At 29.0% G+C, this 57,671-nt stretch carries 57 protein-coding genes and 1 other RNA gene (2 of these 58 only partly in view); 23 read left to right on the top strand and 35 right to left on the bottom strand.

Going from position 1 to position 57,671, the window contains the following annotated elements:
- Positions 1-537, bottom strand: the 5' portion of a protein-coding gene (gene pyrR, locus ACULEV_RS07195; protein WP_445457992.1) for a bifunctional pyr operon transcriptional regulator/uracil phosphoribosyltransferase PyrR. Its footprint begins 6 nt before the window's first position; the window shows 537 of its 543 coding nt (coding positions 1-537); its start codon is at positions 535-537; its stop codon lies beyond the left edge, outside the window.
- Between the two features lie 120 nt (positions 538-657).
- Here pyrR and ACULEV_RS07190 point away from each other — a divergent pair, with 120 nt between their 5' ends.
- Positions 658-1,083 (top strand): BLUF domain-containing protein, encoded by a 426-nt coding sequence (locus tag ACULEV_RS07190; protein ID WP_445457991.1) that lies wholly within the window; start codon positions 658-660, stop codon positions 1,081-1,083.
- A gap of 30 nt (positions 1,084-1,113) precedes the next feature.
- Here the strand turns inward: ACULEV_RS07190 and ACULEV_RS07185 are convergent, their stop codons facing one another.
- A complete protein-coding gene (locus ACULEV_RS07185) occupies positions 1,114-2,733 on the bottom strand; it encodes an ABC-F family ATP-binding cassette domain-containing protein (RefSeq protein WP_445457990.1) in 1,620 nt (539 codons plus the stop codon).
- Positions 2,734-2,896: 163 nt separating this feature from the next.
- Between ACULEV_RS07185 and ACULEV_RS07180 the strand changes: the two genes are divergently transcribed.
- Entirely contained in the window at positions 2,897-4,300 is a 1,404-nt protein-coding gene (locus ACULEV_RS07180; RefSeq protein WP_445457989.1) for a TlpA family protein disulfide reductase, read from the top strand.
- Between the two features lie 84 nt (positions 4,301-4,384).
- Here the strand turns inward: ACULEV_RS07180 and fsa are convergent, their stop codons facing one another.
- From fsa to ffs, 4 genes are all read right to left on the bottom strand, one after another.
- The gene (gene fsa, locus ACULEV_RS07175; protein ID WP_140963051.1) at positions 4,385-5,041 is read right to left on the bottom strand and encodes a fructose-6-phosphate aldolase; all 657 of its coding nucleotides are present in this window, start codon (positions 5,039-5,041) and stop codon (positions 4,385-4,387) included.
- A gap of 82 nt (positions 5,042-5,123) precedes the next feature.
- On the bottom strand, positions 5,124-5,927 hold the full coding sequence (locus ACULEV_RS07170) for an SDR family oxidoreductase (RefSeq protein WP_445457988.1): 804 nt from the start codon (positions 5,925-5,927) through the stop codon (positions 5,124-5,126).
- 48 nt (positions 5,928-5,975) lie between these two features.
- Positions 5,976-6,974 carry an enolase C-terminal domain-like protein gene (locus tag ACULEV_RS07165; RefSeq protein ID WP_445457987.1) on the bottom strand — a complete coding sequence of 333 codons (999 nt, stop codon included), beginning with the start codon at positions 6,972-6,974 and terminating at the stop codon, positions 5,976-5,978.
- An 88-nt stretch (positions 6,975-7,062) separates the two neighbouring features.
- An RNA gene (ffs, locus tag ACULEV_RS07160) (signal recognition particle sRNA small type) lies at positions 7,063-7,161 on the bottom strand.
- Between the two features lie 89 nt (positions 7,162-7,250).
- On the opposite strand from ffs, the gene ACULEV_RS07155 reads away from it, so the two are divergent.
- Positions 7,251-8,324: a glutaminyl-peptide cyclotransferase gene (locus ACULEV_RS07155; RefSeq protein WP_445457986.1), complete on the top strand. Its 1,074-nt coding sequence runs from the start codon at positions 7,251-7,253 to the stop codon at positions 8,322-8,324.
- Positions 8,325-8,557: 233 nt separating this feature from the next.
- Here the strand turns inward: ACULEV_RS07155 and ACULEV_RS07150 are convergent, their stop codons facing one another.
- The 5 genes from ACULEV_RS07150 to ACULEV_RS07130 all read right to left on the bottom strand — a co-directional run bounded on the left by ACULEV_RS07150 (position 8,558) and on the right by ACULEV_RS07130 (position 11,726).
- Complete coding sequence (locus tag ACULEV_RS07150) at positions 8,558-8,965, bottom strand: hypothetical protein (RefSeq protein WP_445457985.1); 408 nt, start codon at positions 8,963-8,965, stop codon at positions 8,558-8,560.
- A 123-nt stretch (positions 8,966-9,088) separates the two neighbouring features.
- Entirely contained in the window at positions 9,089-9,454 is a 366-nt protein-coding gene (locus ACULEV_RS07145) for a hypothetical protein (RefSeq protein WP_445457984.1), read from the bottom strand.
- A gap of 89 nt (positions 9,455-9,543) precedes the next feature.
- Positions 9,544-10,065, bottom strand: coding sequence for a DUF4442 domain-containing protein (locus ACULEV_RS07140; RefSeq protein WP_445457983.1), 522 nt, complete (start codon positions 10,063-10,065; stop codon positions 9,544-9,546).
- Between the two features lie 4 nt (positions 10,066-10,069).
- A complete protein-coding gene (locus ACULEV_RS07135) occupies positions 10,070-11,020 on the bottom strand; it encodes an NAD(P)H-dependent flavin oxidoreductase (protein WP_445457982.1) in 951 nt (316 codons plus the stop codon).
- 76 nt (positions 11,021-11,096) lie between these two features.
- A complete protein-coding gene (locus tag ACULEV_RS07130) occupies positions 11,097-11,726 on the bottom strand; it encodes a hypothetical protein (RefSeq protein ID WP_445457981.1) in 630 nt (209 codons plus the stop codon).
- A gap of 251 nt (positions 11,727-11,977) precedes the next feature.
- On the opposite strand from ACULEV_RS07130, the gene ACULEV_RS07125 reads away from it, so the two are divergent.
- Complete coding sequence (locus ACULEV_RS07125) at positions 11,978-14,515, top strand: zinc-dependent metalloprotease (protein ID WP_445457980.1); 2,538 nt, start codon at positions 11,978-11,980, stop codon at positions 14,513-14,515.
- Between the two features lie 114 nt (positions 14,516-14,629).
- Here ACULEV_RS07125 and dnaK read toward each other — a convergent pair whose 3' ends face one another.
- Positions 14,630-16,519: a molecular chaperone DnaK gene (gene dnaK / locus ACULEV_RS07120; RefSeq protein ID WP_445457979.1), complete on the bottom strand. Its 1,890-nt coding sequence runs from the start codon at positions 16,517-16,519 to the stop codon at positions 14,630-14,632.
- Positions 16,520-16,712: 193 nt separating this feature from the next.
- Positions 16,713-17,627: a metalloprotease gene (locus tag ACULEV_RS07115; RefSeq protein WP_445457978.1), complete on the bottom strand. Its 915-nt coding sequence runs from the start codon at positions 17,625-17,627 to the stop codon at positions 16,713-16,715.
- A 264-nt stretch (positions 17,628-17,891) separates the two neighbouring features.
- Here ACULEV_RS07115 and ACULEV_RS07110 point away from each other — a divergent pair, with 264 nt between their 5' ends.
- Positions 17,892-19,313, top strand: a complete 1,422-nt coding sequence (locus tag ACULEV_RS07110; RefSeq protein ID WP_445457977.1) for an L-serine ammonia-lyase — start codon at positions 17,892-17,894, stop codon at positions 19,311-19,313.
- A 57-nt stretch (positions 19,314-19,370) separates the two neighbouring features.
- On the opposite strand, the gene ACULEV_RS07105 is transcribed toward ACULEV_RS07110, so the two are convergent.
- From ACULEV_RS07105 to ACULEV_RS07085, 5 genes are all read right to left on the bottom strand, one after another.
- On the bottom strand, positions 19,371-20,723 hold the full coding sequence (locus ACULEV_RS07105) for a TrkH family potassium uptake protein (protein WP_445457976.1): 1,353 nt from the start codon (positions 20,721-20,723) through the stop codon (positions 19,371-19,373).
- A 1-nt stretch (position 20,724) separates the two neighbouring features.
- On the bottom strand, positions 20,725-20,979 hold the full coding sequence (locus ACULEV_RS07100; protein ID WP_445457975.1) for a hypothetical protein: 255 nt from the start codon (positions 20,977-20,979) through the stop codon (positions 20,725-20,727).
- A gap of 13 nt (positions 20,980-20,992) precedes the next feature.
- Positions 20,993-21,676, bottom strand: a complete 684-nt coding sequence (locus tag ACULEV_RS07095; RefSeq protein ID WP_445457974.1) for a response regulator — start codon at positions 21,674-21,676, stop codon at positions 20,993-20,995.
- A complete protein-coding gene (locus tag ACULEV_RS07090) occupies positions 21,669-22,739 on the bottom strand; it encodes a sensor histidine kinase (RefSeq protein ID WP_445457973.1) in 1,071 nt (356 codons plus the stop codon). Before ACULEV_RS07090 ends, ACULEV_RS07095 begins: the two co-directional genes overlap by 8 nt.
- Before the next feature lie 100 nt (positions 22,740-22,839).
- Positions 22,840-23,271 (bottom strand): nuclear transport factor 2 family protein, encoded by a 432-nt coding sequence (locus ACULEV_RS07085; RefSeq protein WP_445457972.1) that lies wholly within the window; start codon positions 23,269-23,271, stop codon positions 22,840-22,842.
- A gap of 133 nt (positions 23,272-23,404) precedes the next feature.
- Between ACULEV_RS07085 and panB the strand changes: the two genes are divergently transcribed.
- Both panB and ACULEV_RS07075 read left to right on the top strand, forming a co-directional pair.
- Positions 23,405-24,223, top strand: coding sequence for a 3-methyl-2-oxobutanoate hydroxymethyltransferase (gene panB, locus ACULEV_RS07080; protein ID WP_445457971.1), 819 nt, complete (start codon positions 23,405-23,407; stop codon positions 24,221-24,223).
- Between the two features lie 132 nt (positions 24,224-24,355).
- On the top strand, positions 24,356-25,054 hold the full coding sequence (locus ACULEV_RS07075; RefSeq protein WP_445457970.1) for an RluA family pseudouridine synthase: 699 nt from the start codon (positions 24,356-24,358) through the stop codon (positions 25,052-25,054).
- Positions 25,055-25,258: 204 nt separating this feature from the next.
- Here ACULEV_RS07075 and ACULEV_RS07070 read toward each other — a convergent pair whose 3' ends face one another.
- Positions 25,259-27,235, bottom strand: coding sequence for an alpha-ketoacid dehydrogenase subunit alpha/beta (locus tag ACULEV_RS07070; protein WP_445458529.1), 1,977 nt, complete (start codon positions 27,233-27,235; stop codon positions 25,259-25,261).
- 199 nt (positions 27,236-27,434) lie between these two features.
- Here ACULEV_RS07070 and ACULEV_RS07065 point away from each other — a divergent pair, with 199 nt between their 5' ends.
- The 8 genes from ACULEV_RS07065 (at position 27,435) to ACULEV_RS07030 (ending at position 33,020) form a co-directional block, all read left to right on the top strand.
- Positions 27,435-28,388, top strand: a complete 954-nt coding sequence (locus ACULEV_RS07065; RefSeq protein WP_445457969.1) for an isopenicillin N synthase family dioxygenase — start codon at positions 27,435-27,437, stop codon at positions 28,386-28,388.
- An 88-nt stretch (positions 28,389-28,476) separates the two neighbouring features.
- On the top strand, positions 28,477-28,809 hold the full coding sequence (locus ACULEV_RS07060; protein ID WP_445457968.1) for a translation initiation factor: 333 nt from the start codon (positions 28,477-28,479) through the stop codon (positions 28,807-28,809).
- 85 nt (positions 28,810-28,894) lie between these two features.
- On the top strand, positions 28,895-29,761 hold the full coding sequence (locus ACULEV_RS07055; protein ID WP_445457967.1) for a nucleoside phosphorylase: 867 nt from the start codon (positions 28,895-28,897) through the stop codon (positions 29,759-29,761).
- 1 nt (position 29,762) lies between these two features.
- A complete protein-coding gene (locus ACULEV_RS07050) occupies positions 29,763-30,140 on the top strand; it encodes a VOC family protein (protein ID WP_445457966.1) in 378 nt (125 codons plus the stop codon).
- Positions 30,141-30,143: 3 nt separating this feature from the next.
- Complete coding sequence (locus tag ACULEV_RS07045; RefSeq protein ID WP_445457965.1) at positions 30,144-30,659, top strand: GNAT family N-acetyltransferase; 516 nt, start codon at positions 30,144-30,146, stop codon at positions 30,657-30,659.
- 7 nt (positions 30,660-30,666) lie between these two features.
- Positions 30,667-31,200: a GNAT family N-acetyltransferase gene (locus ACULEV_RS07040; protein WP_445457964.1), complete on the top strand. Its 534-nt coding sequence runs from the start codon at positions 30,667-30,669 to the stop codon at positions 31,198-31,200.
- A gap of 13 nt (positions 31,201-31,213) precedes the next feature.
- Entirely contained in the window at positions 31,214-32,059 is an 846-nt protein-coding gene (locus ACULEV_RS07035) for a substrate-binding domain-containing protein (RefSeq protein ID WP_445457963.1), read from the top strand.
- A 28-nt stretch (positions 32,060-32,087) separates the two neighbouring features.
- Positions 32,088-33,020 (top strand): transglutaminase, encoded by a 933-nt coding sequence (locus tag ACULEV_RS07030; protein WP_445457962.1) that lies wholly within the window; start codon positions 32,088-32,090, stop codon positions 33,018-33,020.
- Here ACULEV_RS07030 and ACULEV_RS07025 read toward each other — a convergent pair whose 3' ends face one another.
- Positions 33,021-33,689, bottom strand: a complete 669-nt coding sequence (locus ACULEV_RS07025; RefSeq protein ID WP_445457961.1) for a uracil-DNA glycosylase — start codon at positions 33,687-33,689, stop codon at positions 33,021-33,023.
- Positions 33,690-33,765: 76 nt separating this feature from the next.
- Here ACULEV_RS07025 and ACULEV_RS07020 point away from each other — a divergent pair, with 76 nt between their 5' ends.
- Positions 33,766-35,934, top strand: coding sequence for an endonuclease MutS2 (locus ACULEV_RS07020; RefSeq protein ID WP_445457960.1), 2,169 nt, complete (start codon positions 33,766-33,768; stop codon positions 35,932-35,934).
- Positions 35,935-35,962: 28 nt separating this feature from the next.
- A complete protein-coding gene (locus ACULEV_RS07015; protein WP_445458528.1) occupies positions 35,963-36,376 on the top strand; it encodes a thiol-disulfide oxidoreductase DCC family protein in 414 nt (137 codons plus the stop codon).
- Positions 36,377-36,434: 58 nt separating this feature from the next.
- Here ACULEV_RS07015 and ACULEV_RS07010 read toward each other — a convergent pair whose 3' ends face one another.
- From ACULEV_RS07010 to aroC, 3 genes are all read right to left on the bottom strand, one after another.
- Positions 36,435-37,394 (bottom strand): T9SS type A sorting domain-containing protein, encoded by a 960-nt coding sequence (locus ACULEV_RS07010; RefSeq protein ID WP_445457959.1) that lies wholly within the window; start codon positions 37,392-37,394, stop codon positions 36,435-36,437.
- 195 nt (positions 37,395-37,589) lie between these two features.
- Positions 37,590-39,218 carry a choice-of-anchor J domain-containing protein gene (locus ACULEV_RS07005; RefSeq protein WP_445457958.1) on the bottom strand — a complete coding sequence of 543 codons (1,629 nt, stop codon included), beginning with the start codon at positions 39,216-39,218 and terminating at the stop codon, positions 37,590-37,592.
- Positions 39,219-39,409: 191 nt separating this feature from the next.
- Positions 39,410-40,468 (bottom strand): chorismate synthase, encoded by a 1,059-nt coding sequence (aroC, locus tag ACULEV_RS07000; RefSeq protein WP_445457957.1) that lies wholly within the window; start codon positions 40,466-40,468, stop codon positions 39,410-39,412.
- A gap of 168 nt (positions 40,469-40,636) precedes the next feature.
- Here aroC and ACULEV_RS06995 point away from each other — a divergent pair, with 168 nt between their 5' ends.
- Both ACULEV_RS06995 and ACULEV_RS06990 read left to right on the top strand, forming a co-directional pair.
- Entirely contained in the window at positions 40,637-41,449 is an 813-nt protein-coding gene (locus ACULEV_RS06995; protein WP_445457956.1) for a hypothetical protein, read from the top strand.
- 100 nt (positions 41,450-41,549) lie between these two features.
- Positions 41,550-42,047, top strand: coding sequence for a hypothetical protein (locus ACULEV_RS06990; protein WP_445457955.1), 498 nt, complete (start codon positions 41,550-41,552; stop codon positions 42,045-42,047).
- A 44-nt stretch (positions 42,048-42,091) separates the two neighbouring features.
- Here ACULEV_RS06990 and ACULEV_RS06985 read toward each other — a convergent pair whose 3' ends face one another.
- The 11 genes from ACULEV_RS06985 to ACULEV_RS06935 form a co-directional block, all read right to left on the bottom strand.
- Positions 42,092-42,568 carry a protease complex subunit PrcB family protein gene (locus ACULEV_RS06985; protein ID WP_445457954.1) on the bottom strand — a complete coding sequence of 159 codons (477 nt, stop codon included), beginning with the start codon at positions 42,566-42,568 and terminating at the stop codon, positions 42,092-42,094.
- A complete protein-coding gene (bshA, locus tag ACULEV_RS06980; RefSeq protein WP_445457953.1) occupies positions 42,565-43,701 on the bottom strand; it encodes an N-acetyl-alpha-D-glucosaminyl L-malate synthase BshA in 1,137 nt (378 codons plus the stop codon). The genes ACULEV_RS06985 and bshA overlap by 4 nt, the downstream gene beginning before the upstream one ends.
- Before the next feature lie 65 nt (positions 43,702-43,766).
- Positions 43,767-44,222 carry a DUF1801 domain-containing protein gene (locus ACULEV_RS06975; protein WP_445457952.1) on the bottom strand — a complete coding sequence of 152 codons (456 nt, stop codon included), beginning with the start codon at positions 44,220-44,222 and terminating at the stop codon, positions 43,767-43,769.
- 1 nt (position 44,223) lies between these two features.
- Positions 44,224-47,106, bottom strand: a complete 2,883-nt coding sequence (locus ACULEV_RS06970; RefSeq protein ID WP_445457951.1) for a glycoside hydrolase family 3 N-terminal domain-containing protein — start codon at positions 47,104-47,106, stop codon at positions 44,224-44,226.
- 73 nt (positions 47,107-47,179) lie between these two features.
- Positions 47,180-47,662 (bottom strand): ABC transporter ATPase, encoded by a 483-nt coding sequence (locus ACULEV_RS06965; RefSeq protein ID WP_445457950.1) that lies wholly within the window; start codon positions 47,660-47,662, stop codon positions 47,180-47,182.
- The gene (locus ACULEV_RS06960; RefSeq protein WP_445457949.1) at positions 47,662-48,249 is read right to left on the bottom strand and encodes a hypothetical protein; all 588 of its coding nucleotides are present in this window, start codon (positions 48,247-48,249) and stop codon (positions 47,662-47,664) included. Before ACULEV_RS06960 ends, ACULEV_RS06965 begins: the two co-directional genes overlap by 1 nt.
- A gap of 1 nt (position 48,250) precedes the next feature.
- Positions 48,251-49,045: a (Fe-S)-binding protein gene (locus ACULEV_RS06955; protein ID WP_445457948.1), complete on the bottom strand. Its 795-nt coding sequence runs from the start codon at positions 49,043-49,045 to the stop codon at positions 48,251-48,253.
- A gap of 56 nt (positions 49,046-49,101) precedes the next feature.
- Positions 49,102-49,548 carry an LNS2 domain-containing protein gene (locus ACULEV_RS06950; protein ID WP_445457947.1) on the bottom strand — a complete coding sequence of 149 codons (447 nt, stop codon included), beginning with the start codon at positions 49,546-49,548 and terminating at the stop codon, positions 49,102-49,104.
- Positions 49,549-49,563: 15 nt separating this feature from the next.
- Positions 49,564-50,895 (bottom strand): 4Fe-4S dicluster domain-containing protein, encoded by a 1,332-nt coding sequence (locus tag ACULEV_RS06945; RefSeq protein ID WP_445457946.1) that lies wholly within the window; start codon positions 50,893-50,895, stop codon positions 49,564-49,566.
- 19 nt (positions 50,896-50,914) lie between these two features.
- Positions 50,915-51,868, bottom strand: coding sequence for an MlaD family protein (locus ACULEV_RS06940; protein ID WP_445457945.1), 954 nt, complete (start codon positions 51,866-51,868; stop codon positions 50,915-50,917).
- Positions 51,869-51,902: 34 nt separating this feature from the next.
- Positions 51,903-53,048: an N-acetylmuramoyl-L-alanine amidase family protein gene (locus ACULEV_RS06935; protein WP_445457944.1), complete on the bottom strand. Its 1,146-nt coding sequence runs from the start codon at positions 53,046-53,048 to the stop codon at positions 51,903-51,905.
- A gap of 49 nt (positions 53,049-53,097) precedes the next feature.
- On the opposite strand from ACULEV_RS06935, the gene ACULEV_RS06930 reads away from it, so the two are divergent.
- From ACULEV_RS06930 to ACULEV_RS06915, 4 genes are all read left to right on the top strand, one after another.
- The gene (locus tag ACULEV_RS06930; protein ID WP_445457943.1) at positions 53,098-55,857 is read left to right on the top strand and encodes a putative LPS assembly protein LptD; all 2,760 of its coding nucleotides are present in this window, start codon (positions 53,098-53,100) and stop codon (positions 55,855-55,857) included.
- Between the two features lie 37 nt (positions 55,858-55,894).
- Positions 55,895-56,275 carry a RidA family protein gene (locus ACULEV_RS06925; RefSeq protein WP_445457942.1) on the top strand — a complete coding sequence of 127 codons (381 nt, stop codon included), beginning with the start codon at positions 55,895-55,897 and terminating at the stop codon, positions 56,273-56,275.
- Positions 56,276-56,368: 93 nt separating this feature from the next.
- Positions 56,369-56,842 (top strand): hypothetical protein, encoded by a 474-nt coding sequence (locus tag ACULEV_RS06920; protein ID WP_445457941.1) that lies wholly within the window; start codon positions 56,369-56,371, stop codon positions 56,840-56,842.
- Between the two features lie 47 nt (positions 56,843-56,889).
- Entirely contained in the window at positions 56,890-57,219 is a 330-nt protein-coding gene (locus tag ACULEV_RS06915; protein WP_445457940.1) for a hypothetical protein, read from the top strand.
- A gap of 59 nt (positions 57,220-57,278) precedes the next feature.
- On the opposite strand, the gene sucC is transcribed toward ACULEV_RS06915, so the two are convergent.
- Positions 57,279-57,671: the 3' end of an ADP-forming succinate--CoA ligase subunit beta gene (sucC, locus tag ACULEV_RS06910; RefSeq protein WP_445457939.1), read on the bottom strand. Its footprint extends 801 nt past the window's final position; only the last 393 of its 1,194 coding nucleotides appear in the window; its start codon lies off the right edge, out of view; its stop codon occupies positions 57,279-57,281.

Raw genomic sequence — 57,671 nt, 5'->3', positions numbered from 1 at the left:
TTTTTGCTCTAATAAGACTAAATCTTCTCCATCATTTTCTTTCCATTTTACAACCACTTTTTCATTATTTATGGCATCAACTTGTCTTCCTCTATAATCAGGTTGAATGGGTAAATGACGACTAAATCTTCTATCAATTAATGTTAGTAATTCTATTTCAGATGGTCTTCCAAAAGATTGAATAGCTGTTAATGCAGCTCGTATACTTCTTCCAGTGTATAAAACATCATCGATAAATACTACTTTTTTATCTTCTACTATAAAATTAATTTCTGTTTTATTAGCTTCCAAAGGTTTCTCTCCTCTTCTAAAATCATCTCTAAAAAAAGTAATATCTAAAAATCCTAGTTGTACTTCTTTTATTTTGTAATCTTCTTTTAGAACAGCTGCTAAACGTTCTGCAAGATACTTTCCTCTTGGTTGAATTCCAATTAAGATAGTATTTGAAAAATCGAGATGGTTTTCTATAAGTTGGCAAGCCAAACGATGCAGAATGATATTGACTTCTTTTGCAGTTAGCAATATTTTTTGACTCATTTTTGTATTTTGTTTGGTGTGTAAATTTACAATAAAATTCTCAATTTTAATTTGGTTGAAAAAATTTTTAAAATTGTAAAAAAATTCGTAACTTTAATGAGCAATGTAACTTAGAAAATTATGTATAGAATCATTTATCTCAGTTCTGCTACTACCAAGTTTAATAATGAAGAAATTATTGCATTATTAAAGACTTCAAGGAGTAATAATGAAGCCAATGGAATTACTGGTCTACTTCTTTATTCCGATGGAAATTTCTTGCAAATTATAGAAGGTAAACGAAAACCACTACAGAAGCTTTACAATAAAATAAGTATGGATTCCAGACATAGAAATATTATTAAAGTATTTGATGGTAAAATAACTTCAAGGATGTATCCAAATTTAGAAATGGGATTTAATAGCATTGACAGAGAATTTCATGATCCTAACTCAAACACAATCTATGAAAATTACAGTCCAATTATAAATAATGAAGACGCAATAGCTTCTATATTTATTGAAACATTCTTAAAATCGAATAAAGAAAAATTTATTATAAAATGAAAAAATCCCGATTAATCGGGATTTATAATTTTACGCATACATTGTTTTACGTTGCTCTTTAATTTTTGGATCTTCTAGATATTCATCAAATGTCATGTATCTATCAATAACACCTTTTGGAGTGATTTCTAAAACTCTATTCGCAACAGTTTGTGCAAACTCATGATCATGAGTAGTAAATAATACAGAACCCTTAAAATTTTTCAATGAATTATTAAAAGCTGTAATCGATTCTAAATCTAAGTGGTTTGTTGGCTCATCTAACATTAGTACATTTGCTCTTAACATCATCATTCTAGAAAGCATACAACGCACTTTCTCTCCTCCTGATAAAACATTACATTTCTTTAATGCTTCTTCTCCTGAGAAAATCATTTTTCCAAGAAAACCTCTAATATAAACTTCATCTCTTTCTTCTTCTGTTTTAGCATATTGACGTAACCAGTCTACTAAATTTAAGTCTTTATTCTCAAAAAACTCATGATTATCACTTGGTAAATAGGATTGAGAAGTTGTAATTCCCCAATCAAAAGTACCTGAATCGGCTTTTTGATTTCCATTTAATATTTCGTAAAAAGCAGTTGTTGCTCTAGAATCTTTAGAAAAAACTACTACTTTATCACCTTTTGCCATATTTAAATCTACATTATTAAATAATACTTCACCATCAATTGAAGCACTTAAATTTTGTACATTTAAAATTTGGTCACCAGCTTCACGTTCTGTATCAAATATTATTGCAGGATATCTTCTACTAGAAGGCTTTATTTCGTCTAAATTTAATTTGTCAATCATTTTTTTACGAGAAGTAGCTTGTTTAGATTTTGCTACATTGGCACTAAAACGACGAATAAACTCTTCAAGTTCTGCTTTTTTCTCTTCAGCTTTCTTATTTTGTTGTGCTTTTTGTTTAGCTGCTAATTGACTTGATTCATACCAAAAAGTATAATTCCCTGAATAATGATTAATTTTTCCAAAATCGATATCAGAAACATGTGTACAAACTGCATCTAAGAAGTGACGGTCGTGAGAAACTACTAATACCGTATTCTCATAATTAGCTAAGAAGTTCTCTAACCAACCAATTGTTTCAAAATCCAAATCATTTGTAGGCTCATCCATAATTAATACATCTGGATTGCCAAAAAGTGCTTGTGCTAATAATACACGAACTTTTAGTTTACCTTCTAATTCACCCATTAAGGTGTAATGATAATCTGCAGAAATACCTAAATTAGATAACATTGATCCAGCATCAGAATCTGCATTCCAACCATTCATTTCATCAAATTGCAATTGCAACTCACCTATTCTGTCTGCATTCTCATCTGTATAATCGAGATATAAAGCGTCCATTTCTGTTTTAATAGCATGTAGCACTTTATTTCCCATTAAAACTGTTTCCAAAACCGTATGTTCATCAAACATATTGTGATTTTGGTTTAAAACCGACATACGTTTTCCTGGTTCTAGTATTACTCTTCCTGATGTAGGATCAACTTCACCTGATAAAATTTTTAAAAAGGTAGATTTTCCAGCACCATTAGCACCAATGATTCCGTAGCAATTTCCTTGAGTAAAGGTTACATTTACTTCATCAAATAAAATACGTTTACCAAATTGAACTGATAAATTAGAAACTGTTAACATTATTATTGTTTTTTATAAAATTGTTGCAAAAGTAGAAAAAAATATGCAGTTTTGGTATCCTAATAGATGCATAACTTATATTATGTTTATTTTAACGCATCATTAACAAGACCTTTAACATGGAAAATTTAATTTTGTTTCCTAATAATTAGTAAATTAATAAATGATTCAAAAAAATATTAAATACTTTTTACCTTTATCTATCCTTGCTTTAACCACATTAATTTCTTGCAAAAAAGACTTTCAACCTGACAATTATGTGGCTTATTTCGGTGGGGAAATCATTAATCCACAAGATAATTTTGTATTATTTATGAAGGATGAGACTATTCTTGATACTATTTATTTAGACAAAAATAATCGTTTTCTACATAAATTTGATTCATTAGCTTCAGGATTATATACTTTCAAACACACTCCTGAATTTCAATATGTTTATTTTGATAAGAATGATAGTTTAATGATTCGTTTGAATTCTATGGATTTTGATAATTCTTTGTCATTTTGTGGAAGAGGAGATGAAAAGAATAATTTTCTAATTGATTTATACCTAAAAAATGAAAATGATAGATCTAATTTATATGAAATTTTAGATAAAGATTTAGAAACTTATACTAAATCTATTGATTCTAGTTATAAAAATAGAAGAGCATATTATCTTAAGCGCAAATCTGAAATAAACTGGAATAAGAATTTTGATGACATTGCACAAGCTGGTGTAGATCTTCATTATTTTTATAAAAAAGAATTGTATCCTTATGCTCATGAATACAAAACTGGTGAGAATATTTGTCCAAAATTACCCAAAGATTATTATTCGTACAGAAAAACATTAAATCTAAATAACCCACAACTAGGTAGTTTTTCTCCTTTTATCAAATATGTTTCTGCTTTATTAAATAATGTTACGTACGAAAAAGGAAAATGTAAATTAGAAATAAAATCTCTTGAAAAAAATATTCAAAAGTTAAATATTGCTGATACTTTATTAAAAGATAATAATGTAAAAAATATTGTTTTAAACAACATTGCTTACATGTATTTATTAGAAGATCAGAATATGTATAATAATAAAAAATTCATAGATAGATATATAGAATTATCTTCAGATGAAGAAAAACATAGAGAAGTTACTCAAATTTATAATGCTGTACAAAATTTAAAGTTAGGCAATCAACTTCCAAAGGTATCTTTAATTGATAAAGATTTAAAAAGTGTTGATTTACAGAGCTTGATAAATAATAAGGAAACAGTAATTTTCTTTTGGACTACACACGCTGAATCACATATTAAAACTGTACATGAAAAGGTTTTAACATTAAAAGAAAAGTATCCAAATATTAATTTTATAGCTATAAATATTAATGATACGAAAGAAAATTGGTTAGAAACATTTAAAAAATATGATTTTAAAAATGTTCTTGAATTGAAAGCTGTTAATTTTGAGGAGATTAAAGAAAATTGGGTAATTACTAAAATTCATAGAACAATAATTTTAAACCCAGATGGGACCATTAAAAATGCTTTTGCTAATTTATTTGATGCTCATTTTGAAAAAGGTTTATAATCAACTATATTAATATTAAAAAGGGCGATTTTCAATATTGAAAATCGCCCTTTTTAATTATTTTTAATTTTACTTTTCAAATAATTACTTATTCCCTTTTTCAAAATCAGCAATAAATTGAGCTAAACCTATATCTGTTAATGGATGTTTTAATAAACCTAATATAGATGATAAAGGTCCTGTCATAACATCTGCTCCAATTTTAGCACAATTTACAACATGCATCGTATGACGAACAGAAGCTGCTAGAATTTGAGTTTCAAAACCATAATTATCATAAATTTGACGTATTTCATCAATTAAGTTTAATCCGTCTGTAGAAACGTCATCTAATCTTCCTAAAAATGGAGAACAATATGTTGCTCCAGCTTTTGCTGCCAATAAAGCTTGTCCAGCAGAGAAAATTAAAGTAACATTTGTTTTAACACCTTTATCAGAAAAGTACTTACAAGCTTTAATTCCTTCTTTAGTCATTGGTAACTTCACAACAATTTGCTCATGTAAATCTGCAAGTTCTTCCCCTTCTTTAATCATACCGTCATAATCCACAGCATTAACCTCTGCACTTACATCACCTTCAACTATATTACAAATATCTACATAATGCTTTAAGATATTATTCTTACCAGTAATTCCTTCTTTAGCCATTAATGATGGATTTGTAGTAACTCCATCTAGAACACCTAATGCTTGAGCTTCTTTAATTTGGTCTAAGTTAGCCGTGTCAATAAAAAATTTCATACGTTTTTATTTAATTATATATGTGTGTTGTTTAAAAATGCGAAATTACAATTTATTTTTTCTAAATTCTAAAATTATATATCTATAACTTATAATGATTCATTAATAATTTCTCATAAACAGTATCTGGTAGAATGCGTTTTAAAACAATAGAAAACTTTTGCATGAAAGCACCTACTTTATAGTGAATTTTTGGCTTTTTGGCAGTAATAATAGTATAAATTGCTTCTGCCATATCATTTGGATTACTTCCAGAATCAACATGATTATTCATCATATCTAAAGTCATTCCATAAGTTTTCTCATAAGCAGAACCAATGATTACTGGTGCATGATACCTTCCTGCAGCAATATTTGTTGCGAAATCACCTGGAGCAACATTTACAATTCTAATTCCAAATGATTTCACTTCCATATTCATTGCCTCAGTAACTAATTCTAAAGCACCTTTAGAAGCCGAATAAACGCCTCTAAAAGGTAATCCCATATAACCAGCAATTGAGGTTATATTAAGGATTAGACCGCTTTTTTGAGAACGCATTTGTGGTAAAACCGCTTTCATTACTTCAATAGGTCCAAATAAATTAGTCTCAAAATTATTTTTAATTTCTTCTGTTGGAATTTCTTCTAGTGGTCCAGTTATTCCTACTCCAGCGTTATTAATCACTACATCAATTTTTCCTTCTTTTTCAATTAGTTGTTGAATTGCTTTTCTTATACTTTCAACATTTCTTACATCTAAAGCTAATAATGGAATTTTTGAATTTTGAATGACTTCAGGATGCCTACTAGTTCCATAAACTGTAAAACCTTTATTAAGTAAATATTCTCCAATAGCTTTACCAATACCAGAAGAAGCTCCTGTAATAAAAACAACTTTGCTCATTTTTCTAAATTATATTGCGAAATTAAAGCTTTTAATAGGTTTATAAAACTATTTTAACGAAATTCCTAAACCTGGCTTCTCTGAAAGTAAAACTCTACCCTTTTTTATTGAACTACCTCTCGCTACATCATTAGCTATTAAATTAGCACCATCTAAATCTACAAAATCAACTAAAGGTACCAAAACAGCTCCTGCTGAAATTCCTATAGTAGTTTCTGTCATACAACCAATCATGATTTTTAATTTATTGGCTCTAGCCTTTTTTATTGCATTTAAAGCGGGTGTCAAACCTCCTACTTTAACTAACTTAAGATTAATAGAAGTGTAATGCGACTTTAAACTTGTAAAGGTTCTATTTCCTTGATAATCTTCATCAGCCATCCAATTCACATTTTTAGTAATGTCTAAATTAGAGAAATTTTGATATCCTACTTCTAAAGGTTGTTCAATATAAGTTAGTTTTTTTGAAATAGGATTTTCTTCTAATTCCTTACAATTATTAATAGTAAAACTTCCATTAGCATCTAGAGCAATTTTTTTACCCGTATTATATAGCATTTCAATTGATTTACTATCATAATTATTGCATTTTATTTTATACTTTTTCCAACCTAACGCCTCAATTTTATCAAGCTGTTCTTGCACTGGTGCAGCACTAATAGTAATGGAAGAAGTCTTAAGTCTTTTATAAGAAATAGAATTTAATTCTAAAAAATTTTTATTTTCTAGTTTACCAAATAAATCCCAGTAAGCACAATCTAAAGCAGATTGTAGAAATAGATGCAATCTTAATTTCTTTAAAAAGGAATAAAATTTTATAGGATGTAATATCGATTGTCTCTCAATTTTATTTTTAACTAGTTCTAATTTTAAAATAAATTCATTCAAATTTATATTATAATAGTTTATAGCTATGCATTCTCCATACCCTGTTTCTCTATTATAATTTAACGAAATAATCAATGCATCCCTAAAAGTATAATCACCACAACTTAAGGAAAACTTTTCTTTTAACTGCAATCGAACAATTTGCCACTTTAATTTCATATTTATAATATTGGCATAAAAATAAAAAATCTCCTTGAAGGAGACTGTAGTATTTTGAAAAAGTATTAAAAAAGCATTTGAAATAAAAAAATGGCAAGCGACCTACATCGCACCGCTACAACCGCTTACCCTTGCTGTGTTCCCACCCTGGGGGAGTCTGCAGGAGCTGGTCGTGTAGGACTTGCCGATGCAAATATACAAACATTTTATATTTTTGCAAGGACAATTGCAACTTTAAAAAAACGTTGTATATTGTACTAATAAAATTTTACTGTGATGATGAATCTTAAGCCTTTCGCTTTCATACTATTAAGCATTTTTATTAACTCATGTGGAAATAATAAAAATGATGAAAAAAAATTATTTTCAATTGATACTTCAGCTTTAAAGCAAGTTTATCAATTAGATGAGAGCTTAAATTTAGTTATAAAAAATGAAGAAAATAAAACTATTGACTCAGTTGTTTATTTAATTAATGGCACAAAAATTGGCTCTGTAAAAAATAATAGTAAATTAAAATTTGACTTATCTAATCAAAAATTAGGATATCAAAAAATCAATGCTTCTGTCTATGCAGATGAAACAAGTGTAGATGTGACTGCTAACTTTATAGTTGCTTCCAATATAAATCCAAAAGCACTGAAGTATAAAATAGTTAATACATATCCTCATGACATAAAAGCCTATACACAAGGTTTTGAATTTTATAGAGATACATTATATGAAGGAACTGGAAATGGAGAAGGAAAAGGAACAGGAAAAAGAGGTATTTCAAGTTTAAGAAAAACTAATTATAAAACAGGAGATGTTTACAAAACGGTTTCACTAGCTGAACAATACTTTGGTGAAGGAATTACCATTTTAAACAATAAAGTATATCAACTAACTTGGTTGAATAATGAAGGTTATGTTTACAATGCAGATACGTTTGAAAAGATTAAAACTTTCAAATATTTTAAAGAAATGCAAGGTTGGGGTTTAACCAATGATGGTAAGAATTTATACATGAGTGAAGGTAGTGAAAAAATTTACATTTTAGATCCAGAAACACTACAAGAGGTTGATCATATAAACGTTTATACCAAAAAAGCAAAAATCGAATCACTAAACGAATTAGAATGGATTGAAGGAAAGATTTGGGCAAATGTGTATGGTAGAGATGCTCTAGCGGTTATTAACCCTAAAAATGGTGCTGTTGAAGGTATCTTAGATTTAAAAGATTTAAAATCGAAGGTAACTCAACATCCTGATGTAGATGTTTTAAATGGAATAGCTTATAATCCTAAGACTAAAACCATTTTTCTAACAGGTAAAAATTGGGACAAAACATTTGAAATCGCTTTAGAGTAATTAGTTAATCGTAAAAAAATATTTTTTATTTTTTAAATTCTTCAGAATAATAAAGGTTGTTATTAAAATAATGAAGCAATTATTAAGCGATGTAAAATTTGTACAAAAGATTTTATTTTGATAAACTATTATACAAAAGCGGAATTTATTTTGCTAAAAAATAGAAGAAAAGTTGTTTAGACTTCTCCTCTATTTTTATCTTTTATCCTAAAAACAATAGAATGCTATTGTTTTTAGTAATTTAACTTTGTAGCCCATTTTTTTGCAATTCTCATTTCTTCTCCTATTACAAAATTTTGATCATCAATTTTAAAAAACTCTAAATTAATAGTCTCGTTATTAGGATGCATTTCAAAAACTAATTCCAAAGTATGAATCGTTTTGTCTCCATTTTTTGAATCATTTAAAAAACAATTTTTTACTAATTTAACTGGAATATCTATAGCTGTAACATTTGAATTTTTCTTTCTGTAAAAGAAAATATTTTCCTTATCACTACTCATAGCAATAATTGAATTATTTGTCCATGTATCAAATTCAAGAATGTCCTTATTCTGTTTATTAGCATATAAATTCAACTGAGTTATCAGTTTTTTTGTCTTTTTATTGCCATTTCTATTTATAATTAATATTGGTAGCATTAGGACTAAAAATAATATAGTCCCAATTATTGTATTGGGTAAATCCATTTCTTATTATTTATTTAAATTATTAATTTATCTCTATTATGATTGATAAGTAAATAACAATCAAAAGATTAATAATTACCAAAAACTATGAAATGGATAAATAATTTGAATATTAGAAAAACATACTAAAGTGTTATTTAATATTTTTTCATATAAATTAGTGAAAAAAGAAAAAAGTAACTCTTTAGTAGAAGATGAAGTAGAAAAAAAACACGAAAATGACTTTTGAAATTTAAATAAATAAGACAAACTTATATGTTCAACAAAAACATTTTGTGTTTCAATTTGAATTGCAACATCATTATTCTTTTGAGATAATTGACTATAATGTGTTGGCTCTAAACTATCATTTAGAGAATTTATTGGAAGATTATCATTACTTTTTGTAATAAAAGCAATAACAACTAATAAGGAAAATAAGTACTTAAAATACTTACTCATGTCAATTAAATTATTTGTGCAAAAATAATTGCAATTAAAGTTCAATACTAAAAAGTAATGTTAATTTATTCTAAAATGCTGTTCAAAAACTAATTTGACTTATTCTTGCTAGCTCTTTTCTCTTTGTAATATTTTTTAGTACTGATATAAATTGTTTTATTCAATTCGGTAAAAATAGTTTCTTCTCCATTCGTTATTTTTAGATTTTTGACCCAATCAATCTCTTTCTCATTATTTACTTTTTCAATAATTTCAACTATCTCTTCAGAACTAAATTCAAAAGTTACAAAAGCATTACTATACACTGGTCTTTTAAATCTAATTTCAGTTGATTTATCCCACACGACATAATCCTTTCCAAGAATTTGCATTAATTGTATCATATAAATTGGATCTGTTGCCGAAAACAAACTTCCACCAAACATAGAACCTACATAATTCTTGTTCTTATAAGACAAAGGGATTTTAACTTTTACAACATGTATATCTTCAGAAACAAAAATAATTCTTCCACAACTTCTTCTGTACATGGGAGAAATATTAAACATTGCTTTAAATAATGTAGATTTTTTATAAAAACGGTTTAAGAAACTAAAAATAGTATCGTACATAATATTAAACCGTCAAATGAGTCACTATATCTTTAACTGGTAAAATTGCTTTTGTATGTTCTATACTTGGTCCAGCAACCCAAACTGTTTTATAAGTTACTTGTGTAGCCGCTTTTTCTGTTGCTTTCATACCAATGTAGAAACGAACCATCTTAACCCATTTCTTTAAAGATTTGTTTTTATTTAAAATACGTTCTAACCAACTTTGTTTTGTTCCTACTTTTTGAACATAAGGTGTATTAATTACTGTACAAGGTGTTCCCGAAATACGCTCTGTCAGGACGATATCTTTTTCTCCATAATCAACACATGCTTGTTTGTATTCATCAGAAACTCCTGCTTCAATAGAAGCAATAAAAGGACTACCTACTGAAACTCCAATAGCGCCATAACTTAACATTTTGTCTAATTCTTCCTTAGTTCCTACTCCACCAGCAGAAATAACTGGCAAAGAGGTTCCTTCATTAAGTTGTTTAATTAATTCATCTGGTTCAATATTTCCTCTATGACCGCCTGCTACATTATTAACAGCTATTAAAGCATCTGCTTTTAAACTTTCAACTTTTTTAGCAAAACCTAAATCTGTGACATCACAAAATACTTTAATACCTACTTTATGTGCTTCATTTATTGTTTCTTCTGGACTGCCTAGAGAAGTAATAATAAAATCTACTCCTTCTTCACATAACACTCTAAGTTGCTCTTTATACTTTACATTTGATTTATTAACAATTAAATTATAACCAAAACTTCCTCCTTCAACTTTTGCTTCTTTTAGTTCTTTTATTGAAGCTCTTAACTCCTCTAAAGTTCTATAATTTAATGCAGGAATACATCCAGCAATACCACTTTTCATAGCTTCTACAACCATTTTAGTATTAGATACTAAAAACATAGGTGCCATAATTATAGGGTGTTTAATTCCAAGTAGCGTTTTTAAATTTGGTTTTTCCATTTTAATTTAATTTTATTCAAATATAGAAAAGTTTTATTAAATAGTATGCATGCATACTATTTATATTTATACTGCATTATCTTTTTTTACGTGAAGAAGCTGGCTTAGAATTAGATCCTTTTTTTATTTCATATTTGTTCAAACTAGCATTATATGTATATGTATTTTGCTGGGATTTATTTTTTAAGATAACATCGCCATTTGGTAATAAATTAAACTCAAATCCTTCTTTTCTATTTCTTTCTTGTGTTTCTGAAGCTGTTTTATTTTTATCTAAAAAAACAGTTTCAACTATATGACTCGATTTTTGAGTATTTCCTAGTAACAATTCTTTTTTTTCTATATTCCAAATTTGAGATTCAACTATATCTTGATCTTCATTCTTAAGTTTTGTACTAATTTTATTCTTTTCTTCCCAATGAATATGATATAATTTAACATTATTTACTGTAAATGGTGTTATTGCAAAATTAATAGGATTTAAATCTGGATTATTATTACTTAATTCTATTGTTTCTTTATTTCCATCATTTAAAACAAACAACACTATTTTTTTTTGCTTATCAACTGTACTTATTTCTGCAGTAAGATTATCAATTTTAGCTAAAACAGATTTTGAAGTTGTTTTTTTGCTTGTTGTTTTTTTCTTTTGAGAAAACCCTGTAGCAGCTACAATAAGAAGTAAAACCAAAAATGCACTTTTCATATTATTTTTTTTAAAATTAATTTGATTACAATGGTTATTTTTTAACAAAGTAATGTAAGATTCTTTTCTTCCTTTATTAAAAGTTACCAAAATACGAAAAACATTGGTACAATTGATAAAACATAAAAAACTTCTTTTTTGTTAAAAAAATATATTAAATGTTAAAAAAATCTAATAATTTTTAGGCTAAATAATAATTCTAGTCTTTTTAAAATAAATTTGGAGAAAACAAAACCAAAATAACCCAATTTATGTTAAAAAAAATCACATTGCTTGCGACCTGTTTTCTGTTATTATCCACGGTTGGAAGCCACGCACAAAGAAAAAACAAAAAAAAGAATTCGAAAGATCCTATTGCTGCAACTGCTAAAAAACCAGAAGAAAAAAAAGGTCCAAAACCTTACAATAAAGTAATTGATTCTACCGCATTTACACAAAAAGGGCTAATTGATGTTCACAAAATAGACAAAAAATTTCTATTTGAAATTTCCGATTCTTTAATTGGTAAAGAAATAATGACTATCACTCGCTACTCAAAAACTCCAGCTGGTGGAGGTATTTTTGGAGGAGAAGAAATTAATAGACAAGTTGTAAAATTTGAAAAAGGATTAAATGATAATATTCTTTTACGTTCTATTACTTATGTTATAATGTCTCCTGATGAAGACAAACCCATTGCAAGAGCTGTTAAAAACTCAAGTTCTGATCCAATTATTGGTAATTATGAGATATTAGCTTACAAAAAAGATGCATCTGAAAAAGAAAATATTGGTTATGTAATTGATATGAATTCAACTTTTGATGCAGATGTTCAAACTTTTTCACTTAGTCCAATTAATAAACAACTATTAAGTATTCAATCTTTTCAAAAAGACAAATCATTTATACAGGACATTAAAAGTTTTCCAATAAATACTGAAATTAGAAGTGTGAAAACTTTTTCGACAGAACAGCCTAAAATATCTAGAACTCCTACTCCAAAAATAGGAGTCGACTTACCATCAGGCTTAGATGCAGGTGTGGTTACTTTGGAACTAAATACATCTATGCTTCTTTTACCTGAACAACAAATGCGTAAAAGACCTTTTGATAAAAGAGTTGGTTATTTTGCAAATGATTATGATGTTTTTAAAGAAGAATCTTTAAAAGCTGATAAAGAAATTTTTGCCGTTAGATGGAGATTAGAACCTAAAAACGAAGAAGACGCTCAAAGACAAAAAAATGGAGAATTAATTGAGCCTAAAAAGCCAATAGTATATTACATAGATCCTGCCACACCAGATAAATGGAAACCTTTTATTAAACAAGGAATAGACGATTGGAAAGAAGCTTTTGAATTTGCGGGTTGGAAAAATGCAATTAGTGGCGAATATTGGCCAGAAAATGATCCAACAATGAGTTTGGAAGATGCTCGTTTCTCTGTTTTAAGATATTTTGCAGCAGATATTCCTAATGCATACGGACCTAATGTTCATGATCCAAGAACTGGAGAAATTTTAGAAAGTCACATTGGTTGGTATCATAATGTAATGAGTTTATTGCGTGATTGGTATTTAGTGCAAACAGCTGCTGTGGATCCTAGAGCTAGAAATAAAAAGTTTGACGACAAACTTATGGGAGAATTAATACGTTTTGTCTCTTCTCATGAAGTAGGACATACTTTAGGATTGCGTCATAATATGGGAGCAAGTAACGCAACTCCTGTGGAAATGCTTAGAAATAAAGAATTTATTGAGAAAAATGGACATACTTCTTCTATAATGGATTATGCTAGGTTTAATTATGTTGTACAACCAGAAGATAATATTACTGATTTATTTCCAAGAATTGGAGATTATGATAAATGGGCTATAAAATGGGGTTATTCTTACTTCAAAGATGCAAAAAGTGAAGAAGAAGAAAAAGCTTTATTAAATACCATGACTAAGGAAGCTTACAAAAACCGTCGTTTATGGTTTGGTACAGAAACTAGTCCATATGACCCACGATATCAAACGGAAGATTTAGGTGATAATGCAATGAAAGCTTCTGAATATGGAATAAAAAATCTTAAGCGTATTTTACCTAATTTAATTGAATGGAGCAAAGAAGATGGAGAAGATTACTCTGAATTAGAAGAACTATATGGCTCTTTAGTGGGACAATTCAGAAGATATATGGGGCATGTTACAAAAAATGTAGGAGGTATTTATGAAACACCTAAAACTTACGATATGGAAGGATCTCAATATGAGGTTGTACCAAATAGTATTCAAAATGAAGCAGTTACTTTCTTAAATACTCAATTATTTAAAACTCCTAAATGGATTTTAGATCAAAATATTATGTCTAAAATCAATCCAGATAATGGAGTTGAAGCTATAAAAGCATTACAAAACAATACTTTATCTAGTCTTTTATCTGGAGACCGTTTAATTCGTTTAATTGAAACTTCATCAGTAAATAAAGAAAATTATTCTGTAGATAAGCTTATGACCGATTTGAAAAAAGGAATTTTTTCAGAACTAAAAACAGGTTCTTCAATTGATATTTACAGAAGAAATTTACAAAAATTATATATTAATGAAGTAATTGGAGCATTAGATGTTGATGGAAAACAAACAGCAAGAGGTTTAAACAGAAGACCTGTTAAATACAATGAAACGGATATTCCTTCAATAGCTAGAGGACAATTATCAGAATTAAAAAGAGAAATTAAAACCGCTTTATCAATTACTAGTGATCGTTTAAGTAAATTTCATTTACAAGATTTATTATCAAGAATAGATACAGCTTTAGATCCTAAATAATATTAAATCAATTTTAAAATAACCGTTCTTATTAATTTAGGAACGGTTTTTCTATGCATAAAAAAACCGAATCATTTCTGACTCGGTTTTACTCTGTATTTTGAAATTGTATAATTATTTTACTTCTTCAAAATCTACATCTTGAGTTTGATCTCCTGTAGCATCTGCCTGTGGTTGTGCTTCTTGAGCAGCTCCACCTTCAGCTTGTGCTTTATACATTTCTTCAGATGCATTTTTCCAAGCTTCATTTATTTTATCTAAAGCTGGAGTAATAGTTGCTACATCTTTAGTTTCATAAGCGGCTTTTAATTCATTTAAAGCTCCTTCAATTGCAGTCTTATTACCTTCCGATAATTTTTCTCCAAATTCAGTTAATTGCTTTTCAGTTTGGAAAATCATAGAATCAGCTTCATTTAATTTATCAGCTTTTTCTTTTGCTTGTCTGTCAGCCTCAGCATTCATTTCAGCATCTTTCTTCATTTTTTCAATTTCTTCTGGAGTTAAACCTGAAGAAGCCTCAATACGAATATCATGTGATTTTCCTGTACCTTTATCAGTTGCAGACACTTTTATGATACCATTTGCATCAATATCAAATGTAACTTCAATTTGAGGAATTCCTCTTGCTGCTGGTGGAATACCATCTAAATGGAAACGACCAATAGTTTTATTATCTTGAGCCATTGGTCTTTCACCTTGTAAAACATGGATTTCTACCGATGGTTGATTATCAGCTGCAGTTGAGAAAACCTGAGATTTTTTAGTTGGTATTGTTGTATTAGATTCAATTAATTTTGTTAATACTCCACCCATGGTTTCAATCCCTAATGATAATGGAGTAACATCTAATAATAATACATCCTTAACATCTCCAGATAAAACTCCACCTTGAATAGCTGCACCAATTGCTACAACTTCATCAGGATTTACTCCTTTTGATGGTTTTTTACCAAAGAATTTTTCAACTTGTTCTTGAATAACTGGAATACGTGTTGAACCACCAACTAAGATTACTTCATCAATATCAGAGGTTGATAAACCAGCATCTTTTAAAGCCTTAGCAACTGGATCCATTGAACGTTTCACTAAAGTTTCAGCCAATTGCTCAAATTTTGAACGTGTTAATGTTTGCACTAAGTGTTTAGGTCCAGTAGCGGTAGCAGTTACATATGGTAAGTTAATTTCTGTTTGTGCAGAAGATGATAATTCAATCTTAGCTTTTTCAGCTGCTTCTTTTAAACGTTGTAATGCCATTGGATCTTTACGTAAATCAATTCCTTCAGCACTATTAAATTCATTTGCTAACCAATCAATAATAACTTGGTCAAAATCATCACCACCTAAATGTGTATCTCCATTAGTAGACAACACTTCAAAAACACCATCTCCTAATTCTAAAATAGAAATATCAAATGTACCTCCACCTAAATCGTAAACTGCAATTTTTTGATCTTTACCTTGTTTATCTAATCCATAAGCTAATGCAGCAGCTGTAGGCTCGTTGATAATACGCATAACTTCTAATCCTGCAATTTGTCCTGCCTCTTTAGTAGCTTGACGTTGTGCATCGTTAAAATATGCAGGTACAGTAATAACTGCTTGAGTTACTGTAGTACCTAAATAATCTTCAGCAGTTTTTTTCATCTTTTGAAGTGTCATAGCAGACAATTCTTGAGGTGTATATAATCTACCATCGATATCAACTCTAGGTGTATCGTTATCTCCTTTTACAACTTTGTAAGCAACAGTAGAAGCTTCTTTAGCACTTTCAGAGTATTTATTGCCCATAAAACGCTTAATAGAAGCTATCGTTTTAGTAGGATTTGTTACTGCTTGTCTTTTAGCAGGATCACCTACTTTAATTTCTCCACCTTCTACAAATGCAATTACTGAAGGGGTTGTTCTTTTTCCTTCTGCGTTTGCAATTACAACAGGTTCTCCACCTTCCATAACAGCAACACATGAATTTGTTGTTCCTAAATCAATTCCAATAATTTTACTCATAATTTTAATCTTAATTTATTGTGTGTTTTTATTTCATTTTCAAAACTTGTTATCTATTAGACAATCTTTGTGCCAACACAGCTATCTTGAATATTTGTCATTAATTTGACATTAATTTAAAAATAAACGATGACATAATGACATAAAAAAAGGTTGCCACATGGCAACCTTTACAAATTATCTACTAATTATTTTATCTTAAATTGATGTATTCTTCATCAGACATTTCTCCTGTAGCAATTTTTCTTAATTCTTCCATGTGAGACATCATGAATGTGTGAAACTCTGGTGCAATTCCTTCAGGTTGTGCCATTCTATATTGTCCATTTAAAACTCCATTATAATAGTAAAAGAAATAATAATCGAAGTTTGAAGGTGATAATGTAGAATTTTGTGGATCAGCAAATAAGAAACCTAAACGTACTGCCGATTTTCTTTGTGCTGGAGTACCATGATGACCAGGCGAAGAAGTGTTATAATCACCAATAGCATAAGCAGCTTCATAAGCAGTAGCAATTGATGAGAAAGTAGATTTTCCATATCCTCTTCTTAAATAGTATCCTGCCATACCATCAGCTTCTAATTCGGCAGCTCTTGCTGTTGACTCATTCCTAGAAGGTAATCCATAAATATACTGTAATTGATGTCCATATTCATGTGCTAAAATCATTACGTTGATTAAATTAGATGAATCTCTATTATAAGCCCATTTAAAAATTGCTTCTCCAAAATAAATTTTACCATTACTATAAGAAATAGCATTGAATGTAGAATTTGGATTAGATAAATCTCTTACAAATCGGAAAGTTGGTGTTGAGCCAGATGAACCTCTCCAAAAAGTTTTAATTGCAGAATTCTGAGATACTATTAAACTAGACCCCGATGTACTACCACTATTAGGTAAACTTGTGTAAAGATTTGCTGTAGAGCTCCAGTTTCCATCAACATAACCACAATCTCCTTCTTTTTGGTTTGGTTGTTGGTCTATAACTGATAATACTTCATCTTGAGAATCAAGAGTTACTTCTTCATCATTACTACAAGATAGCATTGTTGTTAATACTAAAGCTCCCAAAAAGAGAGATGCATTTCTGAAATTTGTTTTCATTATTAAAATAGTTAAGGTTATTAAGGCTACAATATTATATGTTTTTTCTATATTAACATTACATTAAATCTACCTAAAAAGTTAATTATTTATCAAAATTGCAATTCATCTTAAAAAAAAGGTGTTAGTCGGCATTTTTTGTTAAAAAAATAGAAAAATTAACAAAAATGAACTATGACATAAAAAATATAACACTAGATCTATTTACAAATAATATCTTATATTTAAATTTCTAACATATATTTGTAAACTAAATAATAACAAATGGAATGTATTTCAGTTTTTGACATGTTAAAAATCGGTATTGGTCCTTCAAGTTCTCATACTCTTGGTCCTTGGAGAGCAGCCGAAAGATTCATTAAAGAACTAAAGAATGAAGAATTAATTGACTCCATAAACAGAGTTAGAGTAGATTTATATGGTTCATTATCTTTAACTGGAAAAGGTCATGCCACAGATTTAGCAGTAATGCTAGGATTAAGTGGAGCTGATCCTGAATATATTCCTGTTGAAAGTATAGATGTTATTATATCGGCTATTAAAAATAAAAAAGAGCTTTTTTTGGGTAATGAAATAATTATTCCTTTTGATATTACTACGGATATTGTTTTTAATAGAGATTTTTTACCTTTTCATGCAAATGGTATTAAATTTACCGCATATACAACTGAATCAGAATATGAAAACACCTACTACTCTATTGGTGGTGGATTTGTTGTTGTAGAAGAAAGAATTAATTCTGCTATAAATGAAGAAATAAAATGTGCTTTCCCTTTTCCTATTGATAAAGCTTCCGAGCTATTAGAATACTGCAATTCACAACAGAAAAAAGTAAGTGAAATTGTTTATGAGAATGAAAAATCAATGAGAAGTGAGCAAGAAATTCATCATGAATTAATGCGTATTTGGGATACTATGTTAGAATGTATGTATATAGGTTGTCATTCTGAAGGGATTCTTCCTGGTGGATTAAATGTTAGACGAAGAGCTTATGATATGCATAAAAATTTAATAGGTGTTCTTCCTTATGATAATCCTTATTCTTGGATGCAAATTATAAGACAAACTGAAGTAAAATTTAGACAGATTTTAAAATGGGTAAGTTGTTTTGCTTTATCTGTAAATGAAGTAAATGCTTCTTTAGGAAGAGTTGTTACAGCACCTACTAACGGAAGTGCTGGTGTAATTCCTGCAGTTTTGATGTATTATTTAGTAATTGAAAATCATGAGGCAAACGAAGAACATATCAAGCAATTTTTAATGACAGCTAGTGAAATAGGTAGTATTTTTAAAAAAGGAGCAACAATTTCAGCTGCTATGGGTGGTTGTCAGGCTGAAATAGGTGTTTCTAGTGCTATGGCTGCTGCTGCACTTTGTGAAGTTATGGGTGGAAGTCCTGAGCAAGTTATGGTAGCTGCAGAAATTGCTATGGAACATCATTTAGGATTAACATGTGACCCTATTGGAGGTTTAGTTCAGATTCCTTGTATTGAAAGAAATACTATGGGTGCAATAAAAGCAATTAATGCAGCTGAATTAGCCTTAGAAACTGATGCAAAAAATGCAAAAGTTCCTTTAGATAAAGTAGTAAAAACCATGTGGGAAACAGCAAAAGACATGAATACTAAATATAAAGAAACTTCAGAGGGTGGATTAGCTATTGGGGTTAATTTAACAGATTGTTAATAAAAAATATTACAATTTATTATTGGAAGATTTATCTTAAAAAATTAAAACACAAAATTATACAGCCAAATCTGTTTCATTGTCAATAAATTTATGCTGTTTTTTTGCTAAAATGGCTAATCCAAAAGTGATCACTCCAACTCTTCCAATAAACATAATACACACTAAAATTATTTTCCCCCATTCAGATAAGCTTCCTGTAATTCCCATGCTCAATCCAACAGTTCCTATAGCAGAAGTTGCTTCAAAGAGAATTTTATCCAAAGTTTGATTTTCAGTAAAGCTTAATAAAAATACACTTAAAAACAATATGGCAGTATAAAAAACAAATGTTGAAACTGCCATTTCTAACCTATCAGCTGGAATTTTTCGACCAAAATAGGTCACTTTATATTCATTTCTTATTTTACTTTTTACAATTGCAATAATAGCCGTTAAAGTTGTAATTTTCATTCCTCCAGCAGAACTTGACGGTGCTGCTCCTACATACATTAAAAAAATAATGCTAAGTAATACACTCATTCTTAAACTTCCAATTGACACTGAATTAAAACCAGCAGTAGTAATTGAATTGACAGTAGTAAATAAAGCCACTTGAATTCGATTACCAAAATCGTAATTCTGAATAGAAGGTTCTCCAAAAAATTGAATTAAAAATGCGATGAATAAAACCGAAAAAAAGGTTAAAGTAATCATCTTAGTAGTAAAAGAAATTTCATTAGTTCTTTTAGAAATATAATACCAGATATCTGTTACAACTATAAATCCCAATGCACCCGAAATAGTCAAAAAAATGACAATTCCATTTAAAAAAGTGTTTGTAGCATAACCTTCAAAACTAGTGTTATACAAACTAAATCCAGCTGTACAGAAAGATGAAATACTATGAAAAATACTAGTCCAAATAGTAAAAAGTGTATCGGAATGGATAGGTCTAAAAGCGAAGTAAAACAAAATCGCTCCAATAATCTCAATCGTAAATGTAAACACAATAACCGATTTTAGGAAATCTTGAACTTTAAATTCTCTTGGCATTGTAAATTCATTATATAATATTTTTTTATGCCAATGAGTTATTTGTTTAGTAGTGGAAAGTAAAATATAAGTCGTTAAAGTCATGTATCCAATTCCTCCTATTTGAATTAATGTTAAAATAATAAATTGGCCAAAAAAAGTATAATTATCAAAAGTGCTTACAGTTGCTAATCCTGTAGTTGAAAGTGCTGATGTTGAAGTAAATAAAGTATCAATAAAATTAGTCGGAATTTTCTGTGAAAAAGGTAGAGAAAGAAATATCCAACCTAATATCATGTACATAAAAAAACCAAAGAATAAACTTTGTTGAGGATTTAATCGCAAATGAAATTTTAAGTATTCGCGTCTAACGGTTTGAAGTAATGTTTTAGGCATTTTATTTTAAGATTTTATATTTGTAATAGTTTTTAATAAAGTGTGAAGCATAAACCAATCCCAACTTTTCTGCTACCATGCATAAATCTTCTAATTGATTTTCTAATGCATCTTCTCTTTGTGGACATTGGTTAATTTTAATAAATTCTCGTAACCAATAATCTGAACTAGATTTTTTTGATTGAATTGTACTATTTATAGACAAACTAAGGCTGTCACTTGGCACATTAGCTGTGTTGCTGTCTGAATTTTCCATATGTGTTGAATTTTTATGTCAGAATAAATCGATAACCAATTCCACTTTCAGTGAGAATCATTTCGGGATGATTGGCATCATTCTCAATTTTCTTTCTTAATTGTGCTACAAACACTCTTAGATATTGGGTTTGGTCGCTATAACTTTTCCCCCAGATTTCCTTTAATAAGTATTGATGGGTTAATACTTTTCCTTCGTTTTTTGCCAAAATGGCTAATAAATTAAACTCTGTTTGTGTTAATTTAACTTCTTCGTTATTAACTTTCACAACTCGAGCTACTAAATCAATAGAAAAATTAGTTGAACAAATAATAGGTTCAGAAGCTTCCTTAATGTGATTTCTCATGTGAGAACGCACTCTTGCTAATAACTCTTGTGTTCTAAAAGGTTTTATCAAATAGTCATTGGCACCATTATCTAAAGCTTTTACAATTTCAGATTCTTCACTTTTAACCGATAAAATCATGATAGGACTGAAATACCATTCTCGCAATTGTTGCAAAACTTGCTGTCCGTCAACATCGGGTAAACCCAAATCAAGCATAATCAAATCGGGTTGAAACGTTGCAGCAAAACGAATGCCTTCTAAGCCATTTTCAGCAAGTTTTACTTCAAAATCATTTGTACTTAGAGTAATTTCTAAAAGTTTTCTGATTTGAATTTCATCATCGATGACCAAAATTTGATGCTTATTCATTTTCTATCGTATTAAATTTTGAAACTTCCGTTTTGATGTTGATAATAAATTTTGCTCCTCCTTCTACTCTATTTTCTAAAGTTACTGTTCCATTTTGAGCTTCAACAAAACCTTTAACTATGGATAACCCTAACCCAGAACCACCAGGTCTTGAATTTTTAAGTCTATAAAATTTATCAAAAACTAACGCTATTTCTCCTTCTGGAAAACCATTTCCTTCATCTAAAATTTCAATTTGCAATGCATTTTCAATGTTCAATAAATTAATTTTTATTGTACTTTTTTCAGGTGTATAGATAATTGCATTATTCAATAAATTATAAATGACATGTTCTGTTAATCCATAATCTAATTTAAATAGTGGTAAATTTTCAGAAGTATTAACTATTATTTTTTGCGAATAGGATTTAATTTTTAAGGCTCTAATCACTTCATAAACAATCTCGTTAATATCTATCCAATCCATTTTTGCAACCACAACACCCGATTCTAATCGAGACATATTCAGTAAATTTTCAACTTGATTATTTAAACGTAATGCAGCTATCGAGATTTCTTCTAATAGCTTTTCTTTTTGATTCTCAGTTATTGTTGTATTGCTTTGAAGTGCATCTGTTGAACCAATAATAGCAGAAATAGGTGTTTTTAATTCGTGAGATAAACTATCTAAAAGTGTGTTATAGAGTTTTATTGACTTTAATTTGGACTCTTTTTCATTTGCAATTCGTTCAATTTGTCTTATTTTAAAAGTTAAAACTGCATTTATTAATGCAATAACAAAATACATAAAAAACATAAATGTATCTTCTGTATTTTCAATATGAAAAGTAAAATAAGGTTTTATAAAAAAGAAATTCCAAATTAAAGCACTTAAAATAGCAGCGATTAATGTTGGAATAATTCTGTAAAACATGGCTAAAATAGAAACCGTAACCAAGAGAATAAAGGCAATAACTTTATAACCAATAAACTCTTTAAAAGCAAAGCAAACAAGTGAAACTAGCACTACTAATAATATGCTAAAAATATATTGTTTGTTTGTATTTGATTTTCTATTAAACACAGTCTTAAAACTTTACTATTTAATTACTAGGCAAAGATAAGCTGGGTTTTATAAATAGTGCATAAAATAAATAGGAATAAGTATAAAGATTCTATAAAGATTACTTTCTTCGAGTATCAATTACATGAACAATTAACCATTTCTCATTTTCCTTAACTAAAATAAAAGAATTAACTCCCTTATGACTTAATTCTTCATTGATATAAAACTCATAAGGTGTCCAAACATGAGCCAATAAACCATCAATTTGTATATTAAAATCTAAAAGCTTTTCTTCAAATTTCATTTCTTTTGGAATAGCAATAATTGACCTTAAAAAATCTGAGTATTTCTGAGTAATAAGTTTATTACCTTCTTTAGTATTTGCAATGGTTTGCAGGGCAACATCTTTATGGGAAGCTGCTCTTAAAGCTACAGTATCCTTCTTGTGAAACGCAACAAAAAAATCTTCTATTACCTTTTTTGGACTAATTTCCTGAGCTGTTATAAAATTTAATGATAGTAATAACAAGCAAATCATAGTTTTTTTCATATTTAAAAAATTTAGTTACACTTCCATTTGTAGTTTTTTATTAAAATTAGTTACAATTTCTAAGAATATCTTAATTTTACAACCTATTTTAATTTTAAAAATAATAAATACATATTTCTATACCTAAAATATTATGTCAGTAGCTAAAAAAGATTACAAAAGAATTACCACAAAAACATTAATTGAAATGAAAGATAATGGAGAAAAAATCTCCATGTTAACAGCTTATGATTATACAATGGCAAAAATTGTAGACTCATCAGGTGTTGATGTTATTTTAGTAGGTGATTCTGCTAGTAATGTTATGGCTGGGCATGAAACTACATTACCTATTACTTTAGATCAAATGATTTATCATGCTTCATCTGTAATTAGAGCTGTCGAAAGAGCTTTAGTCGTGGTAGATTTACCTTTTGGAAGCTATCAATCTGATCCAAAAGAAGCTTTACGTTCTGCAATTCGAATTATGAAAGAAAGCGGTGGTCATGCTGTAAAACTAGAAGGTGGTAGCGAAATAAAAGAATCTATTAAACGTATCTTGCATGCAGGAATTCCAGTAATGGGACATTTAGGGCTAACACCACAATCTATATATAAATTTGGCACTTATACAGTAAGAGCAAAAGAGGAAGAAGAAGCAGAAAAACTAATTGAAGATGCTAAAATGCTAGAACGAGTTGGTTGTTTTGCAATAGTTTTAGAAAAAATACCAGCAACATTAGCAGAAAGAGTAGCAAAAAGTATTTCTATACCAGTTATAGGAATTGGTGCAGGAAACGGTGTTGACGGACAAGTATTAGTACTCCACGACATGATTGGAATGACACACGAGTTTAGTCCGAGATTTTTAAGACGCTATATGAATTTATATGAAGAAATGACAACAGCTATTAGTCAGTATGTAACTGATGTTAAATCGGTTGATTTTCCAAATGAGAATGAACAGTATTAATTTTGATTTTTAGATTATTGGCTACTTAGATTTTTAGAAAACTGAAATTATGCATCGATTTAAAAATTTGGAAATTAAGTAGACAATTGTAAAGTAATTCAATATTCTAAAAATCAAAATATCAAAGTTACAATGAAAATAGTTTCTACTAAAGATAACCTGCAAATACTACATGAAGACAACCATATTATAATTGTTAATAAACGTGTAGGTGATATTGTTCAGGGTGACAAAACAGGTGATAAACCTTTGTCTGAAATTATTAAAGAATATATCAAAGAAAAATACAACAAACCCGGAGAAGTTTTTCTTGGTGTCATTCATCGTTTAGACAGACCTACAACTGGCATTGTAACTTTTGCAAAAACATCAAAAGCTTTAACCCGCTTGAACGATAGTTTTAAAAATAGAGAAACTAAAAAAATGTATTGGGCTGTTGTAAAAAACAATCCTCCTAAAACTAATGATACTTTAATTCATTATCTAAAACGAAATCCAAAAAATAATACTTCAAAAGCACATATAAAAGAAGTTCCAGATAGTAAAAAAGCAAGTTTAGAATATACTATTTTTAAGAAATTAGATAATTATATCGGTTTAGAAATTCAATTACATACAGGAAGACACCACCAAATTAGAGCGCAATTAGCCGCAATTGGTTGCCCAATAAAAGGCGATTTAAAATATGGTTTTGATAGAAGCAATCCAGATGGAGGTATTCATTTGCATGCAAGACAATTGGAATTTATTCATCCAGTAACTAAAGAGGTTCTAAACATTGTTGCAGCTACACCAAAAGAAGTAATTTGGGATGCAATTAGTAAATCTTAATGTACAATTTTTTTGGAGCACAAAAATCATCCTTTGGTAGAAAAAACCACCTGCTATTCGTTATATCTTTTCTTTTTTTTAAAGAAAAAGAAAAGGATGTCACTACTATCAGGGCTAAAATAGAACTTTTTTATTTTTAAACACCCTATCAAGTTTATAGATTTGACAACTTTTCAAAAGTTGTCAAATCTTAATTTAAAAACACTAATATTTCAACAAGTTCAATAATTCCTCTTCAAATCTAACTTTAGGTAAATATTGATCTTCTAAAGTTTTTACAAAAGGTATTGCACTTTCAATACTACCTACTCTTTTTACAGGAGCGTCTAAATATTCAAAACAATTTTCCATTAATAATGCTGAAATATCGCTAGAAATTCCTCCAAATAAAGTATCTTCTTGTAAAATAATTACTTTTCCTGTCTTTTTAACAGATTCATAAATGGAATCTGTATCTAAGGGTTGTAAACTTCTTAAATCTATTAAATCTGCCGAAATATTTGTGTTTTTTGATAATGTTTCTAAAGCCCAATGCACACCAGCACCAAAAGATATGATAGTCACATCATTACCTTCTTTTAACAAAGATGCTTTACCAAAAGGAATGGTGTAATAATCCACTGGAACATCTTGATAAACACTTCTATACAATTGTTTGTGTTCAAAATACATCACTGGATTAGGATCGTTAATAGCAGTATTTAATAACCCTTTTGCATCATAAGGAAATGCTGGATATACTACTTTTAAGCCTGGAGTTTTAGTAAACCATGCCTCATTAGTTTGGGAATGAAATGGTCCCGCTTGTGTTCCTCCTCCACAAGGCATTCTAACAACAACATCAGCTTTTTCATTCCAACGATAATGTTGTTTAGCCAATAAATTTACAATTGGGTTAAACCCTGTTGACACAAAATCAGCAAATTGCATTTCAACAATTGCTTTGTAACCATTTATAGATAATCCATTAGCTGCTGAAACAATAGCACTTTCACAAATAGGAGTATTTCTAACTCTTTCTTTTCCAAATTCAGCTACAAAACCCTCGGTTATCTTAAAAGCACCTCCATATTCCGCAATATCTTGCCCCATTATAACAAGATTGCTATGACGCTCCATCGAAAGTTTTAAAGCGCTAGAAATAGCGTCTATAACCCTTATATTTTCTGTTGTATCAGAATGAAAAAATTGTTCATATTCATAAGGCTCATACATGTCTTGCAATTCTTCTTCTAAATTTGCAACAACTTCTGGTTCTAATTGAGTTTTAGCCCAGTGTTGATCAATTTCTGCCTTAATTCGTTCTTTAATTAATGTATCATCTTCTTCATTAATTACAAATGTCCTTAGGAGATAATCCTTAAAATTAGTAATAGGATCTTTTTCTGCCCACATATCCATTAATTCCTGTGGCACATATTTAGTTCCACTAGCCTCTTCATGACCACGCATTCTAAAAGTTTTAAACTCTAATAAAACAGGTCTTGGGTTTTCTGCCATTGAAGTTTTTAACTCAGAAATTTTATGATAAACCTCAAGTATATTATTTCCATCAATTATATGACTTTCCATACCATAACCAATACCTTTATCTGCTAAATTTTCACAACGATATTGCTCATTAGTTGGTGTTGAAAGACCATAACCATTATTTTCAATTACAAATAAAACAGGTAAATCCCAAACAGATGCAATATTCAAAGCTTCATGAAAATCTCCTTCAGAAGTTGCTCCTTCACCTGTAAATACAGCTGTTACTTTCCCATTTTGTTTTAATCTGTTTGCCAATGCGATTCCATCTGCAACACCCATTTGTGGACCAAGATGAGAAATCATTCCAATAATCTTATATTCTTGAGTTCCAAAATGAAAACTTCTATCTCTTCCTTTAGTAAAACCAGTTTTTTTTCCTTGCCATTGTGAAAATAAACGATACAATGGAATTTCTCTAGTTGTAAATACACCTAAATTACGATGCATAGGTAAAATATATTCGTCTTTATCTAAAACTGAAGTTATTCCAACTGAAATTGCTTCTTGACCAATACCTGAAAACCATTTTGAAACTTTACCTTGACGAAGTAGAATAAGCATTTTCTCCTCAATCATTCTAGGTTTTAAAAGTTTTTTATATAAATCTATAAGTTCTGGATTGCTTAATTCTTTTCTATCAAAATGCATATAAATGGTTTCTAAAATTTTACTCAAATGTATAAAAAATAACATTTTCAAAGCTATATGTGATAAAAATATTTTTTAAATAGGATAAGAAGGATAAATTAATGTTGATAACTTAGTCATTTTAATTTAAAAATATTTCAATACATTTGTATTAACAAGGCTTTATAGTCTATTGATTTATTAACAATAACGTTTTAGTATGCAACAAATTCCTAGTGTTGACTTACGTGATTTCCTGTCGGATGATCCGGCACGTAAACAAAAATTTGTAAATGAAATCGGAAAAGCCTACGAAGAAATCGGCTTCGTAGCATTAAAAGGTCATTTTTTAGATGACAAATTAGTGGAGGATTTATATAGTGAAGTTAGAAATTTCTTCAATTTACCTCTAGAAACAAAATCAAAGTATGAAGTTCCAGGTATTGGAGGACAAAGAGGTTATGTTTCCTTCGGAAAAGAGCATGCAAAAGGGCGTTCTGCTGGAGATTTAAAAGAGTTTTGGCATTTTGGTCAATATGTTTCAGAAGGTTCAAAATATGCTGGTGAATATCCCGATAATGTAACCGTAACTGAATTACCAAAATTTAATCCTGTAGGTAAAGAGGCCTATAAAATGCTTGAAAAAACTGGTGTTTATGTTTTAAGAGCATTAGCTCTTTACATTGGTTTAGATGAATTTTACTTTGACAAATACATTAAGGACGGTAACAGTATCTTAAGACCAATTCATTATCCACCTATAACAGATGAACCAAAAGATGGTGCAGTTAGAGCTGCAGCTCATGGTGACATCAATTTAATTACACTTTTAATGGGTGCGCAAGGTAAAGGTTTACAAGTACAAAATCATAATGGAGAATGGATTGATGCAATGGCTCAACCAGACGAATTAATGATTAATGTAGGTGACATGTTATCTCGTCATACTAATAACAAATTAAAATCTACAATTCATCAGGTTGTTAATCCACCAAGAGAATTATGGGGAAGTTCTAGATTTTCTATTCCTTTCTTTATGCATCCTGTAAGTGATATGAGTTTAAATTGTTTACCAGAATGTATTGATGAAAACAATCCAAAATTATATGATGATATAACCGCTGGAGAATTTTTACATGAAAGATTAGTGGAGCTTGGGTTAATCAAAAAATAAATTTCTTTTACCATTTAGATAATAAGGTTCATTAAGATATTTAAAACTTAATGAGCCTTATTTGCTTACTATTTTTAATTTAAAAAAAATGAGTTTAGAAGATCAATTAAAAAAATTATTTCCAGATCATGAAGTTTCAAACGAACCAGAAGTGACTGAGGAAAAAGATTATGAATTATTCGTTCAAAACGAACCTATGATCTGTAAATATGAAAAACGAAAAGGAAAACCAACAACTATTATTGCTGGGTATGAAGGTGGCGATGAAGACTTTAAACTATTAGCTAAAGAGATTAAAAATAAATTTGCTGTTGGTGGTAGCTTTAAAGATGGAGAAATAATAATCCAAGGTGATTATCGAGACAAAATTATGAAATTTCTACAAGATAAAGGTTTTAAAACAAAACGTGTAGGAGGCTAAAGAGTGTTCAGTTGGCAATATTCAGTTGTCAGTATTCAAAAACAAATTAAAGTATGAGCTTATTTTAAAAGCTCACAATCACATTATGATACAAAATTCAGAATTAATATTAAACCCTGATGGTAGCTTATACCATATTAATTTAAAACCAGAAAATATTGCTCAGGATATCATCTTTGTTGGTGATCAAGAAAGAGTTTCTAAAATTACTGACCGATTTGATTCTATCGAATTTACTACTCAAAAACGAGAGTTTAAAACACAAACTGGTAGTTATAAAGGAAAAAGACTAACGGTTATTTCAACAGGAATTGGACCAGATAATATTGATATTGTTTTAAATGAATTAGATGCATTAGTAAACATAGACTTAACAACCCGTAAGGCTAAAGAAAAATTAACTGCTTTAAATATTGTGAGAATAGGAACATCTGGTTCGTTACAAGAAGACATTCCTGTGGATAGTTTTGTAATGAGTGAATATGCAATTGGCTTAGATAATATGCTTCGCTCCTATTTAATTGATGATGTGTCTGAACATGATATTGAAGCTGCTTTTATTCAACAAACTGATTGGGATTTAAAAAAAGGACGTCCTTATGTAATTAAATGTAGTGAAAGTTTATCTAATAAAATTTTTAGTGATAAAATGCACAAAGGTTTTACTGGAACAGCTGGTGGTTTTTATGGTCCGCAAGGAAGAATTTTACGATTAGACATTCAAGATAAAGATTTAAACAACAAGATGGATAATTTCAATTTTAAAGGTACTCGCATGACCAATCTTGAAATGGAAACAGCTGCTATTTACGGTTTAGGAAAACTATTAGGTCATAATTGTTTGTCATTAAATGCAATTATTGCTAATAGAGCCACTGGAAATTTTAGTTCAAATCCATACCAAGTTGTAGAAGATTTGATTGATTATACTTTGGAAAAATTAATCCAATAGTATGAAATTTAGATTTGCCAGACATACAAATGATTTAGTTAGACTCAAAACCTTTTATACAAATATACTAGGCTTTGAACTTTTAGGAAGTTTTGAAAATCATGATAATTATAATGGTATTTTCATTGGTAAACCTAATCTAGATTGGCATTTAGAATTTACACAGTCAAATGAAAAGACAAACCACAATTTTGATGAAGATGATCTTTTAGTTTTTTATCCAGAAACTATTCAAGAATATGAACATCTAATTTCTAAAATAATTTTTGAAGACATTCCTTTCGCTACATCAAAAAACCCTTATTGGAATGAAAATGGGAAAATGATTTTAGATCCTGATGGCTATAGAATTATAATTTCTAATTTAAAAATTAAATGAATAATGTTTACACTTGAAACTGATCGTTTACTTCTTCGTCCACTTGAATATAACGATTCTGAAGGCATGTTTTTATTAGATAGCAACCCAAATGTTCATAAATATTTGGGAAATAATCCAGTAAAATCTATAGATGAAAGTGTCGCTTATATTGAAAATATTAGAAATCAATATCTAGCACATGGTATAGGACGATTTGCTGTAATTTTAAAAGAAACAAATGAATTTATTGGTTGGTGCGGATTGAAATTTATAACAGAAGAAGAAAACAATCATATTAATTTTTATGAAATAGGATATCGTTTCCGTGAAGAATTTTGGGGAAAAGGATTTGCTTATGAATCTGCAAAAACTTGGTATGATTATGCCTTTAATGAATTAAAAGTAGATGTGTTATATGCTTCTGCTCATATTGAAAATATAGGTTCTAGGAAAGTTCTTGAAAAAATAGGCCTAAATTTAAAAAACAAATATATTTGGAATAATAAAATTCCATGTGTTTGGTATACATCAAATTAATTTCATCATGCATTTAGAATTGGAAACAAAACGATTACTACTTCGACCATTAGAACTTTCTGATGCTGATGCTATGTTTACAATGGATGCAAATCCAAATGTGCATAAATATCTTTGGCAAAAACCAGCACAAAACATAGAAGAATCTATCAAAGTTATTGAGTACGTTCATCGTCAATATAAAGAAAATAATATTGGAAGATATGCTACTATTTTAAAAGAGACTGGAGAATTTATAGGTTGGACAGGCATAAAATTTGTAAACGATCTTGTGGAAAATGGAAATACGAACTTCTATGATTATGGTTATCGTTTAAGCGAATCTTTTTGGAATAAAGGATATGCAACAGAAGCAACTAAATTTTGGTTAGACTATGGTTTTAATCAAATGAATATAGAAAAAATGAATGCCTATACACATGCTGAAAATGGAGCATCTAATCATATTTTAGAAAAATGTGGAATGAAATTTATGGAAAAATATGTCGCAGAAGATGGAATTAATTGGAAATGGTGGCAAATGATTAATAATAAAAAGTAAGTATTTAAATAAAATGAAAACAATCAAGATAGCAGGTGTTCCAGAACATTTTAACTTACCATGGCATTTATGTATTGAAAATGGAGAATTTTCAACAGCAGGAATCAATCTTCAATGGACAGATGTTCCAGAGGGAACTGGTAAAATGTGTCAAATGTTACGTGAAGAAGAAACTGACATTGCAGTAGTTTTAACGGAAGGAATTGTAAAAGACATTATTGCTGGAAATAATTCTAAAATTGTTCAAGTTTATGTAAAAAGTCCGCTTATATGGGGAATTCATGTAGATGCCAATTCGCAATATAAAACCATAAACGATTTAAAAGGTACAAAAGCAGCAATTTCACGTTATGGTTCAGGTTCACATTTAATGAGCATCGTGAATGCAAAGAATAACAATTGGGACACACAAAATTTAGAATTTGAAATTGTTAACACTATTGATGGTGCAGTAGAAGCTCTAATTTCTCAAAAAGCGGATTATTTTATGTGGGAACGCTTTATGACAAAACCATTAGTAGATGATGGTACTTTTAGAAGAGTTGGAGATTGCCCTACTCCATGGTCATGTTTTGTTATTGCTGTTCGAAATGAAATTTTAGAAACACAACCTCATATTATAGAGCAAATTTTGGAAATCATTAACACTACAACAGAAGAATTTAAACATATACCAAGCATTGATCGAACTTTAGCTTCTAAATACAATCAAAAACTAGAAGACATTCAAGAATGGTTATCCTTAACACAGTGGTCACAACATCAATTGGATAAAAAAACACTAGATAAAATACAAAATCAGCTCTATACGTTAAATATTATTGAAAAAGTTGCTCCTTATGAAACGATAGTTAAATAATTACTTAATTTTATCGTTTTAAACTTGAATGATAATACTAAAAACCATTTCTTTCTCAAAAATTAAAGAAAAGCTTTCCTTACCAAAGCCTTGGGATACTATTATCATATTCATTCTAAATTTATTAATCGCTATTCCTGTATTCTTAATAGCTCATCAAAATTTAATTGAATTAAACTGGTTCTATAATTTAGACAGAATACTTCTTTTTATTCTAATTTTGGTTATCATTCAACTCATTTTAAGAACATTAAAAACAATTATAATAATCTGTATTTTCATTTATTTACTCATATTAATATACGGAACACTTTTTGGAAATTATGGCTTTAATCGTGTATTTGAAGATTACCGCTATATGATTTATGCCATGAGCGATAATCCTAAACCACAAGATTTAATTATTTCAAAATTACTTCCCTTTCCTAATAAATCTAAAATTATAGATGCAGTCGATTTTACAAATCCAAAAGTTAGAAATTTTGCACTCTATGCAACCACACAACATTTCAAGAATATAAAAGGGTATACCAAAAACAGAAAGTTAATACAATGTTTTGCAGTTTTTAAAGAAATTAAAGACAATTGGAATTATGTAAATGATCCAAAAGGAAGAGAATATATTGCCTATGCTTCTGAAAGTTTGCAACATTTTTCAGGAGATTGTGATGATCATGCAATTTTAATGTCAGCATCAATAAAAGCAATTGGTGGAACACCTAGAATTATACATACAGGTGGTCATTTATATCCAGAAATGCTTATAGGAGATAAAAATAATTTGGAAACAGCTATCTTTTTAATAAAAGAAGTTTTATTTAAAAATGAAGCTAAAAACCAACAAATTCATTATCATATTGATGAAAGAGGTCAAATTTGGTTAAACCTAGATTACACAGCCAATTATCCTGGTGGTCCATTTATGAAAGAAGAAATATTAGGAGCATTGACTTTTAATTAATTACCAATTTATCTCTTGTTTACCAATACTTTCCAAATACACATTTGCTTTACTAAAATGCTTATTGCCAAACCATTTTCCTTGATTAGCACTCATAGGTGACGGATGACCCGAAGTTAAAATTAAATGTTTCTTTTCATCAATAAATTTTGATTTCTTTTGAGCAAAAGCACCCCAAAGCAAGAAAACTAGATGTTCTTTTTCATTGGACAATAATTTAATTACAGCATCAGTAAATTGTTGCCATTTTAAATGTTTATGACTATTAGGCGTATCTTTTCTAACAGTTAATGTTGCGTTTAATAATAAAACGCCTTGCTTTGCCCAGCGTTCTAAATTACCAGAAGTAGGTTCAAGTATCCTATCAAAATCGGTATTAATTTCCCTGTAAATATTTCGCAAAGAAGGCGGAATTTTAATTGTATCATTTACTGAAAAAGCCAACCCATTTGCTTCACCTGTTCCATGATAAGGATCTTGTCCTAAGATTACAACTTTTGTGTTTTCAAAAGAACATTGGTTAAAAGCATTAAAAATTAATTCTTTTGGTGGATAACATTCGTAATTAGAATATTCGGTTTCAATATTTTGTAGCAAATCTTTAAAATAATCATTCTTCAACTCGTTTTGCAAGTGTATTTGCCAAGATTCTTCCATTTTTGAGAACATAACTTAAAATTTTATCAAAAATAGAAATTTATACTACAATAGAATGTAAATTTGCAAGTAAAAGCAAGAGAGAAGAATGATTTCAGTTACGAAAAAGACCTTACAAGATTTAGAATTTCATACTATTTTAGAAACCATATCCAATAAGTGTAATACCGAAATTGGCCAACAAAAAGCACAACAAATTGTTCCATTTACTAATAAAGAACAACTATTGTTAGAGCTTCATCAAACCTCAGAATATGTAGCTTCTTACTCCAATAATAATGCAATACCAAATCATGGTTTTGAATCAATTACAAAAGAGTTACAATTTTTAGGTATAGAAGATAGTTTTTTAGATACCAATAGTTTTAAGAAAATTGCACATGTTGCAGAAACAGCAAATACCCTTTTACATTTTCTAAAAAAGTTTCATGATTATTATCCAAAATTAAATCTAAAAGCCATAACTATAGAAAGTACTAAAGACATCAATAAATCAATTGAAACCGTTTTTGATAAATATGGAGAAATAAAAGATAGTGCTTCACCTGATTTAGTTAATATTCGCAGGAATATGCAATTAGTCCGTGGCAAAATTAATCAGAGTTTTGGAACAGCACTTTCACAATACAATTCCTCAGGATATTTAGATGATATTCGAGAATCGGTTGTTGAAAATCGTAGAGTTTTAGCTGTTTTAGCTATGCATCGAAAAAAAGTAAAAGGTTCCGTTTTAGGAAGTTCAAAAACAGGAAGTATTGTCTATATTGAACCCGAAGCTACTTTGCGTTATTCAAGAGAACTAGGTGAATTAGAACAAGATGAAAGAGAAGAAATTATTCGTATTTTAAAACAATTAACTAATGTCATTCGTCCCTATAAAAACTTATTGGCTGAGTACCAAAATTTTTTAGCCGATATCGATCTAATTTCGGCAAAAGCCAAATATGCCAATGCAATTAATGGTATTTTACCCACAATTACAGAAGAAAAGCATTTGTATTTTAGAGATGCCTTCCATCCTATTTTATATTTAAATAATAAAGCAAGAAACGAAGTAGTTCATCCACAAACCATTGAATTAGATAATGAGAGTAGGATTATCGTGATTTCTGGACCTAACGCAGGTGGAAAAACCATTTCGCTAAAGACAATAGGCTTATTACAATTAATGCTTCAGTCTGGAATCTTAATTCCTGTCCATGAGCGTAGTGAAACTTTTTTATTTGATAGAATTCTAACCGACATTGGTGACAATCAATCCATTGAAAATCATTTAAGTACATATAGTTACCGATTAAAGAACATGAATTACTTTTTAAAGAAATGCAATTCAAAAACTTTATTCTTAATTGACGAATTTGGAACAGGTTCTGATCCAGAATTAGGTGGTGCATTAGCAGAAATTTTTCTAGAAGAATTTTATGCTAGAGAAGCCTTTGGAATTATTACAACTCATTACACCAATTTGAAAATATTGGCAAACGAATTACCTTGTGCAATTAATGCTAATATGCTATTTGACGAAAAAACATTAGAACCATTATACAAATTACACCTTGGACAAGCAGGAAGTTCATTTACTTTTGAAGTAGCTCAAAAAAACGGAATTCCTTTTGGTCTAATTAATCGTGCCAAAAAGAAAATTGAAAGAAGTAAAGTGCGCTTTGATAAAACAATTGCTACATTACAAAAAGAACGTTCTAAATTAGAGAAAACCTCTCAAACTTTAAAAGAAGAAGAATCTAAAGCTAGAGATGAAAGCAAAAAAATGGAGAGCATTAATGCCAAAATTCAAGATAAATTGGAAAGATATCAAGAATTGTATGATGCAAACCAACGGCTTATATATTTAGGGCAAAGACTGGATGATATTTCTGAAAAATATTTTAATAATAAAGATAAGAAAACTTTAATTGGTGATTTTTTAAAAATGGTTGAAATTGAAAATTCAAAGCGAAAAAAAGTTACCAAAAAAGAAAAAATAGCTAAAGAAAAAATTGAAAAACAAATCATCGAAGAAGTAAAAGAAAAAGTAGAAGAAATTAGAATTGAAAAAAAAGAAAAGAAGATAAAAGCACAAAAAATAGAACATGAAAGACCTAAAGTAATTTTAAAAGTTGGTGATAGAGTGAGAATGAATGATGGAAAAGCCATTGGAACTATTGACAAAATAGAAAAAAATAAAGCTACGGTAAATTATGGTATTTTTACTTCTAAAGTTAGTATTGACCAATTGGAGTACATACAACCAGTATAAATTTAGAAATTTAACGCAAAAGATGGAAATTGAAAATTTACCAAAAGATAAAAAAATAATTCTTTTTGATGGAATTTGCAATTTATGTGAATCATCAATTCAGTTCATAATAAAGCGAGATAAAAAAGATACGTTTAGATATGTAGCCATACAATCTGAAATAGGCCAAAAAATCATAAAGTATATTGGTATTGATACTTCAAAAACTGATTCTATTATCTTGTACCTTCCTGGAAGAGCTTATTATTATAAAGCAGAAGCAGCATTATTAATTGCAAAAGAGTTATCAGGAATTTATTCTCTTTTAAGTTATTTAAGTTTTATTCCAAATAATTTAAAAAATCTAATTTATGACTATATCGCAAAAAATCGTTACAAATGGTATGGAAAAAAGGAATCGTGTATGATCCCCACACCAGAATTAAAAGCCAAGTTTTTATAAAAAAAAAACGCTCAATCATAAAAAATTGAGCGTTTACTATATTAAAATTTTATAAAAATTAATTTTTAATAATCTTCTTATCTAAAATTCCTTCTGAAGTTTTAATCTTTAGAAAATAAATCCCCGAATTTAAATCAGAAATATTAAAATCATAATTCATAACTGAATTTGTAGTAGTTTCTTTGATTACTCTTCCGTTAATATCTGTTAAAGAAATATTTTCAAAAGCCACATTATCACTATTTATAGAAATAATATCATTTACTGGATTAGGATAAATATTAAACTTAGATGCTAAAAATGAATCAGATTTCAATGTTGCAGCTGTAATTTTAAAATCATCAACCATTAACATATATGCATCTGAAGTTTCACATTTAATACCAATCCTAATACTTTGCCCATCATAAGCAGATAATGAAGTTGTATATTCAGACCAATTTAAATAGGGAGCAGTTAGAAAAGATCCCCCTGAAATAATTGTAAAATCTGCTGACTGAGTCGGAACACCTGTACCTACATAAACTCCAATTCTATATCTCTCTAGACCATAGGTATCAGATAAAGATTTCACCCAAACACTTAATGCACTTCCTCCTGCACCTGATAAATTTATTACGGGACTTATAAGCCAATCTTCATTTGCTGTTGCTATTTGCCCATTTGATGAAGGAACTCCAGCCCATGCAGCTGCATATTTTAGTCCTGTTCTAGGATCAAAATTAGCATTTTCAGTTGCTCCATTTACACCATCAACTGCATTAGCTACTCCTGCCGTTGAAGGATTAAATATTTGAAATGCCATTGGTGCTCCAGCATTAGCCCACGTAACAGGATCAGCTCCACCTGTATAAGTATTTAATAAATCTAAATCGAGAACTTCCCATGTATTAGTTCCATCAGTAATACCAGAAATAACAAAATCTGGGTACGTTTCAAAACTATCTTCATAAATAGTTACTTGAGAAAAAATTAAGGAAGAAGAAAATGTAAGTAAATAAAGTAATTTTTTTTTCATGACTGTTTAATTAATTTTATTAAATATTGTAAAAACTAGCACAAATTACAAAAAAAAAAAATTAACACTAATTGTAGTGTCAAATTTTAACTAATTTTTAAAATAAAATATTAAAATCTAAGGTATAATTAATAAAAAAAGCACCAAGTAGTCATTGGTGCTTTTAATTATTGAAAAAATAAATTGTCTACTGTCTTATTGTTTTATAATTTTTTTATCCAAAATTCCTTCAGAAGTTTTAATCTTCAAGAAATAAATACCAGAATTTAAATCAGAAACATTCAGATTTGCTTCGGTAACAGTATTATAAGTAAACGTTTTTACGGTTCTACCATTAACATCTGTTATTAAAATAGTATCAAAAGTAACTTCATTACCACTAGAAATTGATACTATATTATTCACAGGATTTGGATAGACTTTAAAAGATTTAGTATCAAAAGTAGAAGTACTTAGAACAGTAGTTATTTCTACATCATCTATCGCTAATCTGTATTGATCTGCCAAGGAAAAACAATTAAATCCTAAATAATAATCTCCAGAAGTTACAGGAGTAAAACTTAAATCGGCCTGCGTCCATACTTGAAGTGTTACACTATTGTATGTTTGCAACGTATTAGTTTGTGCAACAACTGTTTTATCTGTTCCCATAGTTACTTTAAAATTTTCTGGATAAACAGTACCGTCAGCTATTCTATATTTAAATTTTATAGAATAATTTGTACCTGCAGTTAAATTTAAGCGTCTTGAAAACAGCCATGCATTTGCTGCATTAGTAGAGTTGTAATTATAACCTGCATAAGATGTCCCTTCAGCAGCGGTAGGAATGGGAGCACCCTGAGCATAAATTGACCAATTATTTCCAGTACCCGCATTTAATAAACTCCAATCATCATTTGTTTCAAACCCATAATTGTATGGAGGTGTAACAGCAGAAAAAGCAGATGTTGTGAAATTATAAGGTCCAGCCCAAATACTCTCGTTAGGAGAAATACATGTTTTTTTAATGTAATAACTATAATTTGTTGCAGAATTTAACATTGTCAAATTATAAGGACTGGAAACAGAATTAACTATTGTACCAGTACCTAATGTAAAACCTTGAACTCCATATTGTATTGAAAAATCAGATCCCAATCCTGTCCATGAAATAGATGCACTATTGTCGGTAATTAAAGATGTAGTAACTCCATTTGGAGAAGCACAAACAACATCTTTACCTAAGAATGTTTGTGGTCTCCAATTTGAATTGGTCATTGTAGTGGGAATAGCAGTTGTACTTTGAGCACTTTTCAAACCATTTGCCAAAGTAGTACTACACCAAGCTAAATTAGGTGTTGTTGCTAAAGTTCCTGATGCATTTTGATACTCAAAAGCCACATAGAGAGCTCCTCCTGTGTATGTAAATGGTGACCCACCAGAATATTGATGATATACTTCGCCTGCAGTAGCAGGAATAGTAAAAGTTGCATTACTAACTGTTGTCATTCCTGTAATTGCTGTTGCCCATGTTGTCGATTTCAAATTTGTAGCATCCGTAGTATTTTGCATATAAACAATAAAGTTTCCTGTAGTTGCAATATTTTGTGCCAAAGAATAATTAAAACCAATTGAATTTATAATATCTCCATTTACTAAACCTGAAGCTAAAACTTCCGCAGCTGTTATGAGATAAACTGTCCTTGCATATCTTTGGGAACCTTGAGGTGCTCTAGAATTTCCAGAAGTAGAACCATTGTTAACAAGAGCTTGAAAATACTGGGTCTCTTGAGATTGGCTAAAAAAACTAACCAACATAAGTAATAAAAGTAATGTTTTTTTCATAATTTATAAATTATTAATTTTCAAGTAAATATATACGAAAAAACATTACAAAATCCTCATAAAAAAGAGTTGTAGGCGATTTATTAAAAACTCAGGAAAGTGTCTAAAAAAAATATTTTATCGCATTTTATATACAAAAAACGTTAAAAACATACTAACTATTCAAAAAAAGTGTTTTTATTAAATGGAGTTTAACTTTTTGTGTGCAATAAATAATAATCTGCAATTACTAAAGCAGTCATTGCTTCAACAATAGGAACAGCTCTTGGAACTACACAAGGGTCGTGTCTACCTTTGCCTTGTAAATTTATAATTTTACCCTCTTTAGTTAAGACATCTTGTTTTTGTATCAAAGTGGCTACGGGCTTAAAGGCTACTTTAAAGTATATATCCATCCCATTGCTTATTCCTCCTTGAATTCCACCAGAAAGATTCGTTTTTGTAGTACCATCTTCATTAAACAAATCATTATGTTCACTTCCTTTCATTTTTGCACCTTCAAATCCGCTACCAAATTCAAAACCTTTAACGGCATTTATAGAAAGCATAGCTTTTCCTAATTCGGCATGTAATTTATCAAAAACTGGTTCTCCTAAACCAATAGGTACATTTTGAACAACACATGTTATAACTCCACCAACTGTATCTCCTTGTTTTTTTATTTCTTTAATATAATTTTCCATTTTTAAAGCCATATCCATATCTGGACATCTTACAGCATTGTTTTCGATTTTTGAAAAATCTAATTCAGAGTAAAGCTTGTTGATTGTAATTTCTCCTACTGATGAAACATAAGCGTGAATTTTTATATTAGGAATCACTTGTTTTGCAATTGCTCCAGCCACAACTCTACTGGCTGTTTCTCTTGCAGAACTTCTACCTCCTCCTCTATAATCTCTTATCCCATACTTTTTATCATATACATAATCAGCATGACTTGGTCTATAAGTATCCTTAATGTCAGAATAATCGTGAGATTTTTGATTTGTATTAGGTATAATAAAACCTATGGGTGTTCCTGTTGTTTTACCTTCAAAAATACCAGACAAAAATTGTACTTCATCTTCTTCTTTTCTTTGGGTAACTATAGAAGATTGTCCAGGTTTTCTCCTTTGCATTTCATTTCTGATAGCATCAAAATCTAATGTTATTCCTGCAGGACAACCATCAATAATTCCTCCTAAAGCTTCTCCATGTGATTCACCAAAAGTCATTAGTGAAAAATTTTTTCCAAATGAATTTCCTGCCATAATGTATGTTTTGAATAATTACAAATTTATATATTATTTACTAGTTTTTGTAAACTATTACTTAACTTTTAAATCAATTTTAAAAAAACTAATTTTAATTATATAGTCACTTAAACATTAATTCCTTAAATTATACTATATTTGTTAAAATTTGGTTAATTAAACTATATGAAAAAAATTGCAACACTTTTTTTGGTTACTCTTTTTTTAATTTCATGTTCTAATGATTCTTCAACAGAGGAAGTGCAAGCTGAACCATTTTCTATTCCTTTTAAGACAGACAATTATTGGACCTATGATGTAAATGATAATTCTATGAACTCTTTTAGAGATTCATTATATGTAGGAAATGATACCATAATTAATTCTAAGACTTACAAGAAAATGAAAGTTAAAGATAATATTGCTTTTGGTTTTTTTTCTAGTTCATTACGAAATAATGGAGTTAGAGTTAGCGGAAATAAATTATTTCTTTCAGGAGATCTGTCTTTAAATACTGGACAAAATTCTCCAATAAATTTAGATTTAACGCTAGACGATTTTATAGTTTTTGATGCTGATGCTCCGCAAGGTGAAAATCCTTCTACCAGAACTGGAACTATCCAAGAAGTAATTAATGGTTATCCTTTATTGATAAATTACACCTTAAAATCTGTTGGAGGCCAGCATTTTGCAAATTATACTTCACCAAACGGGGATGAATATTCTAATGTAAAATCTGGAAAAATTATTCTAAGTGCATCAATTTCTACTACACAAGTAATTTCTGGATTTCCTATTACTATACAAGTATTACCACAACAAGATGTTTTAGTTTCAGAACAATTTGTTGCAGAAAATATTGGTGTTGTTCATACAAATACTGTAACGAGTTACACTCTTAATTCATCTTTACCATCAGAAATAGTAGACCAACTAGGAATTCCTTCTACTAACACCATAACTCAAAATGAATTTCTAGATGTTTATCTAGTGAATTAATATTATATTGTAATTTTATAACTTCTTTTTATAATTTTATAAATAATATTTCGTTTTAAGTTCTAAATTTGTATTCAACAATTAAAATAAATTTATAAAAATGAAAAAATTATTTTTGACAGCTTTTATGCTAATTGGTTTAGCATTTAACACCCAAGCACAAGACATATCTAAAAATGCATTAGGACTAAGATTAGGTGATAATGATGGCTTTGGTGGAGAAATTTCTTATCAAAGAGGTTTATCAGACAATAACCGTTTAGAGTTTGATTTAGGTTGGAGAAATAGTAATCATATTGATGCCATTAAACTTGTAGGTTTATACCAATGGGTATGGAACATTGATAACGGCTTCAATTGGTATGCTGGTGTAGGAGCTGGTGTAGGATCTTGGAGTGTTGATGAAAAATATTATGGTAACGACGCTAATGGTTCTTATATATTAGCTGCTGGTGATATTGGTATTGAATATTTATTTGATTTCCCATTACAATTATCATTAGATTTTAGACCAGAAATATATTTTGGAGGTGATTATGCAGATTATAGAGATGGTTTTGGTCCAGATATCGCTCTTGGTATAAGATATAGATTTTAATAAAATTAAAATCTAAAAAAGGGAACTTAATAAGTTCCCTTTTTTTATTTAATACTATATTTTTTTGCTTTTGGAATAATTGCAACACAATATGGATTTGTTAATGCCATTGTTACATTTTCACCTTTAGAAGGAGTAACAGTATTAGAATAAATGACAAGTTCATCATTTAACTTTTCAATTTTTTCTATTTCAATTTTATATCCTCCTGTGTTTTTTTGACCTAGATGCAAAAATAATATTGCATTTGTTTTAAAATCAACTTCATTTATGTTAGAAATTTCTTCATTTAAGATATTAAGTTTATCTATTTCTCTATTTAAATCTGTGCTATTTTCTACAATTAAATGAGTAAATTCATCATATCCTCCATATGAAGATGAATAAATAATTTGAAATTGTGTGCGTTCTTTCAATTGATTTTCAGTTATTTCATTTTTTTTAATTGAAGATTCATTTTGCTTTGTTGAACAACATGAAATAGTCAAAAAGAATAGAACACTAATATATATTATTTTCATTTTGCATAGGATTTTATTACCTCTTCATACACTGTTTCGTAAAGAGGGAGTATATTTTTTATATCAAATTCAGAAGCTTCTTTTAAAGCATTCAGCTTAAATTGATTTAAAATCTTATCATCTTTCAAAATTGAAATTGCATTTTTACTCATATCTTCAATATCACCAACATTGCTAAGATAACCTGTAACTCCATTGACATTTACTTCTGGTAAACCACCTGAATTACTCGAAATTACAGGAACACCACAAGCCATAGCTTCTAAAGCTGCTAACCCAAAACTTTCAGTTTCAGAAGGAAGCAAAAATAAATCTGTAAAACATAAAATTTTATCAATTTCATTACTATTACCGAAGAAAATAACTTTACTTTGAATTCCTAATTCCTGACATAAAGTTTCTGCTTTTTCTTTTTCTGGTCCATCTCCAACCATCATTAATTTTGCAGGAATTTCTTTTTGTATTTCATAAAATATTTTAACAACATCATCTATTCGTTTCACTTTTCTGAAATTAGAAATATGCGTAACCACTTTTTCATCTTTGGTTGCCATAAGTGAACGATGACAAGGATCATTAACGTCTAGTCTTTCTTTATTTATTTCAATAAAGTTAGGAATAACTTTAATATCTTTTTTTATATCAAATAACCTATAAGTATCTTCTTTTAAGCTTTTTGAAACACTTGTTACAACGTCAGATTTATTAATACTAAAACTAACAGCTGGTTTATAAAAAGGATGATTCCCTACAAGGGTAATATCTGTACCATGTAATGTAGTTACCATTGGAATTTGTATTCCTTCTTCTTCTAGCATTTTTTTAGCCATATAACCTGCATAAGCATGAGGAATTGCATAATGTACATGAAGAACTTCTATACCATACAATTTTACCATATCGACTAACTTACTTGACAAAGCTAATTCATAAGGCTGGTAATGAAATAAAGGATATTCTGGTACATGAACTTCGTGGTAAAAAATATTCTGACTTAAAAGGGCTAAACGAACTGGTTGACTGTAAGTTATAAAATGTACTTCATGCCCTTTTCTTGCTAATTCAAGACCCAATTCTGTTGCAACAACACCACTACCTCCAAAGGTAGGATAACAAACTATAGCTATTTTCATTAATTCTATTTAAGAACATAAAAGTACCATAATTTTATTACTCCAATTTTTAAATATTCGTTAAATTATTTTTTAAATGTATTTTCATAAGTGGAAATCCATTGTTCAACTGTTATTTTTGTAACCAATTCACCAATTAAATCGTAAGGAATATCTTCTTCTTTTTTAAATCGCATACAACTTTTGCCTATATCAAGTTTTTTTGGAAACAATTTAGTGTATTCAGTAATAAACCAATTATACAGTTCTTTATCTGCATAAATTCCCATATGATAAAAATTGATACTGTTTTTTTGAGAAGCAAAACCCATAAAAGGCAATGGCAATTTTGAATCACAATGATACCCAGACGGATAAATATCATGAGGGACAACATAACCTATCATTCCATAACCCATTCCTTCTTTAAATCCTTTTGGAAGGTTTTTTAAAATAACTGCTCTTAATTTTAATAATGGTTGTTTTCTTTCTTCAGGAACTTCATTCAAATATTCTTCTGGAGTTGTTGCTTGAGATGTCATATTAATCAGTTATAGATTCGTAAATTACTTTTTGAATATTTTCTCTTATGCTTTCTTTAGATAGGAAATTTGTTTTTGCCTCTGGATAAGTTCTATTAGATAAAAATATATAAACTATTTCACTTTCTGGGTCAGACCAAGCCATTGTTCCAGTAAAACCAGTATGTCCAAAACTTGTCATTGAGACACAACCACATGTTGGTCCAGCTTCTCCTAATTGAGGCTTATCAAATCCTAAACCTCTTCTATTTTTATCTTTACAATAATAACAAGTATTAAAAGCATTAAATGTTTTCTCTGAAAAAAATTGATTATTATCATACTTTCCTTTTTGAAGATACATCTGCATCATCTTTGCAACATCTAAAGCATTGGAAAACAAACCCGCATGACCACTAACACCACCTTGCATAGCAGCTCCCATATCATGAACATAACCTTGAATGGTTTGGTATCTATAATAATTATCTATTTCTGTTGGTATTATTTGATCTTTATTAAATTTATTCAAAGGATTATATGTCATTGTAGTTAAACCCATTTTTGAATAAAAATTTGTAGAAGCTAATTGGTCTAATTTTTCTCCCGTAGATTTTTCTAAATACTCTTTCATTAAAATAAAAGAAAAATCGCTGTATTTGTATTTTACTTTAGGTAATAAATCACTTTCTGCAATTCTTTTTATAATCGTATCATTATAACCTTTTGCCAAATATAAATCTTCAGAAACTTTAATTGGAAAATCTTCTGAGTATTTCTTTCTATAATATTTTTTATTTGGTTTACCCAATGAATCTAAGGTTTCTTTATAAAAAGGAATCCATGCTTGAAAACGAGCTTGATGAGTTAACATATCCAATAAAGTTGCATTTTCTTTGTTAGTACCTTTAAAAACAGGCAGCATTACACTTAATTTTGTTTTTAAGTTAATTTTACCTTTATCATATTCAACCATTAAGTTGGGCAAAGTAGACAAGATTTTTGTTAAAGAAGCAACATCATATAAGTCGGTATTCTTTACAGGCATATCGTTTTCATAAGTATGATACCCAAAAGATTTATCATAAACTACTTTTCCCCTTCTCGCAACTATTATTTGTGCACCTGGTGTCATTTTATTAGTTATTGCAAAATTTGCAATTGAATCTATTTTAGCTAATATTTTTGAATTTAACCCTACATTTTCTGGAGCTCCAAAACCTAAAATATTTAATGCTTTAGTATTTAAACCATCGTTGATATAAAAATCTTTATTTATGGAAACAGGTAATTTCCCTTTTGTTCCAACGGCACCAAAAATTGCTTCGGCAGCAACTGTATTTGAAAAATTATTATTCTGATAAGCTAAAATGAAACCATCAAAATTATCAAAATTATTTATTTTTAATAAAGAATAAGGTTTTGTAAAGAACGTTACTATTACTTTGTTATCCTTGGCTATTTTACTTAAAATATTTAATTCACTTACATCTAAATCATGATTCTTCCAAGCACCATCTTGTTTATGATAACCTATAATAACAGTAGTATATTTTTTTAATTCTTCTAAAGCATCATCTAATTTATTTATATTGATTTCATCAATTTTGGCATATTTTTTCAACTCATTTAAAAAAAATGTTGAATCATCGTCTCCTATTTTTACATAGGCAATTCTTTCATTTTCTAAATTTTGAATTGGAAGAACATTATGATTGTTTTTAAGAGTTGTAAGAGCACTTTCATACAACGAATAATTCATTGCATCGTACTTAGATTGATTTAAATCTTCGTATAAATTAATAATTTCAATTGGTTTATAATTATTTAAACCAGCAATATATTTGTATTTCAATATTTTTTTTACTGAATAAGCCAAACGTTCTTCTGTAATTTTACCAGATTTAAAAGCTTCATCAAATTTTTGAATAGCAATTGGAACATTTTCTGCAAATAATAATATGTCATTTCCCGCTAAAAAAGCTTCTAAATCTATATCACCTGGTTGCTTGAAATTACTAGCTCCTTTCATGTTTAGAGCATCTGTAAAAATCAGACCTTTAAATTTTAATTCGTCTTTTAAAATATTAGTTACTACATTATAAGAAATGGAAGTTGGGTAACCTTTTCGAGATTCTATACTTGGTACATCTAAATGAGCCACCATAATACTTGCTAAATCACTCTTTATCAACTCTCTGTAAGGATATAATTCGATAGAATCTAATCTTTTTTTAGAAAATTTAACTACTGGTAAGGTATGATGAGAATCTGATTCTGTGTCACCATGACCTGGAAAATGTTTGGCTGTAGCAAAAACACCTTCACTTTGTAAACCATCCATTAATGCTATAGCTGCATTAGTTACATTAATTTTATCTTCCCCAAAGGAACGATTTCCAATAATAGGATTATTAGGATTTGTATTGATATCTACAACTGGTGCAAAATTGAAATGAATCCCCAACCGTTTTGATTGTTCTCCCATTTGTTTACCCATCTTCTCAATTAAAGTATAATCTTGAATAGCTCCTAAAGTCATATTCCAAGGATATCTATAAGTAGAATCTAATCGCATACTCAATCCCCATTCTGCATCTATTCCTATAAATAAAGGAATTTTTGACTTTGATTGATAACGATTTGTTAATTGTGCTTGTCTTACTGGACCACCTTGAAAGAAAATTAAACCTCCTACATTATATTTTTCTACTAACTCGTCTACATTTGAATAATGAGATTCATTTTTATTTGAATATGCGGCTACCATAAATAATTGACCAACTTTTTCTTCAAAACTCAATTGATTATACACGCTGTCAACCCATTTTTTTTGAGATAAATTTGATTGTTTTTGAGCATAAATAATCGGTGAAATAAATAGAAAAAAAAGTATATATCGCATTGGAATAATATTAATAAAAAAAACATCATTAAAATTGGTCTAATGATGTTTTCAAATATAGTAAAAAAATATTTTAAAAAAATCTATTGTGCCAACTATCGCTAGCTGGAACCATCCAAAAATCTTGCCATTCTTCAATTGTATTCACAAGATTATTAAAAACAATTGTATTTGCTGAAACAGCTTTTTCTTTAGCCATTTTTTTAAACTCAATTAATGTTTTATGAGCAATATGTTCACCCAATTTAAAGGTAACATTCATTTTATCCAGTAAATCTACTTCATATTTTTGCTCTAAATTTTGAATAAACTGAACAGATGCATCAATTGAACACCCTGTAGCCGATTGAACATCTTGATTAACAGCTATAATAATAAAACGATTATATTCTATTTTAAAAGAAGCTTCTAAACTTTGTCCATGAGCTGACCAATTTTCAACAAAACTTTTGGTTGCTATCTCAATTTCAGCTACTTCACTATCAGTTAATTTTCTATTAGATTGGTAAATCCAAATTCTTGAATGAGAAGGTAATGTGTCAAATGGTACGTACATTATTTTTGTATAATATTTGTTATTATTTTTGTAGCAACAAAACTATTTGATTTACTATCAAATAGTTTAGCTTCATAATAAGTTACTTTTACCTCTTGATTATTTTTTAATAACTTGTCAGTAATTAAATATGCATTTTCAAAGTAATCAAGTAAAATTAATTTAGTTGTTTTACCAGTTGGTTCTTTAATAATTACATTAAAAAATGTTTCTGCTTTAGTTCCATTGAAAATACCTTCGATTGTTAAATCATTAGAAACCGTCTCATCGTTTTTATAGCCTTCTCCTAATTTTAAAATCATATCAGGACAAAAACTAAGCATTTTTAAAGCAATTTCTTCACCAAATTTTTCCATTTGAGCATTATTCTCAAAATCTAATTTTTCATTTTCAGCAAATTCATTTATATGCTTATTATATGATTCAAGCATACATAGTCCAAAATTCAATTCTAAATCTGAACTATCCATTTCATCTAAATCTAACTTTGTAGTACATTCACAAGTTTCCTTTGCTATTTTATCTTTAACATCTTGAGAAAAAGTAGTAGCTGAAATAAAAAATAAAAACAAAATATATTTTTTCATATTATAAATCTTGAGCGTTAGCAATTAATTCTGCTATATCCATAACTTTTACAGAATTTTCTTTTTCTTTAAATTTAATTCCATCAGTCAACATTGTATTGCAAAATGGGCAACCAGCAGCAATAATTTCAGGAGTTGTGTCTAAAGCATCCTCTGTTCGTTCTACATTAATATCTTTAGTGCCTTTTTCAGGTTCTTTAAACATTTGAGCTCCACCAGCACCACAACAAAGTCCGTTTGCTCTGGAACGCTTCATTTCAACTAATTCTGCATCTAATTTTTGAATCAAATCTCTAGGAGCTTCATATACTTGATTTGCTCTACCTAAATAACAAGGATCATGGAACGTAATTCTTTTTCCTTTGAATTGACCTCCTTCAATTGTTAAACGACCATCATCTAATAATGATTTCAAAAATTGTGTATGATGTACAACTTCATATTTACCTCCTAATTCTGGATATTCATTTTTAAGAGTATTGAAACAATGTGGACATGCAGTTACAATTTTTTTTATTTCATAAGCATTCATAACTTCAATGTTAGTCATAGCTTGCATTTGAAATAAAAATTCATTTCCAGAACGTTTAGCAGGATCACCCGTACAACTTTCTTCTGTTCCTAAAACGGCAAAAGAAATAGTAGCTCTGTTTAAAATTTTCACAAAAGCTTTTGTTATTTTTTTTGCTCTATCATCAAAACTACCCGCACAACCAACCCAAAATAAAACTTCAGGTTGTTTTCCCTCAGCCATCATTTCAGCCATTGTTGGCACTACTATATTATTATCTGACATATTAAAATATGATTTTTAGATTATGTAATAAAATCACTAATCTGATTTTCAATTATTTATTCGTGATGTTCATCATCAAAAACTTGAATGGTAACTTCTTTTTCTACTAAATCAGTAAATTTTCCTCTATATCGAGTTGCTTTAACTAAGTGATTATCAATCCAATGGTAATTTCCTCCTCTTGGTTTTCCCATTAGCATACCATGGTATTTAAATCCATGTTTTTTTAACCATTCTTCGGTAACTTCTCTATGAGCTTCTGTTCTAGAAGTAAAAAAGAAAATAACATGTCCTTCATCATACCATTTATTCAATGTTACTAAAGCATCTGGATATACTTCTGCTGTAGCCATTCTTTCTGGTTCTTCATTTGGAATATCATCACAAATTGTACCATCGATATCAATTAAATAATTTTTAATTCCTTCTGGTAAAATTGGACTTAAATGCTCACCATTAACTGTAAGTGCTTGTAATTTTCCGTCAATTTCTTCTCTGTTCATGCTGTAATCTTTTTACTAGTTTTCGTTTTTCCAATTTAATCTATCCATTTGATTATATTGCCATGGAGCACCGTTATTTTCAATATTAGTCATCATATTATTTAGTTCCATTGGTGCTGCACTTTGTTCCATAACTAAATAACGTCTCATATCCATAATGATTGATAATGGATTAATGTTTACTGGACATTCTTCTACACATGCATTACATGAAGTACAAGCCCAAAGTTCTTCTGGAGTAATATAATCATTTAATAATGCCTTTCCATCTTCTACAAAAACACCTTTGTTAGCATCAATATTCTTACCAACCTCTTCTAATCTATCTCTTGTATCCATCATAATCTTTCTTGGAGATAATTTTTTACCCGTTTGATTTGCAGGACACGAAGAAGTACATCTACCACATTCTGTACATGTATAAGCATTTAACAATTGAACCCAATCTAAATCTTGCACATCAGAAGCACCGAATTTAGATGGAACTGCATCAGGGTTTGCAGGAGCAGCAAAAGGATCGGCAGATGGATCCATCATTAATTTAACTTCATTGGTTACACTTTCTAAATTATCAAATTGTCCCTGAGGATTTAAATTTGCAAAATAAGTATTTGGAAAAGCCAATAGAATATGTAAGTGTTTTGAAAAATATAAATAATTTAGAAAGACTAAAATTCCACAAATATGTAACCACCAAGCGGTTCTTTCAATCATAAAAACTACACTGCTATCCATTCCATCAAAAATAGGAGCAATAAATTGTGAAATGGGGAAACTTCCAGCTTGATTATAATGAGAAAAACCTCCTGGAACATACTGTAAGTGAAAATCAGCAGCATTCATTATTAGAAACAATGACATTAAAACCATCTCAAAATAAAGAATATAATTAGCATCATTTTTTGGAAATCCTTGCATTTCTGGTTTCCAAAAGCGTTGTAATTTTGTAATATTTCTTCTAATCCAAAAAACAATAACAGCAATTAAAACCAATAAGGCTAAAACTTCAAAAGAGCCAATTAAAAAGTTGTAAAAACCACCTAAAAAGGAAAATACCCTATGAGTACCAAACAACCCATCTATTATTATTTCTAAAACTTCAATATTAATAATTATAAACCCTACATAAACAATAATATGAAGAAAACCAGCAATAGGTCTTTTTACCATTTTTGATTGTCCCAAAGCTATCATAGCCATATTTTTCCATCTAGCTGAAGGATTATCTTTTCGATTTACATCTTGACCCAATTTAATATTACGGAGTAATTTTTGTACATTTCTAGCAAAATATCCAATTCCGATAATTAATACTATTGCAAATAATATATTAGGTAAAATATTCATAAGGGTTCGTCTTTATAATTTATTCTTTATTTTGATTTGTTTCAGGAGCTATATAAGGCTTTTCTTTTTTCCCAAAAAGAGAAACATTTACATAACGTGTAGGGTGTAATCTTAAATCTTGTAATAATAATTCAAGTTCTTTAGAAGCTTTAGTGAAATTGGTATACATAGCTTCATCATTCATTAATTTACCCATTGTACCTTTGCCACTTTCAATACCTGACATAATTTTATCTACGCTAGCTAAAGTCTTCTCTAAATTTTTAACCGTTTGACCTAAATTGGCTTTAGCCAACGAATCTGACATTACAGCAAAATTTGATGTTGTTTTATCTAAGTTAGCAAAAGAATTATTCAACTTGGATTTATTTTCAGTTAATAACGAATTTAAATTTTTAGAAATACCTGTAAATTCTGCCATAGATCTATTTAATTCTGAAATACTATTCTTAAGATTTGATTTTGTTTTTTGATCCAAAATCTCATTAAAATTAGCAAACAAAATAGTAGCATTATCTAATAACTTATCTATCTTATCTTTTAACGGAACCATTTGTTCAGCTAAAGCATCAGTAAGACCTAATTTTGATCTTGATTGAAGAAACTCACCAGATTCAATAATACTATTGTCTTCATCATTAGGAATAATAATAATCTCTTTTCCTCCAAGAGGTGAAGAACCTGAAAGTTCAGCTATACTAGATTTAGAAATTGGGTAATCAGAAGTAATTGCTAACTCTACTTGTACTTTTTTATTTTCTAAAAAATGATACGAATTAACTCTTCCAACATTAACTCCTTTAAGTTTTACGAGAGATGATGGCTCTAAACCTTCAACTGAATCATAAATAACATATAATTTTTTACTAGAATCGAATAGATTTCTACCTTTTAAAAAACTATACCCCCAAATAAAGAGTAAGATTGAGGAAATAACTAAAATGGCGGTTTTAATTTCTTTGGTCAGTTTCAAAATAAATTATTTTTAACAAAAATAAAACTTTATTTTATTTAATAGCATCAGATAAGTTAATTTTTACTCCATCTTTATAAGCAACAATAAAAGCCGATTCAAAACCTTTACTTTTAGCTTCAGTTAATTTATTTTGTGCATTTTCATAAGTGTCCTCAGAACCAAAAAGATACTTGTAAATTTTGCCAGATTGCTCAACATGTACTCCATTTAATCCTTTAAAATTTGAAGCAGATGTCGTAATTTTTGAACCACTAGCTGATAATTGTACTTTAAATTGAATTCCTTTTTTTGAATTATCAATTATTGCTTCTACAGCACTTTCTGTTACTGTAGCAACTTCTTCTGTTTTAATAGGTTCCACTTTTGAAGTTAAGCTACTTGATTTAAAATATTGCTTTTTATAAGACAAAATAGCATCTGCAATTGCTTTAGCCATTTCATTTTGACCTTTTTCAGTATTTAAATATTCCCCTTCTACTTTATTAGATAAAAAACCAATTTCAATAAGTACGCCAGGCATATAAGAAGCATCTAAAACCCATAATGGGGCTTGCTTAACTCCTCTACTCTTCTTACTTAATCCATTTTTAAAGTTTTCTTCAACAAATGCAGCTAATTCTATACTTTGATTTAAATATTCTTCTTGTAAAATTTTTAAACCTATTAAAGATTCAGGTCTATTAGGATCAAAACCTTTATAATTTTCTTTATAGTCATCTTCTAATAAAATAACGGAATTTTCATTTTTTGCTACATCTAAATTCGTAGCACTTCTACTTAAACCCATAACAAAAGTTTCTGTACCAAATGCAGAATAATTTTTAGCTGCATTACAATGTATTGAAACGAATAAATTAGCATCTTCTTTATTCGCTCTAATTGCTCTATCTTTTAATTCCACAAAAACATCAGTTCTTCGAGAATAGAAAAAATCAAAGTCACTATCCTTACTCAAATACTCTCCTACTTTTAAGGTAACAGCAAGCGCTATCTTCTTTTCTACAAAACCATGATGAACATTTCCATAATCTTTTCCTCCATGACCTGCATCTAAAACAACTTTAAATTTTGGTTTAGATTGAGAAAATGAAAGCAAGGTGTTAAAAAACAAAACAATGATTATTAACACTTTAAGATCGTTTTTTATTTGAGGTATATAGCAGGTTTTATTCAGCATAGTTATAATTTTATTAAAAGCTTATTTTTACAAAAAAATATATGTAAGTTTGACACTTCAAAAAGTAAGCCAAATTTTTACAAAAATACTATTATTAGCGTTGTATACAAAGTTATTTCATATCGTTTTTTTAGCAATTTTTCTAACAATTGGAAATAATGCCCTATATTCTCAAGAAATAAAACCTAAAAAATCTTTTAAAAAAGAAAAAAAGGTTCTTTCTACCAATGAAAATGAAGCTTCAATAAAAATTGATTCTACAAAAGCAGACGAAATTACTTCAACTGAAACAATAGAAGTTAATTTGAAAAAAGACGACACCATAAAGAAGAAATCTGTTCTTGAAGGTATTGTTACAAGAAAGGCAAAAGATTATGAAAAAGCCAATCAAAAGACAAAAGAACTTACTCTCTACAACGAAGCTGAATTATATTACACAGATATTGAATTAAAAGCAGGAATTATTGTTTTAAATTATGAGAAAAACGAAGTTTATGCTGGACGAATAAAAGATAGTTTAGGAAATTACACTCAATATCCTGTTTTTAAACAAGGAAGCAATATTATTGAACCCGATTCCATTCGTTTTAATTTCAAAACAAAAAAAGCATTAGTTTGGAATTCTAGAACAAAGCAAGGAGAAATGAACATAAAAGCAGAAGTTTCTAAAAGAGAAAATGACTCTGTATATTTCCTTAAAAATGCTAGAATTACCACTTCAAAAAATATTGATGATCCAGAGTACTATTTCTTAGTGCGAAAAGTAAAATTTGTACCAGGTAAAAAAGTGGTAGCAGGCTTAACCAATTTAGTTATTGTTGATGTTCCAACGCCAATTGGGTTACCTTTTGCCTATTTCCCAATGACTGATGAAAGCACTTCAGGCTTTATTGTTCCAACACCAGGACAATCCAATCAGCAAGGGTATTTTTTACAAAATGGAGGGTATTACTTTGCTTTAAGTGATTATTATGATCTTGCTGTTTTAGGAGATTATTATACCAATGGTAGTTATGGATTACGATTTGAAAGTAATTATGCTAAAAGATATAAGTTTAATGGTAGAATGAATTTCAGATTTGAAAACAATATTCAAAGTGAAAAAGGATTACCTGATTATGTAAAATCTAGACAATATAATATTCAATGGTCACATAGTCAAGATGCAAAAGCTGCTGCTAATTCACGTTTTTCAGCTTCCGTAAACTTAGGAAGTAGTCAATATTTTAGGCAATCAGTAAATTTAGCAAATATAGGTTCTGGATTAAACAACAATTTAAGTTCTTCTGTTTCTTATTCCAAAACCTTTCAAACGGTTCCACAAGTTAACTTTTCTTTATCTGCTACTCATAATCAAAATACAAACACCGAAATTATCAATATGACTTTACCAACATTACAAGCTAGTGTTGATCGTATTTTTCCATTTGCGCCTAAAGATGGAGCTAAAAAAGGTTTTATTAAAAATATTAACTTTCAATATAATCTAAGAGGAGAAAATAGAATTGCAACAGCTGATTCTTTATTTTTCAAACCTCAAATGTTCAGAGATGCTAAAACAGGATTCCAACATTCAATTCCTATTAGTACCAACTTTAAAATTTTTAAATATTTTAGTGTTACCACAGGAGCAAGTTACAATGAAGTTTGGGCCTTGAATACTATTGAGAAATCATTTAGTACAGTTGAAAATAAGGTTTTGACTGAAGATGTTAAAGGTTTTGATGCTTTTAGAACCTATAATTTTAATGCAAGTATTGGAACAACTGTATATGGAACTTTTGATTTTGGTGAAGATAAGAAATTTCAAGCTTTAAGACATGTAATGCGTCCTAGTGTTTCTTATGGTTACACACCTAGTTTTGAGCAATATTATGACACTTATGCAATTGATGCAACAGGAAACACTTATCAAGAATATACACGTTTCGAAGGAGGTCTTTTTGGTGCTCCAGGAAGAAGTTATTCAAATAATCTAGGGTTTTCTTTAAGTAACACTTTTGAAGCCAAAGTAAGAGATGATGAAAGTACCAAAGGAGAGCCTAAAAAAGTAATGCTTTTAAATAATTTAAACTTCTCTGCTAGTTATAATTTAGCTGCAGATTCATTAGCGTGGTCTCCTATGCGTGTTAGTGGTGGAACACAATTATTTAAACAAAAAATGAATCTTAATTTTGGAACTACTTTAGATCCTTATGCTATTGATAATTCTGGAAGAAGAATTGAAAAATACAATATTGATAATGGTGGGAGTTTATTTAGAATGACAAGTGCCAATATGACTATAAATTATGGATTTTCTAGTTCAGATGGAGATAAAAAAGATGATTCATCTAGTCAAACTGAACAAAATGGAGGTCGTCAAGATGATTTATTTGGTACAGGTACCAATCTAAATGATAATAGGCAAAGTCTTTTTAATGACGATGATAAAGACAAAGAAGAAAAGAAAAATGACGAATGGTATAATACCAAATTACCATGGGATTTAAGACTAGCATATTCAGTAACATACAATAATAGTAATCGTCAAAATGAGATAGCTTCACATTCTTTAATGGTTTCTGGTAATATAGAAATGGCACCTCGATGGAAAGTAGGTGTTTCTTCAGGTTATGATTTCAAACAAAAAGGTGTAACATTTACACAGTTACGTTTTGAAAGAGATTTAGAAAGTTGGAGAATGAGTTTTAACTGGGTTCCATTTGGAGATAATACTTATTGGGGCTTTTTCATAGGAATTAGCTCATCTATCTTAAGCGATATTAAATGGGAGAAAAATCAATTACCTGATCGTGTTTTTAGGTAATTAAAATTGATAAAAGTTAGATATAAAAAAATAAGACATGAAAAAAATAATTTTTACTGATAAAGCTCCAGCACCAATTGGACCATACAATCAGGCTATTTTAGTTGGTAATACCTTATATACTTCAGGACAAATTGCTATTAATCCAGCAAATAATGAATTAGTTTTAACAAATATTGAAACAGAAACTAAACAAGTAATGGAAAACATGAAAGCTGTTCTTGAAGCTGCTGGAATGACTTTTGAAGATGTTATAAAATCGAGTATTTTTATTAGTGATATGAATGATTTTGCTAAGATTAATTCGGTTTACGGAAGTTATTTTGATGAGAAAAATGCACCAGCAAGAGAAACTGTTCAGGTGGCTTGCTTGCCCAAAAATGTAAACGTAGAAATTTCAATGATTGCAATTAAATAAAGATATAAGACTATTTTTATCATATAAGAATCTCATATTACTATGAGATTCTTATATTTTAATAACTTATTTTTTTAATAAAAGAAAGAATATATGATAGCAATTACCAATTTTGATTTCCTTGTTGGAAAATGGTCAGTACTTAATAAAAGATTAAAAGAACGTTTAAAAGGTTGTAACGAATGGATTGAGTTTACTGCTGAAATGGAAACTAAAAAAATATTAAACGGCTTAATAGTCATGGACGAAATGAAATCAACACATTTTGGAGATGAATTCATTGGATTAAGTATTCGAATGTTAAATCCTAAAAAAAATGAATGGAAAATTTATTGGGCTGATACTGCTAATCCAGAAGCAATGTTAAAAGAACAAGTAATTGGAAAATTTGAAAATGGCATTGGTGAATTCCTTGGAAAAGAGATTTATGAAGGCAAAGAAGTTGATTTAAAATTTACTTGGAAAAAAAAAGATATAAATACTGCTCAATGGGAACAAGCCTATTATGACAAAATAAATGAAAAGTGGGAAACAAATTGGATAATGCTTTTTACTTCAATTAAATAAACTATAAAAATCTAATGAATGATTTTTTGTAATTTTTGTAATAATATATGAAAACATTAAAAACAATTTTATTCTATTTTACATATACTATTATAAGTATTTCACTTTGTATGCTTTATAAATATTTAGAATTAGGAATGAGGAAACCTAATTCTCCTTTCGTAAATTGGATCTATGATTATATTATCATTTCATTTGGAATAATTTTAGGATTGATTTCTGTAGGACTATTTTTTATTATTAATCATTTTGGAATAAAAAATAAGATAAAGGAATCATGGAAATTAGTAATTATCCAATTAATTGTACTTGCTGTTATTTCTTTCCTAGTCAACAAAATTCATTATATATTAGAATTCAATTTAGATGTTATTTAAAAATAAAAATCCCAAGTTTTCACTTGGGACTCTTAAAAATATATAACTGTTTTTTATTATTAAGACAAAGCTGCTTTCACTTGGTCAGCTGCTTCTTGGAATTGAACAGCAGATAAAATTGGCATACCAGAATTATCGATTAATTCTTTTGCAATTTCTGCATTTGTTCCTTGTAAACGAACAATAATTGGCACTTTAATTGCATCACCCATATTTTTATAGGCATCTACAACACCTTGTGCTACTCTATCACAACGAACAATTCCACCAAAAATATTAATTAAAATAGCTTTTACGTTTGGATCTTTTAAAATAATACGGAAAGCTGTTTCAACACGTTTTGCATCCGCAGTTCCACCTACATCTAAGAAATTAGCTGGTTCAAAACCTGCATATTTAATTAAATCCATAGTTGCCATTGCTAAACCAGCTCCGTTAACCATACATCCTAC

Source organism: Flavobacterium sp. HNIBRBA15423, from assembly GCF_052655965.1.
This window is presented reverse-complemented; position numbering and strand designations above follow the sequence as displayed.

What these genes read in the sequence shown, in the direction of transcription:
- ACULEV_RS07190 (WP_445457991.1), top strand. Translation starts at nt 658, where the DNA reads ATGTATAGAATCATTTATCTCAGTTCTGCTACTACCAAGTTTAATAAT.
- ACULEV_RS07185 (WP_445457990.1), bottom strand. Translation starts at nt 2,733, where the DNA reads ATGTTAACAGTTTCTAATTTATCAGTTCAATTTGGTAAACGTATTTTA.
- ACULEV_RS07180 (WP_445457989.1), top strand. Translation starts at nt 2,897, where the DNA reads ATGATTCAAAAAAATATTAAATACTTTTTACCTTTATCTATCCTTGCT.
- fsa (WP_140963051.1), bottom strand. Translation starts at nt 5,041, where the DNA reads ATGAAATTTTTTATTGACACGGCTAACTTAGACCAAATTAAAGAAGCT.
- ACULEV_RS07170 (WP_445457988.1), bottom strand. Translation starts at nt 5,927, where the DNA reads ATGAGCAAAGTTGTTTTTATTACAGGAGCTTCTTCTGGTATTGGTAAA.
- ACULEV_RS07165 (WP_445457987.1), bottom strand. Translation starts at nt 6,974, where the DNA reads ATGAAATTAAAGTGGCAAATTGTTCGATTGCAGTTAAAAGAAAAGTTT.
- ACULEV_RS07155 (WP_445457986.1), top strand. Translation starts at nt 7,251, where the DNA reads ATGATGAATCTTAAGCCTTTCGCTTTCATACTATTAAGCATTTTTATT.
- ACULEV_RS07150 (WP_445457985.1), bottom strand. Translation starts at nt 8,965, where the DNA reads ATGCTACCAATATTAATTATAAATAGAAATGGCAATAAAAAGACAAAA.
- ACULEV_RS07145 (WP_445457984.1), bottom strand. Translation starts at nt 9,454, where the DNA reads ATGAGTAAGTATTTTAAGTACTTATTTTCCTTATTAGTTGTTATTGCT.
- ACULEV_RS07140 (WP_445457983.1), bottom strand. Translation starts at nt 10,065, where the DNA reads ATGTACGATACTATTTTTAGTTTCTTAAACCGTTTTTATAAAAAATCT.
- ACULEV_RS07135 (WP_445457982.1), bottom strand. Translation starts at nt 11,020, where the DNA reads ATGGAAAAACCAAATTTAAAAACGCTACTTGGAATTAAACACCCTATA.
- ACULEV_RS07130 (WP_445457981.1), bottom strand. Translation starts at nt 11,726, where the DNA reads ATGAAAAGTGCATTTTTGGTTTTACTTCTTATTGTAGCTGCTACAGGG.
- ACULEV_RS07125 (WP_445457980.1), top strand. Translation starts at nt 11,978, where the DNA reads ATGTTAAAAAAAATCACATTGCTTGCGACCTGTTTTCTGTTATTATCC.
- dnaK (WP_445457979.1), bottom strand. Translation starts at nt 16,519, where the DNA reads ATGAGTAAAATTATTGGAATTGATTTAGGAACAACAAATTCATGTGTT.
- ACULEV_RS07115 (WP_445457978.1), bottom strand. Translation starts at nt 17,627, where the DNA reads ATGAAAACAAATTTCAGAAATGCATCTCTCTTTTTGGGAGCTTTAGTA.
- ACULEV_RS07110 (WP_445457977.1), top strand. Translation starts at nt 17,892, where the DNA reads ATGGAATGTATTTCAGTTTTTGACATGTTAAAAATCGGTATTGGTCCT.
- ACULEV_RS07105 (WP_445457976.1), bottom strand. Translation starts at nt 20,723, where the DNA reads ATGCCTAAAACATTACTTCAAACCGTTAGACGCGAATACTTAAAATTT.
- ACULEV_RS07100 (WP_445457975.1), bottom strand. Translation starts at nt 20,979, where the DNA reads ATGGAAAATTCAGACAGCAACACAGCTAATGTGCCAAGTGACAGCCTT.
- ACULEV_RS07095 (WP_445457974.1), bottom strand. Translation starts at nt 21,676, where the DNA reads ATGAATAAGCATCAAATTTTGGTCATCGATGATGAAATTCAAATCAGA.
- ACULEV_RS07085 (WP_445457972.1), bottom strand. Translation starts at nt 23,271, where the DNA reads ATGAAAAAAACTATGATTTGCTTGTTATTACTATCATTAAATTTTATA.
- panB (WP_445457971.1), top strand. Translation starts at nt 23,405, where the DNA reads ATGTCAGTAGCTAAAAAAGATTACAAAAGAATTACCACAAAAACATTA.
- ACULEV_RS07075 (WP_445457970.1), top strand. Translation starts at nt 24,356, where the DNA reads ATGAAAATAGTTTCTACTAAAGATAACCTGCAAATACTACATGAAGAC.
- ACULEV_RS07070 (WP_445458529.1), bottom strand. Translation starts at nt 27,235, where the DNA reads ATGCATTTTGATAGAAAAGAATTAAGCAATCCAGAACTTATAGATTTA.
- ACULEV_RS07065 (WP_445457969.1), top strand. Translation starts at nt 27,435, where the DNA reads ATGCAACAAATTCCTAGTGTTGACTTACGTGATTTCCTGTCGGATGAT.
- ACULEV_RS07060 (WP_445457968.1), top strand. Translation starts at nt 28,477, where the DNA reads ATGAGTTTAGAAGATCAATTAAAAAAATTATTTCCAGATCATGAAGTT.
- ACULEV_RS07055 (WP_445457967.1), top strand. Translation starts at nt 28,895, where the DNA reads ATGATACAAAATTCAGAATTAATATTAAACCCTGATGGTAGCTTATAC.
- ACULEV_RS07050 (WP_445457966.1), top strand. Translation starts at nt 29,763, where the DNA reads ATGAAATTTAGATTTGCCAGACATACAAATGATTTAGTTAGACTCAAA.
- ACULEV_RS07045 (WP_445457965.1), top strand. Translation starts at nt 30,144, where the DNA reads ATGTTTACACTTGAAACTGATCGTTTACTTCTTCGTCCACTTGAATAT.
- ACULEV_RS07040 (WP_445457964.1), top strand. Translation starts at nt 30,667, where the DNA reads ATGCATTTAGAATTGGAAACAAAACGATTACTACTTCGACCATTAGAA.
- ACULEV_RS07035 (WP_445457963.1), top strand. Translation starts at nt 31,214, where the DNA reads ATGAAAACAATCAAGATAGCAGGTGTTCCAGAACATTTTAACTTACCA.
- ACULEV_RS07030 (WP_445457962.1), top strand. Translation starts at nt 32,088, where the DNA reads ATGATAATACTAAAAACCATTTCTTTCTCAAAAATTAAAGAAAAGCTT.
- ACULEV_RS07025 (WP_445457961.1), bottom strand. Translation starts at nt 33,689, where the DNA reads ATGTTCTCAAAAATGGAAGAATCTTGGCAAATACACTTGCAAAACGAG.
- ACULEV_RS07020 (WP_445457960.1), top strand. Translation starts at nt 33,766, where the DNA reads ATGATTTCAGTTACGAAAAAGACCTTACAAGATTTAGAATTTCATACT.
- ACULEV_RS07010 (WP_445457959.1), bottom strand. Translation starts at nt 37,394, where the DNA reads ATGAAAAAAAAATTACTTTATTTACTTACATTTTCTTCTTCCTTAATT.
- ACULEV_RS07005 (WP_445457958.1), bottom strand. Translation starts at nt 39,218, where the DNA reads ATGAAAAAAACATTACTTTTATTACTTATGTTGGTTAGTTTTTTTAGC.
- aroC (WP_445457957.1), bottom strand. Translation starts at nt 40,468, where the DNA reads ATGGCAGGAAATTCATTTGGAAAAAATTTTTCACTAATGACTTTTGGT.
- ACULEV_RS06995 (WP_445457956.1), top strand. Translation starts at nt 40,637, where the DNA reads ATGAAAAAAATTGCAACACTTTTTTTGGTTACTCTTTTTTTAATTTCA.
- ACULEV_RS06990 (WP_445457955.1), top strand. Translation starts at nt 41,550, where the DNA reads ATGAAAAAATTATTTTTGACAGCTTTTATGCTAATTGGTTTAGCATTT.
- ACULEV_RS06985 (WP_445457954.1), bottom strand. Translation starts at nt 42,568, where the DNA reads ATGAAAATAATATATATTAGTGTTCTATTCTTTTTGACTATTTCATGT.
- bshA (WP_445457953.1), bottom strand. Translation starts at nt 43,701, where the DNA reads ATGAAAATAGCTATAGTTTGTTATCCTACCTTTGGAGGTAGTGGTGTT.
- ACULEV_RS06975 (WP_445457952.1), bottom strand. Translation starts at nt 44,222, where the DNA reads ATGACATCTCAAGCAACAACTCCAGAAGAATATTTGAATGAAGTTCCT.
- ACULEV_RS06970 (WP_445457951.1), bottom strand. Translation starts at nt 47,106, where the DNA reads ATGCGATATATACTTTTTTTTCTATTTATTTCACCGATTATTTATGCT.
- ACULEV_RS06965 (WP_445457950.1), bottom strand. Translation starts at nt 47,662, where the DNA reads ATGTACGTACCATTTGACACATTACCTTCTCATTCAAGAATTTGGATT.
- ACULEV_RS06960 (WP_445457949.1), bottom strand. Translation starts at nt 48,249, where the DNA reads ATGAAAAAATATATTTTGTTTTTATTTTTTATTTCAGCTACTACTTTT.
- ACULEV_RS06955 (WP_445457948.1), bottom strand. Translation starts at nt 49,045, where the DNA reads ATGTCAGATAATAATATAGTAGTGCCAACAATGGCTGAAATGATGGCT.
- ACULEV_RS06950 (WP_445457947.1), bottom strand. Translation starts at nt 49,548, where the DNA reads ATGAACAGAGAAGAAATTGACGGAAAATTACAAGCACTTACAGTTAAT.
- ACULEV_RS06945 (WP_445457946.1), bottom strand. Translation starts at nt 50,895, where the DNA reads ATGAATATTTTACCTAATATATTATTTGCAATAGTATTAATTATCGGA.
- ACULEV_RS06935 (WP_445457944.1), bottom strand. Translation starts at nt 53,048, where the DNA reads ATGCTGAATAAAACCTGCTATATACCTCAAATAAAAAACGATCTTAAA.
- ACULEV_RS06925 (WP_445457942.1), top strand. Translation starts at nt 55,895, where the DNA reads ATGAAAAAAATAATTTTTACTGATAAAGCTCCAGCACCAATTGGACCA.
- ACULEV_RS06920 (WP_445457941.1), top strand. Translation starts at nt 56,369, where the DNA reads ATGATAGCAATTACCAATTTTGATTTCCTTGTTGGAAAATGGTCAGTA.
- ACULEV_RS06915 (WP_445457940.1), top strand. Translation starts at nt 56,890, where the DNA reads ATGAAAACATTAAAAACAATTTTATTCTATTTTACATATACTATTATA.